The sequence below is a fragment of the Pseudomonas fluorescens genome (genome assembly GCF_002837185.1).
GTDB lineage: Bacteria > Pseudomonadota > Gammaproteobacteria > Pseudomonadales > Pseudomonadaceae > Aquipseudomonas > Aquipseudomonas fluorescens_AM.
Genome location: NZ_KZ477996.1, coordinates 1 through 44,633 on the forward strand (window position 1 = coordinate 1; position 44,633 = coordinate 44,633).

The window sequence follows — 44,633 nt, forward strand, 5'->3', positions numbered from 1 at the left end:
GGGTTACCCACGAATTCAAGCCTGCGTTCGGCCAGCGTGGTTTAACGGGGCGCCTGAGATCAAGATCAAAAGCGCGGCGGCCTTAGAGCCGACCGGTATCTTGTGCCGATCCGCGATCCAAATGTGGGGGGTGGTGCGACGATTCGACTTGCCTGCGATGGCGGTGTGTCAGTCACGAATGCACTTACTGACTCTCCCTCATCGGGGGCAAGCCCCCTCCCACATTTGGATTACGCAGCGTCAGATAGATACGCGTTGGCTGTCCGGCCGTCACGGGAGCAAGCCTCGAACATTAGTAACCGTTCAGAGCCCGCGAAAATCCCCGGCATTCAACCCAAACCGATTCATCTTGTTGTAAAGCCCGCCCCGGGACACGTTCAACTGCCGGGCGGCCAGGCGGATATTGCCACCGGTGTTTTTCAGCGCGGCAACGATGGCGTGCCTTTCGTGACTGCTCAGGTCTTGGGTAAGTTGCGGCGCATAGGCATGGACCAGCGGACGAGGCCGGGTGTCCAGCGGCAAGTCGCCCGGCTGGATCAACTCCCCCATGGCCAGGTTGGTCGCCCGTTCGATGGCGTTTTCCAACTCGCGCACGTTGCCCGGCCAGGCATGGGCGCAAAGCAGGGCCAGCGCATCCGGGGAGAAACCCTGCACCGATTTGCGCAACGAGCGCGCGCAGCGTTTGAGGAAGTGCCGTGCCAGCAAGGGAATGTCTTCGCGGCGCATCCGCAGCGGCGGCACCGTCAGGTTCAGCACATTCAGGCGGTAGTACAGGTCTTCGCGAAACGCGCCTTCGGCCACTGCCTGGCTGAGATTGCGGTGGGTGGCGGCGATGATGCGCACATCCACTTGGCGTGCGCTTTTTGCGCCAACCCGCGCGACTTCACCTTCCTGCAACACCCGCAACAGGCTGACCTGGGCGTCGAAAGACATGTCGCCAATCTCATCCAGGAAAATGGTGCCGCCATCGGCCAGCTCGAACTTGCCCGCCGAGCCGCCACGGGCTGAACCGGTGAACGCGCCCTCGACGTGCCCGAACAACTCACTCTGCACCAGGTCCCGTGGAATGGCGCCGCAGTTGACCGCCACGAACGGGCCGTGGCAACGCTCGCTGGCATTGTGGATGGCCTGGGCGAACAACTCCTTGCCGGTGCCGCTTTCGCCAAGGATCAGCGTGGTGGAATCACTGCGGCTGGCGATGCGCCCCAGGTGCAGCGCGTCCTGGATCGCCTGCGACGCGCCCTGGATGGTGTCGAAGGTATAACGCGCCTGGGTGCCGACAATGCGCCGGGTGATTTCACGAATGCGCCGGTTTTCGCGCAGCGACACAATCACCCCGCCCTGCCCCAGCGGGCACACCGAGACCAGGCAGGCAAGTTGGCTGCGATCATGCAGCTGGAACGTGCAATCCAGATCGCGCACAGACTCGCCCAGCGCATCGCTCAATTCACTGCGGCCCAGGCACTGGAAGGGACTGCCAATCAGCTCCAGTCCCACCCCGAACAACTGCCGGGCATAGCGGTTAAGCGCCTTGATGCAGCCGCGTTCATCCACGACCACAAGGCCTTCGTTGAGCACTTCGAGCACGGTTTGCTGTTCTTCCAGCAGCGCTTGCAGCGCCATCTGCCGCGACACGGCTTCAGCGGCCGCCTGCACGGTGCCCAGGGTATGAAAGTGAAACCAGCCGGGTTCGGCGGTGAGCGTCAGCACGGCCAGAGTCTGGCCCTGGGCATTCTTGATCGGTGCGGCGGCGCAGTGCATGCGGCGCTGACGCAGGCCGACCGCGAAGTTTTCTTCGGCCAGCACATACACCAGATGATCTTCAGCCAGCGCCAGGCCGGTGCAGTTGGTGCCCTGGACCGATTCGAGCAGACGACTGCCCACGGGCGTGATATCCAGCCCGCAGAAATACAAGGTGGTGCCCTCGCCATCGGTGAGGTTGATATGCCCGCGCGGGTTGTACGCCAGCAACCCCTGCATGACTTGCGCGGCGGCGGCGATCAGCACGCGGTGGTTGGCCAGCGTGGCCGCGAGGCTGTCGGCGGCGACGAAGCGGTAAGCGTTATCTGCCGGATCAATGCCGGCCTTGACGCTGCGCCGCCAGGAATCCCAGATGCTTTGACGAACCTGCGGCGGGCACTCTGACTGGCCGCGCAGGCAGGCCTGCCACGCCTGCTCCAACGCCGCGACCGGGCCGTCATTCAGCGCGGCGGGGCCCAGCGCCGTCAGGTAATCGAGGTCTTGCGCACTCATCGCCAGTGTCATAAGCGGCTTCCATGTTCATGTTGTCGACATGTCAGCATAGACATGTCATTTAAATGAACACTATTTTTTTAAAAACCTTTATATATCAGCGGCTTGTATTTTGGCACAGCCCTTGCTCTCGTCCCTTTGCCCGCCAGGACCGTCCTGGGGGGCCAACAATAAAAAGGGGTCATACATGAATACCAACAGCATTCGCCTGGGCTTGATCGGCGCCGGCCGCATGGGCAGCTTCCATGGCCTCACGGCCGCCCGGCACATTCCCGGCGCCTGCCTTGCCGCCATCGCCGATCCTACCCCGGGGCAAGCCGCACGTCTGGCGGCAGAACTGGGTGTGGACAAGGTCTACACCGACCCGCAGCAACTGCTCGACGACCCGGACATCGACGGCGTGCTCATCGCCGCCCCCGCCCGCAGCCATGCCGAACTGGTGATCAGCGCCGCCCGCGCCGGCAAGGGGATTTTCTGCGAGAAACCCATGGCCATTACCCTCGATGAAGCCGACCGCGCCATCGCCGCTGCCGCCGATGCCGGTGTGCCCCTGCAGGTTGGCTTCAACCGGCGTTTCGCCAAGAGCTTTCGCAGCGCACATCTGGACGTTGCCGCAGGACGCGTCGGCACCCCGCAGTTGCTGCGCTCACTGACCCGCGACCCGGCATTGCACAACCCGGCTGCGTCACCGCAATGGGTGATTTTCCTGGAAACCCTGATCCATGACTTCGACACCTTGCGCTACCTCAACCCCGGTGCCGAAGCGGTGCAGGTGCACGTGATGGCCGACGCGCTGATCGCCCCGGCATACAAGAGCCAAGGCTTGCTCGACACCGCCGTGGTGACGATCCGCTTCGATAACGGTGCGATTGCCACCGCCGAAGCCAGCTTCCAGGCCGTGTATGGCTACGACATACGCGGTGAAGTGTTCGGCAGCGCCGGCATGCTGACCATGGGCGGCGTGCAGGCATCCGACCTGGTGCGCTACCAGGCCCAAGGCATCCAGGCCGACACCCAGCGCCTGGACACCGACTTGTTGCGCGATGCCTACATCGCCGAGCTCAACCACTTTGTCGACTGCCTGCAAAGCGGCGCCAAGCCCCTGGCCAGCGGTGAAGATGCGCGTGCCGCCCTAGCAATTGCGCGCGCGTGTATCGAGTCCTACGAGCAAGGCACGGCGGTGACCCTGTGATCCCGTTCAAGCTGGCGGTCAGTGCCGAGATGGTGTTCCTTGACCTGCCGTTCGTGGAGCGGGTCAAACGGATTGATGCGCTCGGTTTCAGCGCCGAAATCTGGAGCTGGGCAGACAAGGACATCAACGCCCTGGCCGCGACAGGCGCCGACTTCACCTCAATGACCGGCTACATCAGCGGCACGCTCACCGAGCCTGACGGTATCCGCCACTTGCTCGACAGCGCCCGTGAGTCCTTGAGCGTTGCCGAGCGCCTCGATTGCCCCAGCCTCAACCTGCACGGCACCGGCCTGGGTGACGGCGGCCTGCCGGTGCAGCCCGTGAGCCGAACCACCGGGCGCATGTGGCTGAGCGCCTGCAAGGCCCTGGAAAGGATCGCGCGCCTGGGCGAGGACGCTGGCCGTGTGTTCCTGCTGGAAAACCTCAACACCGAGCTGGACCACCCCGGCACCCCGTTCGCTCGCGCCGACGACACCCTGGCCCTGATCGAAGCGGTGGGCAGCGCGCATTTGAAGATGAACCTGGACCTGTACCACGCCCAGATCGGCGAGGGAAACCTGATCGAGCTGATCCAGCGCGCCGGCCCCGCCATCGGTGAAATCCAGGTGGCCGACGTGCCTGGACGCCAGGAACCCGGTACCGGCGAAATCCATTACCCGGCGATAGCCAGGGCCCTTCATGCCATGGGCTACAGCGGCGTGGTCGGCCTGGAAGGCTGGGCCAGCGGCGACAGCGAAGTGGCCCTGGAGCGTTTTCGCCAAGCGTTCACCCTATAACAACAAGAGGAACACCTCATGCATCGCTATTCATTGATCGTGGCCACACTGTTACTGCTGTTCAGCCAATCGAGCTTCGCCGCGTATCGCATCGGCGTGAGCATCGCGCGGGTCGACGATAACTTCATGACCTACGTGCGCACCGGCCTTGAAGCGGCCGCCTCGCAACAGGACGTGCAGATTCAGTTCGAGGATGCCCAGGGCGACGTGGTGCGCCAGCTCAATCAGGTCGAAGGCTTGCTCAACCAGAACGTCGACGCGGTGATCGTACTGCCGGTGGACACCGCCGCCACCGCCAACATCACCCGCGCGGCCGTCGCCAGCAAAACCCCGCTGGTGTACGTCAACCGCCACCCGGATGAACGCACATTGCCCGAGGGTGTGGTCACCGTGGCGTCCAACGACATTGAAGCCGGGCAATTGCAGATGCGCTACCTCGCGCAAAAGCTCGGCGGCAAGGGCAACGTGGCGATCATCATGGGCGACCTGGCGCAAAACGCCACCCGAGACCGCACTGAAGGCGCCAGGCAGGTGCTCAAGGACTTTCCCGGCATCAGGGTTGTTGAGCAGCAAAGTGCCGAATGGCAACGCAGCAAGGCCATGGACCTGACCAGCAACTGGCTGCTGGCAGGCACACAGTTCGACGCGATTGTGGCCAACAACGATGAAATGGCGATTGGCGCCGCCATGGCATTACAGCAGGCGGGCAAGGCCAAGGGCGAAGTGGCGATTGTCGGTATCGATGGCCTGCCTGATGGGCTGGCGGCGATCCGGCGCGGCGTGCTCAGCGCATCGGTGTTCCAGGACCCCAAAGCCCAGGCGACCCAGGCCGTGCAGGCGGCAGTGCGGATGATCAAGGGCGAGCCGATTGAGTCAGAGGTGTGGGTGCCTTTCGAGCTGATCAAACCCGAACAGGTGGCCGTCTTCGAGAAACGCTACAAATAAATCAAAGCCAAGAAGATTCAAATGTGGGAGGGGGCTTGCCCCCGATGGCGGCCTTTGGGCCGACTAGGATGTTGGATTAGACCCGAGTACATATCCGTTCCTGCGGTAATGGCGGCTGGCGGTTCCGCTTTTACAGCGGGTCACTTTTGGAAAAGAGCCCCAAAAGTAACCAAAAAGGCTCTTGCCCCACCACTCGGCACCTCGCCCAGGCTCGGTGTGCCCGAACGCAGGCTTGAATCCGTGGGCCGCCGCAATGGGCCATCCCTGGCCCAGTGCGGCTAACCCGGCGTCCTGCCGGGTTGCCCACGGATTCAAGCCTGCGTTCGGCCAGCGTGGTTTAACGGGGCGCCTGAGATCAAAAGCAGATCAAGATCAAGGTCAAGAGCGGCTCGCTGCGCATCGTGGTTAGGGGGGCGCTGCAGTATTGTGTAGATACCTGTGTAGATACCTAGGTGCCCGATAGCAGTGATTCAGTCGATACAAGTGTCGACTGGACAACCGCTATCGGGAGCAAGGCACCCTCCCGCAGGGATCAGTTGCTTGCAGCACTGCCCTGGCTGCTGTCATCGCTCATGTCATAGCCATCACCGTCGCTGGTGCCGCTATCCCCTTCATTTTGATGCAGCACGCCGCCGGTCTTCACCGTCGATTCACGCAACGTCGAATTAAGCGCCGAACGCGGCAGCGGGTTGCTGGTGGTGGTCGACAGTTCCTGGCGGAACGGGTTGACCAGCTTGGCGTTCAGGCGGATGTCCTGGGACGAAGCGCCCACCGACAGGTTGAAGCTGTCGGCATCCACCACCCACTGCTTGCCGGCCACATCGTAGTAGGCCAGCGAGCGGTCGTTGAGCTCGATGGTCACGCGCTTGCTCTGGCCAGGCTTGAGGAACACTTTCTTGTAGCCCTTGAGCTCCTTGATCGCGCGTTCGACTTTCGGGTTGTTCTGGCCCACGTACAGCTCGGCCACTTCGGCGCCGGCGACCTTGCCGGTGTTGGCCAGATCGAACGACACCTTGATCGGCGCACCGGCCACTGCGACGCCAGGGCTGACGCTGATGTTGCTGTAGCCGAAGGTGGTGTACGACAAGCCATAACCGAACGGATACAGCGGCTTGATGCCCTTCTTCTCGTAGCCGCGATAGCCCATGAACAGGTCGTCCTTGTAGCTCATCTCGCTCAGGGTTTCCTGATTGTCGAACTTGGGGAAAGTCGCATAGATCGGGTTGTCTTCGATATTGCGTTCGATACTGATCGGCAGCTTGGCCGACGGGTTGACCTTGCCCAGCAGGATCTCTGCCAGGGCCTGGCCGCCGTTCTGCCCAGGGTAGAACGCGTGCAGTGCGGCCGGCACCTGGTCGATCCAGTCGCTCATCTTCAAGCCGGTGCCGCCGTGCAGGGTGACCACGGTGTTCGGGTTGACCTTGGCGATGCTCTGGATCAGCAGGTTCTGGTATTCCGGCAGGTCGAAGCTGTGGTCGAAGCCTTCGCCCTCGTATTCATTGCTGTTGCCGGCTGCCACCAGTACGGCGTCGTACTGGGCCAGGTCCTGTGGCGCAACCAGCGAGGCCCAGCTCATCTGCACGCCGACCAGGCCGCCCATGGTGGAGAGGTAGCCGTTGCGGCGCGAGTATTCGAGCTTGATGTTGACCGGTTTGCCCGCTTCAAGATTGACCTTGGCGAACACCGGGATGGTCGGCGGAATGCTGTTGTTCGGCAGCGGCTTGCCGTCGCCGTTGTCGAGGACTTTCTTGCCGTTGACGTACAGGCGTACCGCACCGTCGGCGCGGATCTTGAACACCTGTTCGCCGCTGACGGTCGGGGTGATCTGGCCGCTGTAGCGAATCGACGTGGCGGCGGTATCGCCATTCACCGGCAGGCTGTCGGTGGACCAGTCGAGGTTGATGTGGCTGTCAGTGCGGGTGGCAGCCGGGTCACCGGACCAGTTGGTATTGCTGAAGAACTCGGTCTTCAGGCCTTTGACGCTAGTGCCATTGCTGTCGGCATGGGTCCAGCTGGAGGTGGCCGGGTCCAGCGACAGCCCGTCGATGAACTCGACCTTGGCGCCTGGCGCCAGTTGCTGTAAGCCGCTCAGCTCGCTGATGTAGTTGGCGGCCATCACATTGGCGCTGCCGAAACCGGTAGGCGGCGCGTACTTGGCCAGGGTGCCGACCACGGCGATGCGCTTGACCTTCTTGGCGTCCAGCGGCAGCAGGCTGTTCTGGTTTTTCAGCAGCACGATGCCTTCGCGCGCGGCATTGAGCGCCGTGCGGTTGCTGGTGGCGCTGTTCATGTTGTGGCTGGTCAGCGGGGCTTTGCTGTCGAACTTGTACAGGTAGATCTGCTTGAGGATGCGGCGAACCTTGTCATCGATGGTCGCGCTGCTCAGCTCACCACTGTCCAGGTACGGCTTGAGGACGGTGCTGTTCATCTGATAGCCCATCATGTCCAGATCAGTACCGGCCTGTGCTGCCGGCAAGCCGTCGACCACGGCGTTGTAGTCACTCTGGACGAAGCCCGGATAGCCCCATTCGGTTTTCAGGATGTCGCGCATCAGGTGCTTGTTCTGGCACGCGAACTCGCCGTTCACCTTCTGGAATGCACACATCATCATCGCGACTTTGCTGTTCTTGGAGGCGGACTCGAAAGGCGGCAGGGTCATCTCGCGCAGCACGCGCTCGCTGATGGTTTCGTTGAGGTGGAAGCGGTTGCTTTCCTGGTCATTGGCGGCGAAATGCTTGGCGTTGGCCCACACCCCGCGCGACTGAATCCCGTTGATCACTGCCGGTCCCAGGCTGGCGCCGAGGAAGGGGTCTTCACCCGACAAATACTCGAACGCACGGCCGCTGTACGGCATGCGGTACAGGTTGACGCCGGGGCCGGTGACGAACTGATATCCGCCGCTGGCGGTGTCGTAGCCCAGGGCGCGGCCCAGGTCGATGGCGCGACGCGGGTTCCAGCTGGCTGCCAGGTTCGGCCCGGACGGGTATACCACGCCCTGCGCGTTGCCTTCACTGGTGTAGCGCACGCCGACACCGCCGTCGGCGCCGTGGATCTGCGGGACGCCGTACTGGATCAGCGGCTTGACGTCCCAACCGCCAGTGCCGCCGATGTAGGCGAGTTTTTCTTCCATGGTCATCTTTGCCAGGGTTTTGTCCGCGGCCTTTTCTGCGCGGCTCACCCGGCCCTCGTCCAGGGCCGGGCTGGTGGCCGCATGCACCTGGGACACGGCCAGTGCCAGCAGGGCAAATGCCGACTGCGCACCGATCAATTTGCGTTTGTTCATGGGTTTCTCCGACAACTGTTTATTGAAAATAGGGCGCCAAGACGCGCGCTTCACACAGCGCGCTCGTCACTTTTTCACGGGCAATAGTCCGCCTTGATCGCAATTTTTAACCAATGGCTAATTGCAACTACTTGGCAGTTTTTGCAGTATTAAAAGTTTAATAATTGTAGTGATTGTTGTTATGGGTAGTGTCTAAGTGGCATCACGCGATGGCGTTTTGAACCGCTAAAACTGCATAATTAAGGCAATTCTTGCGGTTATAAGTCAAACAAAAGCTAATTTTTGCGTGAAATAAGAAATATTTCATTACGTTTTGGAACTAAGGTTAAACCTACCAGTCGATTGGTTTAAGAAAATTTATGGCGGCATGGCGAACTAGTGGCGTTGCCCGGTAGTTCTAAAAGGCCATGTTTTATACAAGCTGTCATTCACACCGCTTTGGTGTAGGGTCTTGATCGAATTCAAGGCGCCACTTGAGCTGTCCGCTGTTTTTGAACTGGAGAATGTTTATGAAAATGTCCCTGATGGGTGCCGGCCTCGTGCTCGGCGTTGCACTGAGTGGCGCGGCCATGGCCGCTGAATCAACCGACGCCGATGCGACGTCGGGTGCTACCGATTCCACCGTGCTGACCCAGACCCACGACGCCAAGGCGGCGAAAAAACAGAAAGCCGAAACCACCAAGGGCGGCCGACCGCTGAGCAGCAGCCAGGCCGCGCCGAAGACCTCGAACTAACCTGGAAACGCGGTCTCCTGTGGGAGGGGGCTTGCCCCCGATAGCGGTGTATCAGCCAGCACATGCGCCAACTGGTCCACTGCTATCGGGAGCGAGCCCCCTCCCACAAGGGTTCCTGCAGTTCTGTAGAACATTGCCCCTCAGATAGCTGCTTATGCCAAGTCCCTCAACGCCCATCGATGCCTGCCAGATGCACGTCCCGGATACCGAACAGGTCTGCGCGTGGCTGATGCAACAGGCCGGGTTGAAAACCGTGGACCTGGAGCGCGCCCGTCGCCTGTCCCAAGAGGGCGCCGACACTGAATTACTTGGCCTGCTGACCCGCCTGGGGTTGGTCTCCGAAGTCGAACTGGCCCGCGCCTGGGCCGACCTGCTCGGCGCGCCGCTGCTGCTGGCCGACGCCGCGCCACCCTTGCTTGACCCTTTACCGAACCTGACCGAGCGCTTTATGCGCCACTACCAGGTGGTGCCCGTGGGCTGGAGCCAGGGTGGTCTGCGCGTGCTGGCAGCCAACCCGTCGCGGGTCTACCCGTTCCAGGCCATGGCCTATGCCTGCGGCGTGCCCGTGTGGCTGGCGGTCGGCCCGCGCAACGAGGTCGAAACCCTGATCGAGCGCTACTACGGCCAGGGGCGCTCGGCCATGGGCACGCTGATCGAAAACCTCGACGAGCAGAGCGGTGCGCTGGAAGACATCGAACACCTCAAGGACATGGCCTCCGAGGCGCCGGTGATTCGCCTGGTCAACCTGATCCTGCAGCGCGCGGTGGAACATCGCGCCTCGGACATCCATATCGAACCCTTCGAAAACCAGCTCAAGGTGCGCTACCGCATCGACGGCGTGCTGCACGAGGCCGAGGCGCCACCGTCGAGCTCATCCGCCGCGGTGATTTCGCGGGTGAAAATCATGGCGCGCCTGGACATCGCCGAACGGCGTCTGCCCCAGGACGGCCGGATCATGCTGCGCATCCAGGGCAAGGAGCTCGACCTTCGGGTGTCTACCGTGCCCACTAGTTTTGGCGAATCGGTGGTCATGCGTCTGCTTGACCGGCAGACCGTTCAGTTCGATTTCCAGAGCCTGGGTTTCGACGGACAGCGCCTGGAAACCTTCCTTGAAGTGCTGGAGCGGCCCCACGGCATTCTGCTGGTGACCGGCCCGACCGGCTCGGGCAAGACCACCACGCTGTACACCGCGCTGTCACGGCTCAACACCGCCGAGCGCAAGATCATCACGGTTGAAGACCCGGTGGAATATCAACTGGAAGGCATCAACCAGATTCAGGTCAAGCCGGCCATCGGCCTGGATTTTGCCGGCGCGCTGCGCTCCATCGTGCGTCAGGACCCGGACGTGATCATGATCGGCGAAATCCGCGACCTGGAAACCTGCCGCATCGCTATTCAATCGTCGCTGACCGGGCATTTGGTGCTTTCTACTTTGCACACCAACAGCGCGGCGGCGAGTATCACGCGGCTGCTTGACATGGGGGTCGAGAGCTACCTGATTGCCTCGACCGTCAACGGCATCCTGGCCCAGCGCCTGGTGCGCCGCCTCGACCCTGCCACTCGCGAAGCTTTTGAAGCACCGCCCGAACTGATCGCCGAGCATGGCCTGGACAGCTTTACCGATGCGCGACCGATCATGCTCTATCGCCCGCGTGCCAATGCGCCGGGCGGTGGTTACCACGGTCGCAGCGCAATCACCGAATTGCTGGTGATGAATGAAGAACTGCGCGGCCTGCTGATGCGCCAGGCCGACGCCGCCACCCTCGAAGCCGCCGCCCGCCGTGGCGGCTTGCGCACTTTGCATGAAGAAGGCCTGCGCCAGGCCGTTGCCGGCGTGACCTCGCTGGAAGAAGTGCTGCGCGTGACCCGCGGGGAGGGCACGTGAGCCTGTTCAAATACCGCGCGCTCGACAGCCAGGGCGCTGCGCAAAACGGCACGCTCGACGCCAAGGACCTCGACGCCGCCGTCGCCCTCTTGCACAAGCGCGGGCTGCTGGTGTTGCAGGTTGACGTCGCCGGTGCCCAAGGGCTGCTCAATGCCCTTGGCCGTGGTCAGTTGAGCGGCGCGGCGCTGGTCAGTTTCACCCAGCAACTGGCCACCCTGTTAGGCGCCGGCCAGCCGCTGGAGCGCTCGCTGGGCATCCTGCTCAAGCAACCTGGCCAGCCGCAGACCCGCGCCCTCATCGAGCGTATCCGCGAACAGGTCAAAGCCGGCCAGCCGTTATCCAAAGCGCTGGAGGAAGAGGGCAGCACGTTCTCGCCGCTGTACCTGAGCATGGTGCGCGCGGGCGAGGCGGGCGGCGCCCTGGAAAACACCCTGCGCCAGCTCAGTGACTACCTGGAGCGCAGCCAATTACTGCGGGGCGAGGTGATCAACGCGCTGATCTACCCGGCCTTTCTGGTGGTCGGCGTACTGGGTTCGCTGGCGCTGCTGCTGGCCTATGTGGTGCCGCAGTTTGTACCTATTTTCAAAGACCTCGGTGTGCCCATTCCGCTGATCACTGAAGTGATTCTCGGGCTCGGCCAGTTTCTCGGGGCCTACGGCCTGGCAGTGTTGGCCGGCTTGATCGTGATGATCTGGACGCTGGCTGCACGCCTGCGTGACCCGCAGCGCCGTGAACGTTATGACCGCCGCGTGCTCGGCATCCGGGTGATCGGCCCGCTGCTGCAACGGGTCGAAGCGGCGCGGTTGACGCGCACCCTCGGCACTCTGCTGAGTAACGGCGTGGCGCTGCTGCAGGCGCTGGTGATCGCCCGGCAGGTGTGCACCAACCGCGCGCTGCAAGCACAAGTCGCCCAGGCCGCCGAATCCGTCAAGGGCGGCGGCACCCTCGCCAGTGCCTTTGGCGCGCAGCCGCTGCTGCCCGACCTGGCGCTGCAAATGATTGAAGTCGGCGAACAGGCCGGCGAACTCGACAGCATGCTGCTCAAGGTCGCCGATGTGTTCGACGTTGAAGCCAAGCGCGGCATCGACCGCCTGCTCGCCGCGCTGGTGCCGTCGCTGACCGTGGTCATGGCGGTGCTGGTGGCGGTGATCATGCTCGCGATCATGCTGCCGCTGATGAGCCTGACCAGCAATATATGAACCCTCAAGGAAGCAAGCCGATGCGCCATACCCGATTCAAGTCTGCCCGCCGCCAGGGCGGTTTTACCCTGCTGGAAATGCTCGCCGTGATCGTGCTGCTGGGCATCGTCGCGACCATCGTGGTACGCCAGGTCGGCGGCAATGTCGACAAGGGCAAGTACGGCGCGGGCAAGGCGCAACTGGCGAGCCTGAGCATGAAAATCGAAAGCTACGGGCTGGATGTCGGCTCGCCGCCCAAGTCCCTGCAGCAACTGGTCGACAAGCCGGGCAACACCGCCGGCTGGGCCGGCCCGTATGCCAAGCCGTCGGACCTCAAGGACCCGTTCGGCCATGCCTTCGGCTATCGCTTCCCCGGCGAGCACGGCGCGTTCGACCTGATGTTCTACGGCCAGGACGGCCAGCCCGGTGGCGAAGGCTACAGCGCCGACCTGGGCAACTGGGAATAACGGCTGAACATGGCCAACGCCCAACGTGGTTTTACCTTGCTGGAGATGCTGGTGGTGATCGTCTTGATCAGCATCGCGGCCGGCTTGGTGGGTTTTGGCCTGCAACAAGGCCTGCGCGCCGCCAAGGAGCGCCAGGCGGTCGGGCAGATGGTCGAGGCGTTGCGCAGCACGCGGGCGCGGGCGATTGTCAGCGGCACCGCGCAAAGCACGTTGTTCGACTTGCGCAGCCTCAGCTTCCAGGCCCCTGGCCGCCCGAAAAAACACTGGCCGGCCGACCTGCAAGTCACCTTGCACACGGCCGAACACGCGGGCTCGGCGGTGGAGTTCTACCCCGACGGCAGTTCCACCGGCGGCAACCTGTTGTTGGCCAATGGCAGCCGGCGCTGGCGCATCGATATTGGCTGGCTGACCGGCAGCGTGCAGTCCAGGGCGCTGCCATGAAGCGGCAAGCCGGGTTCACCCTGCTGGAAATGCTCGCCGCGCTGACGCTGATGGCGATCTGCAGCACGGTGCTGCTGGTCGCCTTCGGCCAGAGCGCGCGCGCGCTGTTGCAAGTCGCCCACAGCGACCGCCTGAGCCATGCTGCCGTCAGCGTGATGGACCAGGAAGCAGCAGGCCTCCTGGCCAATGGCGTGCGCCACGGCGATCTGGACGGCATCGCCTGGCAGCTGCGCATCGCCCAACAGCCGACCCGGATCGGCCAGCCGCACGTGTTTCGTCTCGACCTGACGGTCAGCGAAGGGCCGCGCCACGCCAGTTTCAGCACCTTGAAACTGCGTGCAGCAGGGGCCGGTTTGTGAAGCGCCGTCAGCAGGGCTTTACCCTGCTCGAAATCATGATCGTGCTGAGCCTGCTCGGCGTATTACTGACCCTGGTCGGTGGCGCGCTGCTGGGGGCCAATCGCGCGGTGCTCAAGGCGCAGCGCTATACGGTCAGCCTGGATGAAATGCGGGCTGCGCAGCAGTTTTTGCGCACTGCGATCAGCGAGGCGCTGCCCTTGGACGTGACCGAGGACGACAGCCAGACCGACGGGTTTTTCGCCGGCAGCCCGCAGCGCATGCAGTTTGTCGCGACCCTGCCGGGCGTGCTCGGTGGCGGGATTCAGCGCTTCACGCTGCAGTTGACCGGCGCCGAGGCGCAGCGCGATTTGCAGGTGGCGTTCGCGCGGTTTGAGTCTCCAGCGCAGGTCAGCGTACCGGCGTCGCGCAGTGAGCCACAGGTGTTATTGAAAGGTGTCGAAGATCTGCAGTTCAGCTATCGCGGCGTGTCGCCCAAGGGCCAGGCCACCGGCTGGATCAGCGAGTGGCCGTGGACCAAGCGTTTGCCCTCGGCGGTGCGGATTGCGGCGCGCGTCAACGGGCCGGTGCCTTGGGTCACCCAGGTGGTCGCGCTGCGGTTGAACCTGTCGGGTGGGGGCCCTGAATGATCCGGCATCAGCGCGGTGTCGCGCTGCTGCTGGTGCTGTGGGTGCTGGCGTTGCTCAGCCTGCTGCTCGGCGGCCTGGCCGGCTGGGTGCAACTGGAAACCCGCCAGGCGGCGTGGCACCGCCAGCACACCCAGGCAGTGCTGGCCGCCGAAGCGGGCGTGGCGCTGGCGATACAGGGCCTGGCCGACCCGTTGCAGCGCAAACAGTGGATCGCCGATGGGCGTGAAATCCCGTTGGTGTTCGACGATGCGCAGCTGCACGTCAGCCTGCGCAGTGAGCGCGGCAAGTTGTACTTGAACAGCGCCGAAGTCGGCGATTTCGCGCGGCTGGCCCTGGCCTGCGGCGCGACCCAGGCCCAGGCCAGCCAGCTCGCCAAGGACCTGGAGGTACGACGCAACCAGGGCCTGGCGCCGTTCAGGGTCATAGAAGAAGTGCGGCAGTTGCCGGGCATGACCCAGGCGCTGTACAGCGCGCTGGTCCCCGAGATCAGCTTGTGGAGTGGCCTGGACCGGCCCGATCCGGCCTTCGCCAGCGCGCTGATGCGCCGCGCCTTGAACCTGCCGCACCTGAGTGCGGTGGGCGCCGACCCTGGTGAAGTGCTGGTGATCGACAGTCGCGCGCAACGCCCCGGCGGCCACCACGCCCAGTTGCAGGCCACCGTGTTATTGAGCCCCGCGCAAGGCAGCGCACAACCTTATCGAGTCTTACGTTGGCAAGAATGAACGAACACTTATCCGCACGGCTGCAGCTGCTGACGGAGCCCATCACCCAGCGCTGGCGCGGCAGCCTGCTGCAAATGGGCTGGCGGCTGTGGCTCAAGGAGTTGCGTGGCTGCCTGCCGGCGTGGCTGTCGCTGCAGGACATCCCCGAGCATGTGTACCCATGGCCGCTGACCGCGCCTGTGTCGCCCGTGGCCGGCGACGCGCGCCAGGTGCTGTTGCTGGCGCCCTCGGCGGTGCTGGTGCAAGCCTTGCAACTGCCCCCGGCGGCGGCGCGCAACCTGGCGACGGTGGTGGGGTATGAACTGGACCGTTTTACCCCGTTCGATGCGGCGCAGTTGTACTTCGTCGCGCGCCAGGAGCGGCGCACTCCAACCCACGTGCACGTGACGCTGGTGGCGATCCTGCGCGAGCGCCTCGACCAGATCCTCACGGAGTGCGCCGCCCTCGGTTTGCAGCCACACGCGGTGGATGTGGCGGACGCGGCGGGCGTCCCGATGGGCATCGACCTGCTGCCGGTGCCGCTGCGCCCACGCCAGCGCCCGGCGGGCAAAGGCCTGCAACGCAGCCTGCCGTGGCTGTGCGGCGCCTTGCTGATTGCCGCCATGCTGCTGTGGCTCAACGACCGCCAGCGCGTGCTCGACAGCATGCAGCAAAGCGTGCGTGCGCAAAAAGCCCAGGTCGCCCAGATCCAGGCCCTGCGCCAGCAACTGCTCAATACCCGTGGCGCCGCGCAGTACCTGATCCGCCGCAAGACCGCACAGCCGCCGCTGGCCGGGCTGCTCAACGAGCTGACCGCCTGCCTGCCGTCCGACACCTGGATCGACCAGTTGGAAGTCAACGACGGCGCCGACGTTTCATTCTCCGGGCAAAGCGCCAAGGCCAGCGCCCTGATCACCCGGGTCAAGGGCTGCCACAGCCTGGAAAACGCCCAGTTCGAAGGGGTGATCCAACCCGATGCGCAAACCGGCAAGGATCAATTTTCCTTGCGCGCTCACCTGCACCAGGAGGCCGCCGATGCGCCGACCACTGACACCCCGTGAACGTCGTGGCGCCGCCCTGATCGGCCTGGCCCTGGTACTCGGCGCCGCGTATTGGCTGTTGGTCGACAGCTGGTTCGCCGGCCCCTTGCGCGAGATGGGCGAGCAGGCCGAGCAGCTGCGCGAACAGCAGCAACGCTACGCCGGCGTATTGCGCCAGGGCGACTCCCTGCGCCAGCAACTCGAGGAGGCCCGCCAGGACCCGGCCAGCAGCACCAGCCTGCTGCCAGGCGATGACCCCAGCGCCGTGGCGGCGGACCTGATGCAACGCATCGCCGACCTGATCAACAGCCGCGCCGGCCTCGGTGGCGGCTGCAGCCTCACGCAGCGCATGCCGATCACCCCCGAGCAGGACGACAGCGAACCCTACCGCCAAGTCAAAGTCAGCCTGACCCTGAACTGCGCCATCGAACCCTTGACCGCGATCCTGCATGAGCTGGAGTACCAGCGCCCGTTTCTGTTTGTCGATGAGATGAGCATCCGCCGAGGGCCGAACGCGCCCGCCAGCGGTGGCGCCGGTCAACTGGTGGTGCACCTGCTGGTGCGTGGCTACCTGCAACCGGCTTCTGCCGCGCAGGTGCGCCGATGATCAACGCACTGCGTCCCCTGGAGTGGCTGTTGCTCGGCGTGGCCGGGCTGTTGGGCCTGTTGATGGTCGGCATCCTCAGCAGCATCGGCGATGCGCCCGAGTGGTTGCCGGCGCCCGAACCCGATGCGCGCGCCAACGCCACGGCCAAGGCACTGGTGGCCCCGAGCGCAACCCTGGAGAGCCTTGCCGGCACCTGGCAGGCGCCGCTGTTCAGCCCTGACCGCAGCCCTGACCGCGCGGTGGGCCAAGCCGCCGTCTCCAGCCTGTCGAGCCTGACGCTGACCGGCATCGTGCTGGACGGTGACCTGCGCGTCGCACTGCTCAAGCGCGCGGACGGCCCGCCACTGAAAGTCCACCAGGACCAGACCCTGCCCAACGGCTGGCGCCTGGAACACCTGACACCCCGCGAAGCCCGCTTTGTACTCGACGGCCGCACGCAGACCCTGAGCCTGCGAGGCCTGCGCCTGCCGCCGCCGTCCACCACACCCCCGATTATCCTTCCTCACGAGTCCGCCCCTTGATCGATACATTCCCCGGCGCTTTGCGCACCACCGTGTTTTGCCTGGCCACCGCCGTTTCCCTCGGTGGCTGCGGCACATTCCCCGAGCATCTGGACCCGGACGAGGCCTTGTTGCACGAGGCGATGCAGGGCACCGGCGCGCAACGCCCGCCCGTGGACCCGGCCAGCGAACAGGCCCCGGCCGACAGCAGCCAGCCCCAGGCCAAGACACCCCTCCAGCGCCAATTGATTCGCGGCAACCAGCAGTTCGTGCGCCAACCAACAGCAGCGCCGGCCGGCAAGGCAGAGGCGGGCGGCGACATCGTGTTCAACTTCGCCGACCAGCCGATCGAAGCGGTGATCAACAGCGTGATGGGCGACCTGCTGCATGAGAACTACAGCATTGCCCAGGGGGTGAAGGGCAATGTCAGCTTTTCCACCTCCAAACCGGTGAACAAGGAGCAGGCGCTGTCGATTCTGGAAACCCTGCTGTCGTGGACCGACAACGCCATGATCAAGCAGGGCAACCGCTATGTGATTTTGCCGGCCAATCAGGCGGTGGCGGGCAAGCTGGTGCCGCAGATGCGCGTGTCACAACCGTCCAGCGGCCTGTCGGCGCGGCTCTTTCCACTGCGTTACATCTCGGCCACCGAGATGCAGAAACTGCTCAAGCCGTTTGCCCGCGAGAATGCCTTTCTGCTGGTTGACCCGGCGCGCAATGTGCTGAGCCTGGCCGGTACCCCGCAAGAGCTGGCCAACTATCAGGACACCATCGACACCTTTGACGTGGACTGGCTCAAGGGCATGTCGGTGGGTGTGTTCGGCCTGCAACGCGCCTCCGTCGCCGAGCTGATGCCCGAACTGCAAAAAATGTTCGGTCCTGACAGCGGCATGCCGTTGGCGGGCATGGTGCGTTTTTTGCCGATCGAGCGGACCAACTCGGTGGTCGCGATTTCGTCGCAGCCACAGTACCTCAGCGAAGTCGGTGACTGGATTCACACCATCGACGAAGGCGGGGGTAACGAGCCGCAGATGTATGTGTACGACGTGCGCAACATGAAGGCCACCGACCTGGCCAAGTACCTGCGGCAGATCTACGGCAGCGGCGCAATCAAGGACGACGCCCCGGCCAAGGTCGCGCCCGGCTTGCGCACCGCGACCCTGTCATCGCCCGGCACCAACAGCACGTCCGGCAGCACGCCTGGCGTGCTGGGCGGCAACAGCAGCGGCATGGGCAACACCAACCAGCCTACCCGCGAGGATGACGAGCAAGACGCCCAAGCCAGCGAAGACACCGACAGCGCCGACGACGGCAGCACGGCTGACGCGCCGGCCAAAAGCCTCGACGCCGGTACTCGCATCACCGCGCAAAAAAGCAGTAACCAGTTGCTGGTGCGCACGCGCCCGGTGCAGTGGAAGGAGATCGAATCGGCGATCAAACGCCTCGACAATCCGCCGCTGCAGGTGCAGATCGAGACGCGCATCCTTGAGGTCAAACTCACCGGCGAACTGGACCTGGGCGTGCAGTGGTACCTCGGTCGCCTGGCCGGCAATTCCACCAGCACCACGGTGGCGAACGCCGCCGGCAGCCAGGGCGCGTTGGGCGGTGGCGGAGCCGGGCTGGGGGCGGCGGATTCGTTGTTCTATTCCTTCGTCAGTTCCAACCTGCAAGTGGCCCTGCACGCCCTGGAAACCAACGGCCGCACCCAGGTGCTGTCGGCGCCGTCGCTGGTGGTGATGAACAACCAGCCGGCGCAGATTCAGGTGGGCGATAACATTCCCATCAGCCAGACCACGGTGAACACGGGGACTTCTGACACTACCTTGAGCAGTGTGGAGTATGTGCAGACCGGGGTGATTCTGGATGTGGTGCCGCGGATCAATCCGGGAGGTCTGGTGTATATGGATATTCAGCAGCAGGTCAGTGATGCGCAGGATCAGGCGTCGTCGAATAATGACACGCCGAATAATCCGCGTATCTCCACACGGTCGGTGTCGACGCAGGTGGCAGTGCAGAGTGGGCAGACGGTGCTGCTGGGCGGGTTGATCAAGCAGGACAATGCGGACTCCGTCAGTGCCGTGCCGTACCTGGGCAAGATCCCCGGCTTGCGCTGGTTGTTTGGCAACACCAGCAAATCCAAGGACCGCACCGAATTGATTGTGCTGATCACGCCCCGGGTGATCACCAGCAGCAGCCAGGCGCGGCAGGTGACGGATGATTATCGCCAGCAGATGCAACTGCTGAAGCCGGCTAACTGAAGGAACGTGGTTAAAAATGTGGGAGGGGGCAAGCCCCCTCCCACAGTTGATCCTCTTTGTGTCAGGTGTATCCGGGCTGGGATTGGCAGGTTAGTTATTATTTATATGAATAAACATTTTTAAAAATAATGAAATTCAAGAATATTAGCTTATGCCCAAATAGCATTATATTTTTGAAATCCATTCCGTTATGTTTGATTGCAACAGCCTACCCCTGACCCCGGATGGTACCCAGCGTGATTCAGATTCTGCGCACCTGACCGGGTAATCCCCCCGCAGCAGAATCGTTGGAACGGAGTTCGACGTATGTTGCCCCTTCAACCCCCTCGCTCGCCCCACACCTAGTTCAAACCGCATCTACACCTTGAACACCGGCCATGCCGCGCCAGGCGCGTGCCTGCCCGACTCTGCGATTTGAAAAAAGCCGGGAATAGCGATGAAGCATGTTCTACCCCCCACCGCCGCCTTGACCTTGTCCCTGCTGGCCGCCGCGGTCCAGGCCCAGGATGACAGCACCCTGTCCACCGTGGTGGTCACCGGCAACCGAGGCGCCGAGCAGCGCACCGTCACCCGCAGCCCGGTGCCCATCGATGTGGTCAGCGCCAAACAACTGCAAAGCACCGGCAAGCCCGGGTTGATGGAGGCCCTGAGCGCGGTGATCCCGTCGCTGACCCTGCCGGAAAAAACCGGTTGGGACGCCAGCGGCATTGCCCGCGCCCCTAACCTGCGTGGCTTGAGCGCCGCCGAAGTGCTGGTACTGGTCAATGGCAAGCGCCGCCATACCAGCGCCACCCTGAACATCAACGGCATCAACACCGGCGCCGCGCCGGCGGACCTGGACCTGATCCCCATCAGTGCCATCGACCATGTGGAAGTGCTGCGCGATGGCGCCGCCGCCCAGTACGGTTCCGACGCCATCGCCGGGGTGATCAACGTGATCCTCAAGGCCGACACCCGCGGCACCTCGGTGACCAACGCAGGCTTGGGCTATGACGGCAAGAAGCAGACCGTGCAGCAAAGCCTCAACAAAGGCTTCGAAATCGGCGACGGCGGCATCGTGCAACTGGCCCTGGATGCGCGCAGCCAGAATGACGACAACAAGGCCAGCGCCAACGGCTACACCTATGAACAAGCCTACGGCCTGGCCGGCAAGTCTACGTACGGTGGCTACGGCACGCCCAAGACCAATCTGCTGACCCTGGGCTACAACGCCGAACTGCCGATCGACGACAGCCTCAGCCTGTACTCCTTCACCACCTACTCGCGGCGCAAGGCCGAGCAGGGCCAGAACTTCCGCCTGCCGACCATCACCAACACCATCACCACCGGGCCCAATGGCTATCCTTCCGGCTACACGCCCACCTGGTACATCGACGAAGACGATTTCCAGGCGGCCTTTGGCGGCAAGGGCACCGTGGGCGAGTGGGACTGGGACCTGTCCACCACCTACGGGCGCAACGAAGCGGAGCAGGGCACCACCCACAACCAGAACCCGTCCCTGGGCGAGGCCACGCCGAACAGCTTCACCTCCGGCACGTGGATTTCCACCGAGCTGACCACCAACCTGGACGTCAAGCGCGGCTTCGACATCGGCCTGCAAAAGCCGCTGGACCTGTCCTATGGCTTCGAGCACCGGCGCGACACCTATGAGGTGCAGGCCGGAGACTACGCGTCCTATGCCGACGGCGGTTACTGCGTGGCGCCGGGCAATTGCGCCGCGTCCGGGGCCCAGGTCACCAATGGCATTTCCCCCGACGAAGCAAGCAGCGCCTCGCGCAACAGCGTCGCCGGGTATGTCGATGCGGGCTTCAACCCGCTGCCGGACTGGTACGTCGGCAGCGCCGTGCGTTATGAGCATTACAATCAAGGGGTGGGCGCCACCCGCAGCGGCAAGCTGACCACCCGCTATGACTTCACCCCGCAATTGGCGGTACGTGCCACCGTTAGCAACGGCTTTCGTGCGCCGTCCCTGGCCAACAGCCTGTTCAGCGCGCGCTCGACCACCTATGGCGTGGTGGATGGGGTGTACCAGTCGATCAACTACGGCGTGTTGCCGGTCGGTTCGGCGGCGGCCAGGGCGTTGGGCGCCGAGGATCTCAAGCCCGAACGCTCGACCCACTTCAGCCTGGGCTTGACCCTCACCCCCACCGACCGCCTGAGCTTCACCGCCGACGCCTATGTGATCAACCTGCGCGACCGCATCACCCTCACCGGCACCCTGCTCGGGCCCGAAGTCAGCCAGGTGTTGCAGAACAACGGCGTCAACTCCACCTCCGGCGGCCAGTACTTCATCAACGGCGCCGATACCCGCACCAAGGGCCTGGACCTGGTCAGCAGCTACCACCACGACCTGGGCGCGTTCGGTGCCGTGAAGTGGACTGCCGCGTTCAACTGGAACCAGACCAGAATCCGCAATTACAAGGAGTCGACCAACATCCTCGGCACTTCCTATGAGCTGATGGACCGGGAGGCGCGCAACCTGATCACCGGCGTGCAACCCACGACCAAGCTGATCCTCGGCGGCGACTGGAGCTTCGAGCGTTTCAACCTGAACCTGGCCCTGACGCGCTACGGCGCCTACAAGGAAGTCAATGCTTCGGCTGATCGCGAGCTGGACCGGGTCTACAGCGCCAAATGGATCACCGACCTCGACCTCGGCTACGCCCTCACCAAAGACCTCAACGTGGCCATCGGCGCCAAGAACCTCTTCGACCTCTACCCCAAGAAACAAGGCGTGCCGAGCAGCACCATGCTTGCCAGCTACGGCACCTATTCGCCCTACGGTTTTACTGGCGGGTACTACTACACCCGGCTGACTTATGCCTTCTAAGGCCTGCGAGGAATAGACCATGCCCACTGTCGCCAAACCCTTCGACCTGATCGATGAAGTCAATCCTTACCCGCGTCACCAGCGCCGTGTCGCCACGCCGATCAAGGCCTTGCAGGTCGTGCCGGCCCGGCATCCCTGGCGCTGGGCCGGGTCGATCTTTGCCGCGCTGGTGCTGCTCGCCATTGTGCATTCCCTGGCCACCAACCCGCGCTGGGAGTGGGGCGTGTTCGGCCAGTGGTTTTTCTCGCCCTCGGTGCTGCGTGGCTTGGGGCAGACGTTGCTGCTGACGCTGCTGAGCACGCTGTTCAGTATCATCCTCGGTACCGCGCTGGCCCTGGCGCGGTTGTCCGGCTCGCCGCTGCTGGCGGCGCTGGCCTGGGGCTATATCTGGTTTTTCCGCTCGATGCCGGCGCTGCTTGTGCTGATCATCCTCTACAACTTTGCCTACCTCTACGACCACATCGTGGTCGGTGTGCCCTTCACCGAGGTGGTGTTCGCCGAGTGGTCGACGGTGGATGTGCTCAGCCAATTTACCGTGGCTGTATTGGGCTTGAGCCTGATGCAGGCGGCGTACGCGGCGGAGATCATCCGTGGCGGCCTGATCGGTGTGGAAGCCGGCCAGCATGAAGCGGCGGCGGCCTTGGGGTTGCCGGCTTCGCGACGCATCTTTCGCATCATCCTGCCGCAGGCACTGCGCTCGATTCTGCCGTCGGGGTTCAACGAAATCATCGGCCTGGTCAAGGGCACTTCCATCGTCTACGTGCTGGCGCTGCCGGAGCTGTTCTACACCGTGCAGGTCATCTACAACCGCACCCAGGCGGTGATCCCGCTGCTGATCGTGGCGACCGTGTGGTACCTGATCATCACCACCGTACTGACCAGCGCCCAGTATTACGTCGAGCGCCATTTCGCCCGTGGCACTGCGCGCGTGCTGCCGCCGACACCGCTGCAACGGCTGCGCCACTGGCTCAAGGAGAAATCCCATGGCTGAAGCACGCGCAGGGCGTATCCAGATCCAGGGCGTCGGCAAGCGCTTTGGCAACCAGCAGGTGCTTGACAACATCGACCTGACGATCGACCCGGGCAAGGTCACGGTGATCCTCGGGCCGTCCGGCTCAGGCAAGTCCACCTTGCTGCGCACCATCAACCACCTGGAGAAGATCGACAGCGGGCATATCACCATTGACGGTGAGTACGTCGGCTATCGGCGCAAGGGTGACCTGCTCTTCGAGCTTAAAGAGCGCGAAATTCTCAAGCGGCGCATCGACGTGGGTTTCGTGTTCCAGAACTTCAACCTGTTCCCGCACCTCACCGCCTGGGAAAACATTGCCGAAGCGCCACTGGCGCACAAACGCTGGAGCAAGGCCCAGGCGCGTTACAACGCCGCCGAGTTGCTGACCAAGGTCGGTCTGGCGGACAAGCTCGATGCCTACCCGCGTCAGCTTTCCGGCGGCCAGCAACAGCGCGTCGCCATCGCCCGTGCCCTGGCGCTGGACCCCAAGGTATTGCTGTTCGACGAACCCACCTCGGCCCTCGACCCGGAACTGGTGGGCGAAGTGCTCGACGTGATCAAGGGCCTGACCCGATTGGGCGTGACCCTGGTCATCGTCACCCATGAAATCGGCTTTGCCCGCGAAGTGGCCGACCACGTGGTGTTTCTCTGCGACGGCCAATTGATCGAAGAAGGCCCGCCCGAACAGATCTTCCGCCAACCCCGACATCCCCGCACCCAGGCCTTTCTCGGCAAAGTGCTTTAGTTCAAGGAGTGACTGCCCATGTTTAACCACCCCCTGCGTGTGGCCGTGCTGGCGCTCGCCGTCGCCACCGCGCAACAGGCGTTCGCCGTGCAGCAGGTCGACCTCAGCCCCGACCGCCCGCGCATTCATGCGCCCCGTAACGAAGCGGCCATTGCGCAGATCCCGCCGGGCTTCAAGTTCGCCCAACCGGGCAAGTTCACGGTAGCCGTGTCCGGCGTGGCCGGGCCGCCTCTGGCGCTGCTGGCCAGCGATGACAAGACCACCATCGGCAGTGAAGCCGACACCGCGCAGTTGGTCGCCGACAGTCTCGGCCTGCAACTCAATGTGGTGCAGACCAGTTGGGAGGACTGGCCCCTGGGCGTCAGTTCGGGCAAGTACGACGCGGTGGTCAGCAACGTCACCGTGACCGAAGCGCGCAAGAAGCGTTTTGACTTCGCCACTTATCGCCAGGACGTGCTCGGGTTTTACGTCAAGAGCACCAGCCCCATCAGCGAGATCAAACAGGCCGCCGACATTGCCGGGCTCAAGATCATCGTCGGCTCCGGGACCAATCAGGAAAAAGTCCTGCTGGCGTGGAACGAGGCCAATGAAAAAGCGGGCCTCACGCCTGCGCTGTTGCAGTACTTCGACGACCAGGCCGCCGCGCAACTGGCGGTGCAGTCGGGGCGCAGCGATGCGTTGTTCGGGCCCAACTCGGTGTACGCCTATTCGGCGGCGATCACCGGCGGCATCAAGCGCGTCGGCACCGTCAACGGCGGCTGGCCGTTGCAGGCCGATATCGCCGTGACCACGCGCAAGGACAACGGCCTGGTCAAGCCGATCCATACCGCCCTGGAAGGTGCGATTGCCGGCGGCCAATACGCCCAGGTCTTGCAGCGTTGGGGGCTGGATGTGGAGCGCGTCGATAAATCGCTGATCAACCCACCGGGCCTGCCGGATTAGGAGTATCGAACATGGGACTGACACGACGTGAAGCGCTGTCCAGTATTGCCGCCGTCGGCGGTGAGCAGGCGGCCAAAGACGCATTGGCCGCATTGGGCCTGGGGCCGTCTTCACACCGGCGGCCGCAACCGCTGCAACTCAAGGACGGTCTGGGCCAGGGCACCCGCGTGCTGGTGCTGGGCGCCGGGATCGCCGGGCTGGTCAGCGCGCTGGAACTGAGCCGTGCCGGGTTCACCGTGCAGGTGCTGGAGGCCCGCGACCGCGTGGGTGGGCGCACCTGGACCCTGCGCAACGGCGACCGCGTGGACTACACCGATGGCCGCGCGCAAACGGTAGCGTTCGATCCGGGCCAGTATTTCAACGCCGGCCCCGCGCGCATTCCCAGCCAGCACCGCACCATCCTCGACTACTGCAGCGAACTGGGCGTGCCGCTGCAAGTGCTGGTCAACAGCAGCCATGGCGCTCAAGTGCGGCCGGACCTGCAACAACCGGCGTTCACCGTCGGCCAGGCGGTCAATGATGCACGCGGCCATCTGTCCGGCTTGCTGGCCAAGGCGGTGCAGCGTGATGCGCTCGACGACGTATTGAGCGGCGAGGAACGCACTCGCTTGCTGGCATTCCTTCAAGTGTATGGCGACCTTTCCCAGGCGCTGGCCTACGAAGGCAGCTTGCGTTCCGGCCACCGTGAATCGCCCGTGCATCCCGGCGCACTGCCCGCCAGCGCGCAGCCGATCGGCCTTGAGCGCCTGCTGCATCCCGAGCTGTGGGGCGCGCTGCTGCACACCGAATTCCCGGAGTTCTCGGCGACCATGTTTCAGCCGGTGGGCGGCATGGACCGCATCACCGAGGCGTTCTATCAGCGTGTGCGCGAGCAGGTGCAACTGGGCGCTCAGGTGCGACAGATTCGCCAACTGGAAGACGGCGTCGCGGTGACTTATCACGACCAGCACAGCGGCCGTGAACAGGTGGTGCGTGCCGATTACCTGGTATCCACCTTGCCCCTGCCATTGCTGGCCAGGCTCGACACCGACTTCAGCGACCCGGTCAAAGCCGCCTTGCTCAGCACCCGCAGCGACCAGGCGACGAAAGTGGCGTGGCAATCGCCGCGCTTCTGGGAAACCGATTACCGCATTTACGGCGGGCTGTCCTGGGTTGAACATCCGGCGCGCCTGCTGTGGTACCCAAGCAACGACCTCAACACCCGCGACGGGGTACTGGTGGCCGGTTATGTCACCGGGGAGGGCGCCGGCGCGTTCGGCGCGCAGTCGTTCGCCGCGCAGTACGCCACCTCCCGACACGCCGTGGAACTGCTGCACCCCGGTTATTCCACGCAGCTGCGCCACCCGTTGGCGGTGGCCTGGGAGCAGATCCCCTACAGCGAAGGCCCTTGGCTGCAACGCGAGCACTTTCCCGCCGAGGCCAGCGCGTTGCTGGAACAGGCCCACGGCCGCGTGTACTTCGCCGGCGACGGTCTGGTGCAGAGCGGCGTGGGTATCTGGCAGGAATCGGCGGCCAACTCGGCGCGGCATGTGGTTGCGCAGTTGGCCGAACGGGTGAGCCGGCAACGTCACCGTGCGGCACTGGCGGCGTCATAACGCTGCGGCGGCATTTAAAACCTGGGTAGACATCCAATAAGGAGCAACACCATGAGCGACAGTATCCAACGCACCAGCGTCGGCGATTTCCCCATCTCGCAAACCGTGACCGTGCCGGCCTCGGCCAGCCTGGTATTCGTCAGCGGCACCTTGCCGGACCTGGTCGACCCGAACGTTCCCGGGGTGTACGGCAACACCGAAGTGCAAACGGTGTCGGTGTTCAACAAGCTGCGCAACATCCTTGGGCAGCAGGATCTGGACCTGGGCGATATCGTGCAGTTGCGGGTGTTCCTGGTGGGCGCCGCACAAACCGACGGCAAGTTGGATTTCGCCGGATTGCAGCGCGGGTATACGCAGTTCTTCGGCACCCTTGAACAACCGAACAAACCGGCGCGCACGGCGTTGCAGGTGGTGGCATTGCCATTGCCCGGGGCCTTGGTGGAAGTAGAGGCGGTGGCGGCCAGGGCGGTGTGAGCGCAGGGCAGACTGTCACCCTTTCTCTGAGAAATCCCCTACAGGTATCTGGGAGTTTTCATTCTTCTCGCCCGTGTTTTTCCTCCTAGGATGGCGCCATCGCTTGACCACAAGCGAGACGGCAAGGGGCCTGTCTAACAGGCCCCACAGCCATACGAATAGGCTTAGGAGTCAAAACATGAGGATCACCCGTGTGAGCAAACGCCTGCGCCGCTCGGCCTGGGCGGTGATCGTAGCGGCAACATTGGCAGGCTGCGCCACGCCGCTGGCACCGACGGAAAAAATCTCCCTGGCCCGCGATTCGGTGGGCCGCGCCCTGGCGGCGCAAGCCACGCAATTCGCACCGCTGGAGATGAAGACCGCCCAAGACAAACTGGCGCGTATGGAGCAAGCCATCGGCGAAAAACACTACGTGGAAGTGGACGCGCTGGCCGAGCAGATCGAAGTGGACGCCAACCTCGCCGAGACGAAGGCCAACACGGTGCGTAAACAGCAGGTCTTGCAGCAGGCACGCGAGGGCATCCAGGTGCTCAAGCAGGAAATGCTCAACGCTCCCGCGACTACCCACTGAGGATTCTCCCCATGCGTGCCACTTACTTCATTCCCGTTCTGTCCGCCTTGGCGCTGGCCGTGGCCGGTTGCGCCACGCCACCGGAAAACGCGCAACTGCTGCAAGCGCGCAGTCAATTTTCCAGCTTGCAGCAAAAGCCTGAGTCCACCACCTTGGCGGCAGTCGAGACGCGTATCGCCTCCAATGCGCTTGACCGCGCCAACCAGGTTTCGCTGCATGACCGAACCGATCCGAAGATCGACCAGTTGGCGTACCTGGCGTCGCAGCGAATCGCGGTAGCGGAACAGACCATTGCCGGCCGCAAAATCGATGCGCGGCTCGACAACATCGCAGTCGACCGCACCCAGGTCCAGCTTGACGTCAGGACCGCACAGCTCAAGGCCTTGCAGGCCATGAAGGCGCAGCCGTCGGAGCGCGGCCAGGTGATTACCTTTGGCGATGTGCTGTTCGATACCGCCAAGGCCGAGCTGAAGCCGGGCAGCCAGCGCGACCTCCAGGGGCTGGCGAATTTTCTGTTGCAGAACCCTGAACGCCAGGTTCGCGTAGAAGGCTTTACCGACAGCACCGGCGGCGACGCTTTCAACCAGAGCTTGTCCGAACGTCGCGCCCAGGCCGTGGCGCGTGGCCTGGAGCGGTTCGGCGTGCGCAGCGAACGCATCACCGTGGTGGGCTACGGCAAGCAGTACCCGGTGGCCGATAACCTGAGCGCGCCGTCACGCCAGTTGAACCGCCGTGTGGAAGTGATCGTGTCCAACGACGGCGCAGCCGTCAGCGCACGCCGCTGAGCCAGGCGGGAGTAGTGCACGCTGCTACTCCTGCAACTGCAACGCCTGCTGTTTGAGCCTGCGCTTTTGCTCGAACGCCAACTTCTCATTATCCCCATAGGGCGCGCTGTACCAGTTGCCGTAACTCGGATTGGGCAGCAGGAACCAGCGCTGCCCCAGCCAGTTCACATAGGGTTCGACCGCCTTGCGCTGGGCCGCCAGCGTGTTGTGTTCGGCCTGCACGAAGTCGCCCAGGGAATCACCGGCCATCAACAGCACCCGCGCATGGCTGGCCACCCACTGGCGACGACAGTTCTTGCCATAGCCGGCGCTTTCGCAGTGGCCGGTAGGCGTGCTGGCTGCCAGGATGTGTTCATCGCTCTCAATCGGGAACCCGCGCAGGCGCAGGTTGCGCGCCGTGGCCGCAACCTGGCTGTGTTCGCGGTTGGTGAGGTAATAGACCTTGATGCCTTTTTGCCGGGCTGCCTGCAGGAACGCCACCGAACCGGGCAGCGCCTGGGCCTTGGCCTGGTCGACCCAGGTGTTCCAGCGGTCATAGGAATAGACCTGGTTGTTTAGAATGTCGCGGGCATTGAGCGGCACATTGTCCAGCAGGGTTTCGTCGATATCGACCACTACCGCCGGCGGCAGGCCTGTGAGATCTCGCGCGGGAAAGGGCAGCGCGTCCCAGCCGGGATCGGCCAGGGCGACATCCAGTTGGCGGGTGGCGTTGGCGAAGAGCTGACGGTAGATCAACTCGTGCTCGATGGAGGTCTGGGTCCAGAGTACGGCGTCCAGTTGGTCGTTGGCCGGTGGGGTGTGCTGGCAGCCGGTCAGGGTGATGGATAAAAGGCAAGCGCCGGCGACAATCAGGTTACGCATAGTGTGGTCTCGCAGATGAAAGCAGTTTTGGCTCAGGCGGCATTCGGAACTCATGCTATCAGGCGAATAGAACCGGTATGCCTTTAGATGTGAAGGAATATAGAGAAGCCATCATCGAGCTCATCATGGAAGGCTCCTCTGACGAGGAAGCCTAGTCGATGGCGCTTCGCCAACCGAGCTGAGCAGGCCTGACGCGTGTCTTGGGCGGTTTCATTGCCAAGGCGTCATAGGGGGGAATTGCTGGCCACGCGGTCGGGTGGCGTGCGGCTAGACGGGTTCATCAGTCTTGCGATCAATCCAGTGAGTCTTGATGCCCTTGGCCCAGGCCACCGTGTAGAAACAGCTGAGCAGCACAATGCCCCATTGCTCGGCATTGATCGACGACCAGAACCAGAACGGTTGGCCGGCCATGCCGAACAGGCAGGCATAACGGCGCACTTTGAGGCGTTTGCTTTGGCTGAACCAGATAGCGACGACGCCGAGGGCGGCGATCATGAGTTGTGCGATCAACGCGATCTCCCTTACCAAAGGTGAGAGGGCGCAAGCCTCTCCCACCTGTTGATCTGTTGCGTGCAGGCGCTATTTGTCCTTGCGCGCATCCATGGTTTTTTGATGCTCGGCAAGGAACGGCTGTTCTGCCGGATCGAAGCGATCGATCCCCGCAGTAAAGCGATGCCAGTAAGGATACAGCGGCTGACGGCGCGTCACGGCCTCGATGCGTGAGGATTGCTCCTCGGTCAGTTTCAGCTCGGTCGCCGCAAGGTTGTCGCGCAGATGCGCTTCGGTGCGGGCGCCGACAATCAGCGAGGTGATCCCCGGGCGATCCTTGAGCCACGCCAGGCAGGTGCGCGCCACCGACACACCGTGCTCGTCGCCCACGGCGGCCAGGGTTTCGATGATATCCAGCGCCCGCTCCTGGTCATGCACGTAGGGTTCCGGCCAGCCGCTGCCCTGGCGGGTATTGGCCGGTGGCTTATGCCCGCGCCGGGTCGAGCCGGTCAGCAGGCCTTCACCCATCGGTCCCCACACCAGCGTGCCGATATTCTGGTCCAGCGCCATAGGCAGCAGCTCGTACTCGGCCTCGCGGGATTCTGGGGTGTAGTAGATCTGCTGCGTGATCGGCTTGAGCATGCCGTGCAACTCGGCCTTGCCCAGGGCTTTCATCATTTGCCAGGCGGTGAAATTGCTGGTGCCGAAGTAGCGGATCTTGCCCGAGCCCACCAACAGGCGCAGCGCTTCAAGGGTTTCTTCGATGGGCGTCAGACCGTCCCAGTTGTGCAGTTGGTACAAGTCGATATGGTCGGTGCCCAGGCGCTTCAAACTGGCTTCACAGGCGCGAATCAAGTGGTAGCGCGACGAGCCGGAATTGTTCGGGTTCTCGTCCACCGGGCTGCGGCCTTTGGTCGCCAGCAGAATATCGTTGCGCTTGTCGCCCAAGGCTTTGCCGACCACTTCCTCGGCCAGGCCATGGGAGTACAGGTCGGCGGTGTCGATCATATTCACCCCGGCGTCGAACGCGATATCGAACATGCGCCTGGCCTGGGGCACGTCCACCGCGCCGCATTTCTCGAACTCGGCACGACCGCCAAACGGCACGGTGCCCAGGATGATTTCCGAGACCAGCAGACCGGAATGGCCCAGTTGTCGGTATTGCATGTTGCCTCCTACATTGCGTTGCACGTGAAGGTGTGAACGATGGGAGGGGCGATAGTTTGAATTTTTTTATCGAAATCCTGTGTTTGGCTTAGCGCCCGATTGTTTCATCAGGTGAAATGCTGGATTGTCATTCCTGGCCATTCCGCTAAGTCCGACAGGGGTGGAACATGCCTGGCGTTGATACCTATTCCTTGGAGCCTTTCATGACCCAGCCTGCGATCAAACTGTATGGTTTTCCCCTGTCCGGCCACTCCCACCGGGTCGAGCTGATGCTATCCCTGCTGGGCCTGCCCATGGAATTTATCCTGGTGGATCTCAAGCAAGGCGCCCATAAATCACCCGAATTCCTCGCCACCCTCAACCGCTTCGGCCAGGTGCCGGTGATCGACGACGGCGGCACGGTGCTGGCCGACTCCAACGCGATCCTGGTGTACCTCGCCAACACATATGGCAATGGCCAGTGGCTGCCCGCTGACCCGGTGGGGCAGGCACGTGTGCAGCGTTGGCTCTCGGCGGCGGCCGGTCAATTGCATGCCGGGCCTGCCACGGCGCGCCTGGCCACGGTGTTTGGTGCCGAGGTGGACACAGCCGTTGCCATCAACCGCGCCCACGCCCTGCTGAACGTGATGGAGCAGCAACTGGACGAGAGCCGCTTTCTGGCCGGCGACCTGCCGAGCATTGCCGATATTGCCTTCTACACCTACGTGGCCCATGCGCCGGAAGGCAACGTGTCGCTGGCCGACTATCCTCAGGTGCGCGCCTGGCTCGCCAGCATTGAAGCATTGCCGGGCTTCGTCGGCATGCCGCGCACTGTGGCGGGGCTGCAATCAGAGTAATCTTCAAGGGGTGTCGATGGACCGTTTTCATGAAATGCAGGTGTTCCTTGCGGTGGCCGAAGAGGCCGGCTTTGCCGCCGCCGCGCGGCGTCTGAACACCTCGCCGCCCAGCGTGACCCGGGCGATTGCCGCCATGGAACAACGCATCGGCACCCAACTGCTGGCGCGCACCACCCGCAGCCTGCACCTGACCGAAGCCGGGCAGCGTTACCTGGAAGACTGTCGGCGAATCCTCGCCGAGCTGGACGAAGCCGAGGAAGCGGCGGCGGGCAGTTATTCGATCCCCTGCGGGCAACTGAACGTGACTGCTCCGGTGCTGTTCGGCGAGTTGTTTGTGGCGCCGGCGCTGGGGGAGTACCTCGACCGTTTTCCCCAGGTGAACATCAATGCTCTGCTGGTCGACCGCGTCGTCAATATGAGCGACGAAGGTGTCGATGTGGCCGTGCGCATCGGTCATCTGCCCGAGCCGGGGCAGCAGGCGATCGAGGTCGGTGAGGTGCGCCGGGTCGTGTGCGCATCGCCCGCGTACCTGGCTCGGCATGGGCGACCCCAGCGGCCTGAACACTTGCGTGAAGCGAAGATCGTCGCCTCATCCGCCAGCCAACGGGTGAGTGAATGGGCCTTCGTCGACGGCGGCCTGCCGCTGACGGTGCCGATCGAACCGCGCCTGGCGGTCACGGCAAACAACGCCGCGATCAACCTGGCGCGGCTGGGGTGGGGCATGACCCGGGTGCTGTCCTATCAGGTCGCGGCGGCCGTGGCGGCCGGTGAGCTGGAGATTGTCCTGCAGGACTTCGAGCCGGCGGCGCTGCCGATCCGCGTGGTGTTCCAGAACACCGGGCGAGTGCCGGCCAAGGTCAGCACATTCGTCGATTTTCTGGCCGAGCGCCTGGGGCATGACGTGGCCCTCAAACCGATGAAAAAGCAGCGCGGTTGATGGAGCGCTATCGCGATATGCAGTTGTTCGTGGCGCTGGCCGGGCAACCGAGCCTGGCGGCGGCGGCGCGCGTTGCGCACGTCTCGGGCCCGACCCTGGTGCGCGCGATTGCGCGTCTGGAAGCGCGTTTGCGGGTGAGGTTGTTGCAGCGCAGCACCCGTGGGGTCAGCCTCACCGACGCCGGCACTGCCTATATGGCCGACTGCGTGCGGTTGCTGGCGGCGGTGGAGGCGGCCGAAGCGTCGGCCAAGGGCTTGCATAGCCAGGCCCAGGGCAATCTGCGCGTATTCATGCCGTTGCTGTTCAGCCGCTATGTGATGGCGCCGGTACTGGCCGCGTACATGGAGCGTTACCCGCTGGTGCGCCTGTTCGCCCACTATCACGACTACTACCCGAACCTGCATGAGGAAGGGCTGGACGTGGCGGTGCTGGTGGGCGCGTTGCCCAGCTCGTCCTTGATCGCGCGACCGGTGGGGCATGTGCGGCACATCCTCTGCGCCAGTCCCGGCTACCTTGCCGCCCACGGCGAGCCGCTGCATCCCGACGCCCTCAGGCAGCACCATCTGATCGCCGATGCCGACCCGGTGCAGTGGGACTTCGCGCACTGTCAGCTCAAGGCCCGCGCACGTCTGCGCTGCGCCACGGTGCAAGGCGCGATCAATGCAGCCGTGCAGGGCGCGGGGCTGGTGCGTTGCTTGAACTATCCGGTGCACGAGCACCTGGCAAGTGGCCGGCTGCATCGCGTATTGCCAGGCTTTGAGCTGCCTGCGGTGCCGGTGCAGGTGGTCTACCGCGAAGGTCGCCATGCGCCGATGCGTGTGCGCAGTTTTGTCGATGACTGTGTAGCGGCATTGCGCGGGCACCCGGCATTTCAGCTGGCGTAATAGTGGATTGCCCGGGGTGGTCATTCTCTCGGCGTCGGGTCAGGCGCAGCATCCAGCTATCCAACGAGAGGTGACCGTCATGAACTCAATCGAGCAATCCCCCTGGCATGCCGGCGAACGGCAACTGCAGGCAACTGCCGGCGCGGCCGAGCGCATGGCCGTGATCGGCCCCAAGGTCATACGCGATCATCTGCCCGAGCAACATCGCGATTTCTATCCCTTGCTGCCTTATCTGGTGGTGGGCGCGGTGGATGAACAGGGCACGCCGTGGGCGACGATGCTCGAAGGCGCGCCCGGTTTCGCGCACTCACCTGATCCGTACCGGTTGCAGATCGACAGCCTGCCCTCCAACAGCGATCCGGCGCGCGCTGGAATCACGGCCGGCGCAGCCGTCGGCGTGCTTGGCATCGACCTGAACACCCGCCGGCGCAATCGCATGAACGGTCGCATTGGCGCAGTGGATCACGAAGGCTTTGCAGTCGACGTGGTGCACAGCTTCGGCAACTGCCCCAAATACATCCAACTGCGCCCGGTCGACACGATTGCGCGCAAACCCGCTAACGTGGCCGAGCGCAGCGACAGCCTGGATGGCGCCGATCAGCACATGATCCGCAACGCCGACACCTTCTTCGTCGCCAGCTATGTCGACCTGCACGGCGAGCGTTCGGTGGACGTTTCTCATCGGGGCGGGAACACCGGGTTCGTGCAGGTGCAGGGCAACGTGCTGACCATCCCCGATTTTGCCGGCAACCTGTTCTTCAACACCCTCGGCAACCTGCAAGCCAACCCGGTGGCAGGGTTGTTGTTCATCGATTTCGAGTCGGGGGACATGCTGCAAGTGGCGGGGCGTACATCGTTGATGCTCAGCGGGCCGCAGGTGGCCGAGTTCGAGGGGGCGCAACGGTTGTGGACGGTGACCGTGGAACAGGTGATCCGACGTCCCGCGGCCTTGGCATTGCGTTGGCAGTTCGTAGAGTTTTCACCCCATAGCCTGGCGATGGGACGCTGTTAGCCAGGTGCGGTCTTGCCGGCGCGGCAGATCAGATGTGGGCGCTGTCACAGCCTCGCTGAAGCTCGGCAGCTCCCACAGGGGTTGCACTGTGCTGGGGGGTGGCGTTCCGGATCAGGCCACCGGACATTCCCGGTTCAGCGCATCATCCACCAGTAACTTCGCTATTTCGATCATCTGCACCACGGCTAAAACATGCTTGCGACTGGCGCCATCCACGTGTTCGGCGCAGTCATAGGCGCAGACGGTCGCTGACTCCAGCATTTCGCTGGCATTGCTCAAGGCGGCTTCGGTGCTGAGGCCTGGGCGGACGGAGAAGATGACATCGGGGGGTAATTGCGGGTTGTCATCCGAGGGGGATGGCGGGGGATTGGGCGTGACTTTTTTCATGGCGAAGCTCCTATGAATGAGCACCTCCATTTCGCTACCACACGAAGTAGGGAGGCGACTGTACACGGGGTGGTAGACCGGTCATAGAAACCCGGCAGGCCGAAGCCTCCCATGCACAGCCGCCACAAAGCAGCCCGCACAAAAAAACGCCCGCGAGCGTTTTGGGGTCTATGAAAGAACTGGGCTACCACACCCGTTCGCTGATTTTGCAGCGACTCGCGAAGGTTAGCGGCGGGGTTCATCGGACGCAACCCGAAAGTTGCGTAAGAGCGGTCCGACAAGCGTGATGTGTCCGCAGCCCGCTGAATGCTGCCGGGCGGCGCAATACTGCGCTCGGATGAAAACGCCGAGCCTGCGGAGTTTTCCGATAGAAATCGGCTGAAGTAGAAGGATGTTGTTACCGCACGCCCACGTTGGCATCAGGAACCTTTCCTACCGGCTGGCCACGCATGAGTGCTTGTTGAACTCAATGCCCGACGGTGACGGTGGGCAAGTCATGCATCCTTGATCGCACTGCGATTTCTATCCTTTCGTTAAATGAGGCTATACACAATGGTCACGCTCAACACAGCTGACGGCGCAACTTCTCGACTGGCGGGCAAAACCCTTGATCAATTCGAACGTTTTGGCCAGGTGCCGGCACACCATGTCATTGGCCAGGTTTTCAAGTCCAACCGGAGTGATCTGGAAACAGCCGAGCTGTTGAAGTTGCTGGGCACGTTAGTGACGACGCTTAAAACCTGGATGAACAACGACAACGCACCGCACACGCCCCCGGCTCCCGTGGCCGTAATCCCCAAACTGCTGGTCTGAAGCTGCCCTAGCGTGCAGTTGCAAGGCTTGGCGGCTGATCCCACGCGCCGCCGAGCGCGGTATACAGGTTCACTTGCGCCACCAGTTGCGCCAGGCGATCGACAATCAGCGCCTGCTGTGAATTGAACAACGCGCGCTGCGCATCGAGAAAGGTCAGGTTGCTGTCGACGCCGCTGCGGTAGCGGTGCTGGGCCAGGTCATAGTAGCGCTGGTTGGCGGCGACGAAATCCCGTTGCGCGTCCAGTTGGTCGTTGAAGGTCTGGCGCGCGGCGAGGCCGTCGGCGACTTCCTGGAAAGCGGTCTGGATGGACTTTTCGTACTGCGCCACCGTGATGTCCTTCTGCAGCCTGGCGTAATCAAGGCTGGCGCGCAGGCTGCCGGCGTTGAAGATCGGCAGATTGATTTGCGGCTGGAACGTCCAGGTGCCCGCGCCGCCCTTGAACAAACCCGAGAGTTGCGTGCTGGTGCTGCCGGCGTTGGCCGTCAGGGTGATCGACGGAAAGAACGCCGCCCTGGCCGCGCCGATATTGGCGTTGGCCGCCTGCAGCTGGTATTCGGCCTGGAGGATGTCCGGTCGCCGTTGCAGCAGGTCTGAAGGCAACCCCGCAGGCACGCGGGCGACCAGGTCGTCGGCCAGTGGGCGCGCGGGCAGGTGGGCATCCACCGGGCCGCCTACCAGCAGCGTGAGGTTGTTGAGGTCCTGGGCCACCTGGCGTTCGTAGCGGGCCACGCTGGCGCGGGTACTTTCCACCGCCGTGCGTGCCTGTACCACGTCCAGCGCCGAGGCCTTGCCGGCGGTTTTGCTGCGGCTGGTCAGTTGCCAGCTGCGATCGTTGGCCGCCAGGGTCTGCTCGGCCAGGGCCAGCAACTCCTGGTCGGCACGCCAGGTCAGGTAGGCGTTGGCGACGTTGGCCACCAGGCTCAATTGTGCGCTGCGCCGGGCTTGTTCGGTACCCAGATAAGTCAGCATCGCTTGTTCGCTGAGGCTGCGTACGCGGCCGAACAGGTCGAGTTCATAGGCACTCAAGCCCAGGGTGGCGGAGTAGTTGGAGGTGATCGCCGACTTACCGGTGCCGGTCACACCCTCCGGCAATTTCTGACGCTTGCCGGCCCCCGTGGCGGACACCGCCGGGAACAGGTCGGCGCGCTGGATGCGGTACTGCGCCTGGAATGCCTGCACATTCAGTGCGGCGACCCGCAGGTCGCGGTTGTTGACCAATGCCGCGTCGATCAACGGCGCCAGTGCCGGGTCGTGGAACAGTTGGCGCCAGTCCATGGCGTCGGGCAGCGTGCCTGCCTGCGCCTGGCGGTACACACCGTCGTGGGGATAGTGGGCCGGCACGGGCGCGTCGGGCCGCTGATACTCGGGGATCAGCGAACACCCGCCGAGCATCCAGGCTACGCCAACGGCGGCAAGGGTCCGTGTGTGCATCAGGCGCCCACCATCCATTTGGCCAGGCCGTGTCGGCCACTCACACCGAGCTTGGCGGCGGCGCGCTTGAGGTAGGTTTCAATCGAGCTGTTTTTCACACTGAGTTTTTCCGCGATCTGCGGCACGGTGCCGCCGGTCAACAGGCCCAGGCACACTTCCTGCTCGCGGGCCGAGAGGGTGATGTCGCTCAGCGCCAAGCGCTTGTAGAACTCACGCTGCAATTGCGACTGCTCCAGCCCGTTGTGCCCAGGCTCCGCCTCGGCGTGCGGCGCCTGGCGCAGGATCAGCACGTGACGCTCCATCAACGGCAGCAAGGTCTCGGACAGGCATTTGAGAAACGACAGTTCCGCCAGGGAAAACCCGCGCTCGGCAGGTGGGCGATAGAACGAAATCACACAGCGTCGATGACCCTGGCGCGAAACCAGGTTGCACTGGTGCGAGCTGCCACGCGGGTGTGCGCTGTCGGCCTTGGCTTTCATCTGGATCAGCAGCGGGTCCTGCATGCGCAGCATCTGTCGCAGCAGGGGGTGGTCGTCAAGCGAGTGCAGTGTCTGGGGCGCGGGCAGGTCTTCGTTCAGGCCCGCACTGCCCAGCAGTTGGATATCCAGCACGCTGTCACGCAGTTCATCGAGGCACCACTCGCTGAGGTCCACCAGATGAACCGGTATCCATTTATCCACCAGATGCAGCATGTTCGCGGCGAAATGTTCCTGGCCGCTGCTGGAAATAAGCGCGCCCATTTCGGCATAGAAATGTGGGCTCTGGGTATCGGTAATACTAGGGGGCAGACTCATAGCCATCTCATCCTTGATGTCGAAAACCGTCAACGGATGCCCTGGGTCTGTTCGGGGCATTCCGTACTGCGTGAACGTAACTCGGCGTTCGAGATTTCATTTAGCCATAGCGATTTGTCCTACGTATGTAGCGGAATCGAGGGACACAAGCTGCCATAAAATCCGCGTCATTAATTCGACGTTTCTTACAGTTAACTCAGCATACGAGGACGAAAGGTGAATCTTTAAATGTGATTAACCTATTGATAGTTAAAGAAAACTCAAAAATTGAAAAACATTTTTCAAATTAAACGTCGGACACATATAGCCAATCTCCTACAAGCCTTTCATCGTTTCAGCAGTGAACCCTCAGCCAAGCCCGCTCTATCCGTTTGGATGTCCGGGTTTCGGGTGTCAGACGCCCTCGCTTCACCATGCTCAAATCCGATCAATTCGTGGTAATGGGCGACCCTGCGCGGCCAGTGCCTGACCCCCATGAGAAGGATCTTATGACGCAACTTTCCAGCCCGCCGGCCAGCTTTCCCCTTACCGCCGCGCAACAGGACATCTGGCTCGACCAACTGCGCGTGGGTCACTCGCCGTTGTACAACATCGGCGGTTACGTTGATCTGCCCGGCGCCATCGCACCCGAATGGATCCAGCGTGCGATCGAGCTGCTGGTGGCCCGGCACGACGCATTGCGCACCCAACTGCACAGCGGCGCCGATGGCTTGCCCCGGCAGACCTTCGCCGCCGAATGGACGGTGGACGTGGCGCAGTACGACTTCTGCGGCGTGCCCGACCCCAAGGCCGCCGCCCAGTCCTTGATGCAGGCGCAAATGGCCCGGCCCTACGCCATGAGCGGCGAGCCGTTGTATCGTTTTTTCCTGGTCAAACTCGACGACGACCATTACCGCCTTGGCACCCAGGCCCATCACCTGATCCTCGACGGCTGGGGGTTCGGCCAGATGCTGCAATCACTTGCCCACCTGTACACCGCCGTGCAGCACGGCCGACAAGCAGACGGGTTGGCACCGTCCTATATCGACTTCATCGACAGCGACCAGCGCTACCGGCAATCGGCCCGCTACGCCCGTGATCGTGAGTATTGGCTGGACAAATACCAGGTGCTGCCCGAGCCACTGCTCACACCACGGCACACCGCCAAGGCCGCGAGCAATACGTGCGTGCAACCCTTTCCGGTGGCGCTGCTCAACCGTATGGAACACGTGGCCAACCGTTACCAGGCTTCGGCGTTCCATGTGTTGCTGGCGGCGCTGTATGTGTATTTCACCCGTACCGGCCAGCGCAATGAATGGGTGGTGGGCCTGCCGATTCTGAACCGCTCCAACGCGCGCTTTCGCGCCACGGTCGGCTTGTTCGCCCAGGTCAGCGCAGTGCGGTTGCAGTTCAGCGAAGCCTTGAGTTTCGGTGAACTGGTGCGCGGGGTGCGCGATCAGCTCAAGCAGGACATGCGCCACCAGCGCTTCCCCCTCAGTGAGATGAACCGCGAGCTGGGCCTGCGGCGTACGGATCGCGAACAGGTGTTCGACCTGTCGGTGTCGTTCGAGCAGGACGACCACGACCTGCGCTACGGCCAGGTGCAGGCCCGTGCGGTCAAGGTATCCAACCACCATGAGCCGCTGCCGCTGGCGATCCACTTGCGCAGCAACCGTTACCAGGACACGGCGTGCCTGCATTGCGTCTATAACGAGGCGTACTTTGAGCAGGGCGACGTAGAGGCGTTGGCACAGCGCCTCACCGGGTTGCTGGAGCAGGGCCTGGCAGACACGACGCTGACGGTGGGCGAGTTTGCGTTGCTGACGCCACAGGACCAGGCCCGGCTGCAGCAATGGAATGCCACGGCGCAACCCAACACCACACCGCAGACCCTGCATGGGCGTATCGAGGCTCAAGTGGCGCGCACGCCGCACGCCGTCGCGGCGGTGTATCAGGGACGGCAACTGACTTACGCGCAACTCAACCGTCAGGCCAATGCGCTGGCCCATCAACTGTTGGCCCACGGCCTGCAGCCGGATGAGCGCGTCGCGGTGCTGGCGCGACGCGGCCTGGAGACCTTGGCCGGGTTGTTGGCGGTGCTCAAGGCCGGCGCCTGCTATGTGCCGATAGACCCGGCCCATCCCACTGAGCGCTTGAATTATCTGCTGCACGACAGCGCGCCCGTGGCGGTGCTGACCCAGCGCGACCTGCTGCATCGCCTGCCGGCCCTGGATGTGCCGGTGCTTGCGCTGGACGCGTCCAGTGACCACGGCGCCGAGAGCAATCCTCAGGTCGCGGTGATGCCGTCCCACCTTGCCTATGTGATTTACACCTCAGGTTCCACGGGCTTGCCCAAGGGCGTGATGGTCGAGCACCACAGCGTGTCCAACCTGGTGGACTGGCATTGCCAGGCCTTCGACCTGCACGCGGGCAGCCATACCGCCAGTGTCGCCGGGTTTGGTTTCGATGCGATGGCCTGGGAAGTCTGGCCGGCGCTGTGCGTCGGCGCGACCCTGCATCTACCGCCCGCCCACGACGGTGCGGAAGATATCGATGCGCTGCTCCAGTGGTGGCGCGCCCAGCCATTGGACGTGTGTTTCCTGCCCACGCCGGTGGCCGAATACGCTTTCAGCCAGCACCTGGCGCACCCCACTTTGCGCACCTTGCTGATCGGCGGCGACCGCCTGCGCGGGTTCAACCAGGCGCAAACCTTCGAGGTCATCAACAACTACGGCCCGACCGAAGCCACCGTGGTCGCCACCTCCGGGCGCGTTGACGCCGGCCAGCCGTTGCACATTGGCGCGCCCATCGCCAATGCCCTTATCTACCTGCTGGACGCGCAACAACGGCCCGTGCCGATTGGCGTCGTGGGGGAGCTGTATATCGGTGGGCAGGGCGTGGCGCGGGGCTACCTGAATCGTCCCGAATTGACCGGCGAACGCTTCGTCGACGACCCCTTCAACCGCGGCCGTATGTACCGCAGCGGTGACCTGGCGCGCTGGCTTTCGGACGGCAACCTTGAATACCTGGGGCGCAATGACGACCAGGTGAAAATTCGGGGTGTGCGTATCGAGCTGGGGGAAATCGAAGCAGCCCTGGCGACGCACCCATCGATCAAGACCTGCGTGGTGGAATATCGCGAAGGGCAATTGCTGGCCTGGTTCATCGCGCATCACCCGGTGGACATCGAAACGCTTCGCGCCCATCTGCACGTCTCGCTGCCCGATTACATGCTGCCGGCGGCCTACGTTCACCTCGAGGCGTTGCCCCTGACCGCCAATGGCAAGCTCGACCGCAAGGCGTTGCCGGCGCCCACCCAGGCGGCCTTTGTCACCCGTCGCTATGAGGCGCCCCGCGAGGGCGTCGAAACCACGCTGGCGCAGATCTGGGCCGAGTTGCTGCAGGTGCAACAGGTCGGCCGGCACGACCATTTCTTCGAACTGGGCGGGCACTCGCTGCTGGCGGTGCAACTGGTGCAGCGCATGCGCGAGGCGGGCCTGCAGGCCGACGTGCAGGTGTTGTTCGGCCAGCCCACCCTGGCAGCGCTGGCGGCGGCCAGTGACGGCAGCGAAGTGGCGGTACCGGCCAATCGCATCCCGGCCGGTTGCACGCGGATTACGCCGGACATGCTTGCCCTGGCCGACCTCGACCAGCCCAGCCTGGACCGCATCGTCGCCGGCATTCCCGGTGGCGCCGGCAATGTGCAGGAGATCTACCCGCTGGCGCCGCTGCAGGAAGGTCTGCTCTATCACCACATCACCGACGAGCGCGATCCCTACCAGCAGCAGGCGATGTTCAGCTTTGCGCGCCGCGAGCAGTTGGACGCGTTTGCCCAGGCGCTGCAACAGGTGATCGACCGTCACGACATCCTGCGCACCAGCCTGGTGTGGGACGCCCTTGAACAGCCGATGCAGGTGGTGTGGCGGCACGCGCGGTTGCCGCTCGAACCGCTGCGTGAACCCGCCCGGCCGCTGGACCTGCGCCACGCGCCGCTGATGGCCCTGGATTACGCAGAAGAGCCGCACCACCAGCGCTGGGTGGCCAGGCTGCGCTTTCACCATTTGGTCAACGACGCCACCTCGACCACCGTGCTGGTGGACGAAATCCGCGCCCATCTGCTCGGTCAACAGGCGCAGTTGCCGGTGCCGGTGCCGTACCGCAACGTGGTCGCGCAGACCCGTTCAGCGCAGCGGCAAGCGGCCCACGAGGCGTTTTTTCGCGAGCGCCTGGCGGACGTGGATGAACCGACCCTCGCTTTCGGCTTGCAGGAGCGCCAGGCGGATCGGGCTGAAATCGAAGAGTGCGTGCAGGCGCTCGATGCATCACTCAACCAACGCCTGCGTGCCCAGGCTCGCGCGTTTGGGGTCAGTGCCGCCAGCCTGTTTCACCTCGCGTGGGCGCAGGTGCTCAGCCGCGTGGCCGGCCGCGAAGACGTGGTGTTCGGCACGGTGTTGCTCGGTCGCCTGCAAGCGGGCGAGGGCGCCGATCGCGCCCTGGGCATGTTCATCAACACCTTGCCGCTGCGCGTGCGCCTGGCCGGGCAAAGCGTGGTGGATGCATTGACCGACACCCACCAGCAACTGAGCGCCTTGCTCGTGCATGAGCAAGCCTCGTTGGCCCTGGCCCAGCGCTGCAGCAGCGCCGCGCCGCTGTTCAACAGCCTGCTCAATTACCGTCATACCCGCGCCGAGCCGGCGTTGAACCTGGTGCCGGGTATCGCCATGCTCAGCAGCGAGGACATTCTCAGTTATCCGCTGATGCTTACGGCGGACGACATCGCCAGCGGCTTCCGGCTCAAGGCCAAGGCGCCACGCACCGTGGGGGCCGAACGCGTGCTGGGTTACCTCGACACAGCGCTCAACGGTCTGGTCGAGGCGTTGGAACAGGCGCCGGCCAGCCCGGTGCGCGATGTGCAGGTGCTGCCCTCCAGTGAATTGCAGGCGCTCCTGGTGGACTTCAACGCCACCGTCACCGCCTATCCCGAAACCCTCACCGTGCAAGCGCTGTTCGAGGCCCAGGTGCGGCAACTGCCGGATGCCGTTGCGGTGCAGGCAGGCACGCAGCAACTGACCTATCGCGAACTCAACCGACGCGCCAATCAGTTGGCCTTTCACCTGCGCGAACACGGTGTAAAGCCGGATTCGCGGGTGGCGCTGTGCGTCGAGCGCGGGCTGGACCTGGTGGTGGGTTTGCTGGGGATTCTCAAGGCCGGCGGCGCTTATGTGCCGCTGGACCCGGGCTACCCCCGCGAACGCCTGGCCTACATGCTGCAAGACAGCCAGCCGGTGGCGCTGCTGCTCCAGGCCGCCACCCGTGACTGTGTGCAGGAGGTGGCGGTGCCGGTGATCGATTTCGACCACTGCACCTGGCACCAGGCTCCGGCCGACAACCCTGTGGTGCCGGGTTTGACTGTCGACCACCTGGCCTACGTAATGTACACCTCCGGCTCCACCGGTACCCCCAAGGGCGTGATGATCGAGCATCGCGGCCTGGGCAACCTCATGCACTGGGGCTCGCGGCTGTGCCCGCCGACCGCGGGCGGTGCCTTGCTGCAACGCGCGCCGTTCAGCTTCGACGGCTCGGTGTGGGAGCTGTTCTGGCCGCTGACCCAGGGCATGCGCCTGGTGCTGGCGCGGCCCGACGGGCATCGCGAGCCGGCGTACCTGGCGCAGGTGATCCGCGAGCAGCACATCAGCGTGATCAAGTTCGTGCCGGCGATGTTGCAGCAGTTTCTTGAATTGGAAGCGTCAGCCCTGTGCACCAGCCTTACCGACGTGCTGTGCGGCGGTGGCGAGCTGACCGAGGCTCTGGCGCGCGGGGTGCAGGCGCGCTTGCCTGGCGTGCGCTTGCATAACGTGTATGGGCCCACTGAAGCCACGGTGGACAGCAGCGCGTGGACCCTGGAGCCGGGCGCGCCGGTGCCCGCGCTGCAACTGCCGATCGGCCGGGCGATCGACAATACTCGGCTGTATGTGCTGGATGAACATGACAGGCCGGTGCCGATGGGCATCAGCGGGCAGTTGCACATTGGCGGTGTCGGTGTCGCCCGTGGCTACCTGGGCCTGGCCGAGATGACTGCCGAACGCTTCATCGACAGCCCCTTCGTCGCCGGCGACCGGCTGTATCGTACCGGCGACCTGGTGCGCTACCTGCCGGACGGCAACCTGGAATTTCTCGGGCGCAATGACTTCCAGGTCAAACTGCGCGGCGTGCGCCTGGAACTGGGCGAGATCGAAGCGTGCCTGGCCGCTCATGCCGCCTTGCGGGAAGTGGCGGTGCTGATTCGCGACGAGCGCCTGGTGGCCTATTTCACCCTGCGCGAGCAGGCCCCCAGCCTGGACGCGTTGCGCGCCCATGTGCTGGAACAGTTACCTGAGTACATGGTGCCGGCTGCTTTCGTGCAACTCGAGAGCCTGCCGCTCAACCCTGCCGGCAAACTCGACCGCAAGGCCTTGCCGGAACCGGGGCTGGAGGCGGTGGTCAGCCGCGCCTATGAAGCCCCTCAGGGCGAGGTGGAACACCTGATGGCCACGATCTGGGCGCAGGTGCTGAAACTGGAACGGGTAGGGCGGCACGACCACTTCTTTGAACTGGGCGGGCATTCGTTGCTGGCGGTCAACCTGGTGGCACGCTTGCGCAAGGCCGGGCTGGAGGTGGATGCACGGACGTTGTTCAGCCAGCCGACATTGGCGCAACTGGCGGCGCGCACGGTGCCGCAAGCACCGCAGGTGGAAGTTGCGCAAACCGCCATCCCCCAACTCAACCGCCGCCGCCGAATCTGAGCAGTGGAACGCGGACACTGTGGGAGGGGGCTTGCCCCCGATGACGGAGTGTCAGCAGCAG

The 44,633-nt window shown here is 63.8% G+C and carries 37 protein-coding genes; 29 read left to right on the forward strand and 8 right to left on the reverse strand.

Annotated features, from left to right (window positions below; translation table 11 throughout):
* Positions 1 to 303: 303 nt before the first annotated feature.
* On the reverse strand, positions 304 to 2,265 hold the full coding sequence (locus tag CIB54_RS13245; RefSeq protein ID WP_101219997.1) for a sigma-54 interaction domain-containing protein: 1,962 nt from the start codon (positions 2,263 to 2,265) through the stop codon (positions 304 to 306).
* Positions 2,266 to 2,440: 175 nt separating this feature from the next.
* Between CIB54_RS13245 and CIB54_RS13250 the strand changes: the two genes are divergently transcribed.
* Genes CIB54_RS13250 through CIB54_RS13260 form a run of 3 tightly spaced genes read left to right on the forward strand, consistent with a single transcriptional unit; the run spans position 2,441 to position 5,166 of the window.
* On the forward strand, positions 2,441 to 3,445 hold the full coding sequence (locus CIB54_RS13250; protein ID WP_101219998.1) for a Gfo/Idh/MocA family oxidoreductase: 1,005 nt from the start codon (positions 2,441 to 2,443) through the stop codon (positions 3,443 to 3,445).
* Positions 3,442 to 4,221, forward strand: a complete 780-nt coding sequence (locus CIB54_RS13255; protein WP_065952339.1) for a TIM barrel protein — start codon at positions 3,442 to 3,444, stop codon at positions 4,219 to 4,221. Before CIB54_RS13250 ends, CIB54_RS13255 begins: the two co-directional genes overlap by 4 nt.
* Before the next feature lie 18 nt (positions 4,222 to 4,239).
* The gene (locus CIB54_RS13260; RefSeq protein WP_101219999.1) at positions 4,240 to 5,166 is read left to right on the forward strand and encodes a sugar ABC transporter substrate-binding protein; all 927 of its coding nucleotides are present in this window, start codon (positions 4,240 to 4,242) and stop codon (positions 5,164 to 5,166) included.
* 532 nt (positions 5,167 to 5,698) lie between these two features.
* On the opposite strand, the gene CIB54_RS13270 is transcribed toward CIB54_RS13260, so the two are convergent.
* The gene (locus CIB54_RS13270) at positions 5,699 to 8,449 is read right to left on the reverse strand and encodes a beta-glucosidase (protein WP_101220000.1); all 2,751 of its coding nucleotides are present in this window, start codon (positions 8,447 to 8,449) and stop codon (positions 5,699 to 5,701) included.
* A gap of 509 nt (positions 8,450 to 8,958) precedes the next feature.
* Here CIB54_RS13270 and CIB54_RS13275 point away from each other — a divergent pair.
* From CIB54_RS13275 to CIB54_RS13370, 20 genes are all read left to right on the forward strand, one after another.
* The gene (locus tag CIB54_RS13275; protein WP_065952955.1) at positions 8,959 to 9,183 is read left to right on the forward strand and encodes a hypothetical protein; all 225 of its coding nucleotides are present in this window, start codon (positions 8,959 to 8,961) and stop codon (positions 9,181 to 9,183) included.
* Positions 9,184 to 9,337: 154 nt separating this feature from the next.
* Positions 9,338 to 11,068 (forward strand): type II secretion system ATPase GspE, encoded by a 1,731-nt coding sequence (gene gspE / locus CIB54_RS13280; protein ID WP_101220001.1) that lies wholly within the window; start codon positions 9,338 to 9,340, stop codon positions 11,066 to 11,068.
* Positions 11,065 to 12,267, forward strand: a complete 1,203-nt coding sequence (gene gspF / locus CIB54_RS13285) for a type II secretion system inner membrane protein GspF (protein ID WP_065952957.1) — start codon at positions 11,065 to 11,067, stop codon at positions 12,265 to 12,267. The genes gspE and gspF overlap by 4 nt, the downstream gene beginning before the upstream one ends.
* A gap of 20 nt (positions 12,268 to 12,287) precedes the next feature.
* Complete coding sequence (gene gspG, locus CIB54_RS13290; RefSeq protein WP_101220002.1) at positions 12,288 to 12,713, forward strand: type II secretion system major pseudopilin GspG; 426 nt, start codon at positions 12,288 to 12,290, stop codon at positions 12,711 to 12,713.
* Positions 12,714 to 12,722: 9 nt separating this feature from the next.
* Positions 12,723 to 13,154 (forward strand): type II secretion system protein, encoded by a 432-nt coding sequence (locus CIB54_RS13295; protein ID WP_065952959.1) that lies wholly within the window; start codon positions 12,723 to 12,725, stop codon positions 13,152 to 13,154.
* Positions 13,151 to 13,513 carry a type II secretion system protein gene (locus CIB54_RS13300; protein ID WP_101220003.1) on the forward strand — a complete coding sequence of 121 codons (363 nt, stop codon included), beginning with the start codon at positions 13,151 to 13,153 and terminating at the stop codon, positions 13,511 to 13,513. Before CIB54_RS13295 ends, CIB54_RS13300 begins: the two co-directional genes overlap by 4 nt.
* Positions 13,510 to 14,139 (forward strand): prepilin-type N-terminal cleavage/methylation domain-containing protein, encoded by a 630-nt coding sequence (locus CIB54_RS13305; protein ID WP_065952961.1) that lies wholly within the window; start codon positions 13,510 to 13,512, stop codon positions 14,137 to 14,139. Before CIB54_RS13300 ends, CIB54_RS13305 begins: the two co-directional genes overlap by 4 nt.
* On the forward strand, positions 14,136 to 14,861 hold the full coding sequence (locus tag CIB54_RS13310; RefSeq protein ID WP_101220004.1) for a general secretion pathway protein GspK: 726 nt from the start codon (positions 14,136 to 14,138) through the stop codon (positions 14,859 to 14,861). Before CIB54_RS13305 ends, CIB54_RS13310 begins: the two co-directional genes overlap by 4 nt.
* Positions 14,858 to 15,901 carry a PilN domain-containing protein gene (locus tag CIB54_RS13315; RefSeq protein WP_101220005.1) on the forward strand — a complete coding sequence of 348 codons (1,044 nt, stop codon included), beginning with the start codon at positions 14,858 to 14,860 and terminating at the stop codon, positions 15,899 to 15,901. Before CIB54_RS13310 ends, CIB54_RS13315 begins: the two co-directional genes overlap by 4 nt.
* Positions 15,876 to 16,487: a type II secretion system protein GspM gene (gspM, locus tag CIB54_RS13320; protein ID WP_057721904.1), complete on the forward strand. Its 612-nt coding sequence runs from the start codon at positions 15,876 to 15,878 to the stop codon at positions 16,485 to 16,487. The genes CIB54_RS13315 and gspM overlap by 26 nt, the downstream gene beginning before the upstream one ends.
* The gene (locus CIB54_RS13325) at positions 16,484 to 17,008 is read left to right on the forward strand and encodes a general secretion pathway protein GspN (protein ID WP_101220006.1); all 525 of its coding nucleotides are present in this window, start codon (positions 16,484 to 16,486) and stop codon (positions 17,006 to 17,008) included. The genes gspM and CIB54_RS13325 overlap by 4 nt, the downstream gene beginning before the upstream one ends.
* Complete coding sequence (gene gspD, locus CIB54_RS13330) at positions 17,005 to 19,245, forward strand: type II secretion system secretin GspD (protein ID WP_101220007.1); 2,241 nt, start codon at positions 17,005 to 17,007, stop codon at positions 19,243 to 19,245. The genes CIB54_RS13325 and gspD overlap by 4 nt, the downstream gene beginning before the upstream one ends.
* A gap of 436 nt (positions 19,246 to 19,681) precedes the next feature.
* The gene (locus tag CIB54_RS13335; protein WP_101220008.1) at positions 19,682 to 22,075 is read left to right on the forward strand and encodes a TonB-dependent receptor plug domain-containing protein; all 2,394 of its coding nucleotides are present in this window, start codon (positions 19,682 to 19,684) and stop codon (positions 22,073 to 22,075) included.
* 19 nt (positions 22,076 to 22,094) lie between these two features.
* The gene (locus tag CIB54_RS13340) at positions 22,095 to 23,066 is read left to right on the forward strand and encodes an amino acid ABC transporter permease (RefSeq protein WP_065952967.1); all 972 of its coding nucleotides are present in this window, start codon (positions 22,095 to 22,097) and stop codon (positions 23,064 to 23,066) included.
* Positions 23,059 to 23,832, forward strand: coding sequence for an amino acid ABC transporter ATP-binding protein (locus CIB54_RS13345; protein WP_065952968.1), 774 nt, complete (start codon positions 23,059 to 23,061; stop codon positions 23,830 to 23,832). Before CIB54_RS13340 ends, CIB54_RS13345 begins: the two co-directional genes overlap by 8 nt.
* Before the next feature lie 18 nt (positions 23,833 to 23,850).
* A complete protein-coding gene (locus CIB54_RS13350; protein WP_101220009.1) occupies positions 23,851 to 24,774 on the forward strand; it encodes an ABC transporter substrate-binding protein in 924 nt (307 codons plus the stop codon).
* A gap of 11 nt (positions 24,775 to 24,785) precedes the next feature.
* Positions 24,786 to 26,369 carry a flavin monoamine oxidase family protein gene (locus CIB54_RS13355; protein ID WP_101220010.1) on the forward strand — a complete coding sequence of 528 codons (1,584 nt, stop codon included), beginning with the start codon at positions 24,786 to 24,788 and terminating at the stop codon, positions 26,367 to 26,369.
* A 51-nt stretch (positions 26,370 to 26,420) separates the two neighbouring features.
* Entirely contained in the window at positions 26,421 to 26,843 is a 423-nt protein-coding gene (locus CIB54_RS13360; protein ID WP_065952971.1) for a RidA family protein, read from the forward strand.
* A gap of 178 nt (positions 26,844 to 27,021) precedes the next feature.
* Positions 27,022 to 27,414: a DUF4398 domain-containing protein gene (locus tag CIB54_RS13365; RefSeq protein WP_065952972.1), complete on the forward strand. Its 393-nt coding sequence runs from the start codon at positions 27,022 to 27,024 to the stop codon at positions 27,412 to 27,414.
* 11 nt (positions 27,415 to 27,425) lie between these two features.
* Positions 27,426 to 28,199 (forward strand): OmpA family protein, encoded by a 774-nt coding sequence (locus CIB54_RS13370; RefSeq protein ID WP_101220011.1) that lies wholly within the window; start codon positions 27,426 to 27,428, stop codon positions 28,197 to 28,199.
* A 24-nt stretch (positions 28,200 to 28,223) separates the two neighbouring features.
* Here CIB54_RS13370 and CIB54_RS13375 read toward each other — a convergent pair whose 3' ends face one another.
* From CIB54_RS13375 to CIB54_RS13385, 3 genes are all read right to left on the reverse strand, one after another.
* Positions 28,224 to 29,060, reverse strand: a complete 837-nt coding sequence (locus CIB54_RS13375; protein WP_101220012.1) for a 5'-nucleotidase, lipoprotein e(P4) family — start codon at positions 29,058 to 29,060, stop codon at positions 28,224 to 28,226.
* A 267-nt stretch (positions 29,061 to 29,327) separates the two neighbouring features.
* Positions 29,328 to 29,570: a hypothetical protein gene (locus tag CIB54_RS13380; RefSeq protein WP_083218063.1), complete on the reverse strand. Its 243-nt coding sequence runs from the start codon at positions 29,568 to 29,570 to the stop codon at positions 29,328 to 29,330.
* Positions 29,571 to 29,639: 69 nt separating this feature from the next.
* Entirely contained in the window at positions 29,640 to 30,716 is a 1,077-nt protein-coding gene (locus CIB54_RS13385; RefSeq protein WP_065887222.1) for an aldo/keto reductase, read from the reverse strand.
* Positions 30,717 to 30,919: 203 nt separating this feature from the next.
* Here CIB54_RS13385 and CIB54_RS13390 point away from each other — a divergent pair, with 203 nt between their 5' ends.
* The 4 genes from CIB54_RS13390 to CIB54_RS13405 all read left to right on the forward strand — a co-directional run bounded on the left by CIB54_RS13390 (position 30,920) and on the right by CIB54_RS13405 (position 34,385).
* The gene (locus CIB54_RS13390; RefSeq protein ID WP_101220013.1) at positions 30,920 to 31,552 is read left to right on the forward strand and encodes a glutathione S-transferase family protein; all 633 of its coding nucleotides are present in this window, start codon (positions 30,920 to 30,922) and stop codon (positions 31,550 to 31,552) included.
* Positions 31,553 to 31,568: 16 nt separating this feature from the next.
* Complete coding sequence (locus CIB54_RS13395; protein WP_101220014.1) at positions 31,569 to 32,489, forward strand: LysR family transcriptional regulator; 921 nt, start codon at positions 31,569 to 31,571, stop codon at positions 32,487 to 32,489.
* Positions 32,489 to 33,373, forward strand: a complete 885-nt coding sequence (locus CIB54_RS13400; protein WP_101220015.1) for a LysR family transcriptional regulator — start codon at positions 32,489 to 32,491, stop codon at positions 33,371 to 33,373. The genes CIB54_RS13395 and CIB54_RS13400 overlap by 1 nt, the downstream gene beginning before the upstream one ends.
* A 79-nt stretch (positions 33,374 to 33,452) precedes the next feature.
* Positions 33,453 to 34,385, forward strand: coding sequence for a pyridoxamine 5'-phosphate oxidase family protein (locus CIB54_RS13405; RefSeq protein ID WP_101220016.1), 933 nt, complete (start codon positions 33,453 to 33,455; stop codon positions 34,383 to 34,385).
* A gap of 111 nt (positions 34,386 to 34,496) precedes the next feature.
* On the opposite strand, the gene CIB54_RS13410 is transcribed toward CIB54_RS13405, so the two are convergent.
* Complete coding sequence (locus tag CIB54_RS13410) at positions 34,497 to 34,772, reverse strand: DUF6124 family protein (protein ID WP_101220017.1); 276 nt, start codon at positions 34,770 to 34,772, stop codon at positions 34,497 to 34,499.
* Between the two features lie 552 nt (positions 34,773 to 35,324).
* On the opposite strand from CIB54_RS13410, the gene CIB54_RS13415 reads away from it, so the two are divergent.
* A complete protein-coding gene (locus CIB54_RS13415; protein ID WP_065952983.1) occupies positions 35,325 to 35,585 on the forward strand; it encodes a hypothetical protein in 261 nt (86 codons plus the stop codon).
* Positions 35,586 to 35,592: 7 nt separating this feature from the next.
* Here CIB54_RS13415 and adeC read toward each other — a convergent pair whose 3' ends face one another.
* On the reverse strand, positions 35,593 to 37,017 hold the full coding sequence (adeC, locus tag CIB54_RS13420) for an AdeC/AdeK/OprM family multidrug efflux complex outer membrane factor (RefSeq protein ID WP_157829718.1): 1,425 nt from the start codon (positions 37,015 to 37,017) through the stop codon (positions 35,593 to 35,595).
* Complete coding sequence (locus tag CIB54_RS13425) at positions 37,017 to 37,811, reverse strand: helix-turn-helix transcriptional regulator (RefSeq protein ID WP_101220019.1); 795 nt, start codon at positions 37,809 to 37,811, stop codon at positions 37,017 to 37,019. Before CIB54_RS13425 ends, adeC begins: the two co-directional genes overlap by 1 nt.
* Before the next feature lie 488 nt (positions 37,812 to 38,299).
* Here CIB54_RS13425 and CIB54_RS13430 point away from each other — a divergent pair, with 488 nt between their 5' ends.
* Positions 38,300 to 44,572 (forward strand): non-ribosomal peptide synthetase, encoded by a 6,273-nt coding sequence (locus CIB54_RS13430; protein ID WP_101220020.1) that lies wholly within the window; start codon positions 38,300 to 38,302, stop codon positions 44,570 to 44,572.
* The last annotated feature ends 61 nt before the right edge of the window (positions 44,573 to 44,633 follow it).

What these genes read in the sequence shown, in the direction of transcription:
- CIB54_RS13245 (WP_101219997.1), bottom strand. Translation starts at nt 2,265, where the DNA reads ATGACACTGGCGATGAGTGCGCAAGACCTCGATTACCTGACGGCGCTG.
- CIB54_RS13250 (WP_101219998.1), top strand. Translation starts at nt 2,441, where the DNA reads ATGAATACCAACAGCATTCGCCTGGGCTTGATCGGCGCCGGCCGCATG.
- CIB54_RS13260 (WP_101219999.1), top strand. Translation starts at nt 4,240, where the DNA reads ATGCATCGCTATTCATTGATCGTGGCCACACTGTTACTGCTGTTCAGC.
- CIB54_RS13270 (WP_101220000.1), bottom strand. Translation starts at nt 8,449, where the DNA reads ATGAACAAACGCAAATTGATCGGTGCGCAGTCGGCATTTGCCCTGCTG.
- CIB54_RS13275 (WP_065952955.1), top strand. Translation starts at nt 8,959, where the DNA reads ATGAAAATGTCCCTGATGGGTGCCGGCCTCGTGCTCGGCGTTGCACTG.
- gspE (WP_101220001.1), top strand. Translation starts at nt 9,338, where the DNA reads ATGCCAAGTCCCTCAACGCCCATCGATGCCTGCCAGATGCACGTCCCG.
- gspG (WP_101220002.1), top strand. Translation starts at nt 12,288, where the DNA reads ATGCGCCATACCCGATTCAAGTCTGCCCGCCGCCAGGGCGGTTTTACC.
- CIB54_RS13295 (WP_065952959.1), top strand. Translation starts at nt 12,723, where the DNA reads ATGGCCAACGCCCAACGTGGTTTTACCTTGCTGGAGATGCTGGTGGTG.
- CIB54_RS13300 (WP_101220003.1), top strand. Translation starts at nt 13,151, where the DNA reads ATGAAGCGGCAAGCCGGGTTCACCCTGCTGGAAATGCTCGCCGCGCTG.
- CIB54_RS13310 (WP_101220004.1), top strand. Translation starts at nt 14,136, where the DNA reads ATGATCCGGCATCAGCGCGGTGTCGCGCTGCTGCTGGTGCTGTGGGTG.
- CIB54_RS13315 (WP_101220005.1), top strand. Translation starts at nt 14,858, where the DNA reads ATGAACGAACACTTATCCGCACGGCTGCAGCTGCTGACGGAGCCCATC.
- gspM (WP_057721904.1), top strand. Translation starts at nt 15,876, where the DNA reads ATGCGCCGACCACTGACACCCCGTGAACGTCGTGGCGCCGCCCTGATC.
- CIB54_RS13325 (WP_101220006.1), top strand. Translation starts at nt 16,484, where the DNA reads ATGATCAACGCACTGCGTCCCCTGGAGTGGCTGTTGCTCGGCGTGGCC.
- CIB54_RS13335 (WP_101220008.1), top strand. Translation starts at nt 19,682, where the DNA reads ATGAAGCATGTTCTACCCCCCACCGCCGCCTTGACCTTGTCCCTGCTG.
- CIB54_RS13340 (WP_065952967.1), top strand. Translation starts at nt 22,095, where the DNA reads ATGCCCACTGTCGCCAAACCCTTCGACCTGATCGATGAAGTCAATCCT.
- CIB54_RS13345 (WP_065952968.1), top strand. Translation starts at nt 23,059, where the DNA reads ATGGCTGAAGCACGCGCAGGGCGTATCCAGATCCAGGGCGTCGGCAAG.
- CIB54_RS13350 (WP_101220009.1), top strand. Translation starts at nt 23,851, where the DNA reads ATGTTTAACCACCCCCTGCGTGTGGCCGTGCTGGCGCTCGCCGTCGCC.
- CIB54_RS13355 (WP_101220010.1), top strand. Translation starts at nt 24,786, where the DNA reads ATGGGACTGACACGACGTGAAGCGCTGTCCAGTATTGCCGCCGTCGGC.
- CIB54_RS13360 (WP_065952971.1), top strand. Translation starts at nt 26,421, where the DNA reads ATGAGCGACAGTATCCAACGCACCAGCGTCGGCGATTTCCCCATCTCG.
- CIB54_RS13365 (WP_065952972.1), top strand. Translation starts at nt 27,022, where the DNA reads ATGAGGATCACCCGTGTGAGCAAACGCCTGCGCCGCTCGGCCTGGGCG.
- CIB54_RS13370 (WP_101220011.1), top strand. Translation starts at nt 27,426, where the DNA reads ATGCGTGCCACTTACTTCATTCCCGTTCTGTCCGCCTTGGCGCTGGCC.
- CIB54_RS13375 (WP_101220012.1), bottom strand. Translation starts at nt 29,060, where the DNA reads ATGCGTAACCTGATTGTCGCCGGCGCTTGCCTTTTATCCATCACCCTG.
- CIB54_RS13385 (WP_065887222.1), bottom strand. Translation starts at nt 30,716, where the DNA reads ATGCAATACCGACAACTGGGCCATTCCGGTCTGCTGGTCTCGGAAATC.
- CIB54_RS13390 (WP_101220013.1), top strand. Translation starts at nt 30,920, where the DNA reads ATGACCCAGCCTGCGATCAAACTGTATGGTTTTCCCCTGTCCGGCCAC.
- CIB54_RS13395 (WP_101220014.1), top strand. Translation starts at nt 31,569, where the DNA reads ATGGACCGTTTTCATGAAATGCAGGTGTTCCTTGCGGTGGCCGAAGAG.
- CIB54_RS13400 (WP_101220015.1), top strand. Translation starts at nt 32,489, where the DNA reads ATGGAGCGCTATCGCGATATGCAGTTGTTCGTGGCGCTGGCCGGGCAA.
- CIB54_RS13405 (WP_101220016.1), top strand. Translation starts at nt 33,453, where the DNA reads ATGAACTCAATCGAGCAATCCCCCTGGCATGCCGGCGAACGGCAACTG.
- CIB54_RS13410 (WP_101220017.1), bottom strand. Translation starts at nt 34,772, where the DNA reads ATGAAAAAAGTCACGCCCAATCCCCCGCCATCCCCCTCGGATGACAAC.
- CIB54_RS13415 (WP_065952983.1), top strand. Translation starts at nt 35,325, where the DNA reads ATGGTCACGCTCAACACAGCTGACGGCGCAACTTCTCGACTGGCGGGC.
- adeC (WP_157829718.1), bottom strand. Translation starts at nt 37,017, where the DNA reads ATGCACACACGGACCCTTGCCGCCGTTGGCGTAGCCTGGATGCTCGGC.
- CIB54_RS13425 (WP_101220019.1), bottom strand. Translation starts at nt 37,811, where the DNA reads ATGAGTCTGCCCCCTAGTATTACCGATACCCAGAGCCCACATTTCTAT.
- CIB54_RS13430 (WP_101220020.1), top strand. Translation starts at nt 38,300, where the DNA reads ATGACGCAACTTTCCAGCCCGCCGGCCAGCTTTCCCCTTACCGCCGCG.